Consider the following 55,892-nt stretch of genomic DNA (forward strand, 5'->3'; position numbering starts at 1 on the left):
GTCTCCCAGATGCACGTCTCCCGGCTGCTCGCGCGCAGCTTCGCCCGTCTGAGATCCGCAAACAGGATCGAGGCTTAACCCCCTCGGGTGGAGCCCGGCCCGCGATTCCCTACAGAACCGGCTCATTCCGCTCGGTCGGCGGTCTGTCGCTGGAGATACTTGTCGACATGACGCTACAGCGTGTTGCCGACATGTGACATTCTGCTGGAACCGCGTTTGCCGCAGCCCCGCCTCCGGTATTCAGGTGGAGGCTGCGTTCCTCCGACGGGACGCGCCGATACGCGACCGTCCGCGACCTCAAGGGGGTGGCATGTCCGTAGACCAGGGCAGCTCCAAGGTGCTCACGCTCGTCGAGCGTGAGCTGCCGGCAGTGGCCGACCGCTCGGAAGCCATCGACACCCGCACCCTCTCCCGCTCCCTCTTCCAGCGACTCGCCACCCTGGACCCGGACAGCCCCGAACGGGCGTACGTACGCGACACCCTGATCGAGCTGAACCTGCCGCTGGTGCGCTACGCGGCGGCCCGGTTCCGCAGCCGCAACGAGCCGATGGAGGACATCGTCCAGGTCGGCACGATCGGCCTGATCAAGGCGATCGACCGGTTCGACTGCGAACGCGGGGTCGAGTTCCCGACGTTCGCCATGCCGACCGTCGTGGGCGAGATCAAACGATTCTTTCGCGACACCTCCTGGTCCGTCCGCGTCCCGCGCCGGCTCCAGGAGCTGCGCCTCGCGCTGACCAAGGCCAGCGACGAACTCGCCCAGCGCCTCGACCGGTCCCCGACCGTGCCGGAGCTGGCGGCGGTCCTCGGGGTCACCGAGGAGGAGGTCGTCGACGGACTCGCCGTCGGCAACGCCTACACCGCCTCCTCCCTCGACTCCCCCTCGCCGGAGGACGAGGGCGGCGAGGGCTCCCTCGCGGACCGGCTCGGGTACGAGGACACCGCGCTCGAAGGCGTCGAGTACCGCGAATCGCTCAAGCCCCTGCTGGCCAAACTCCCGCCCAGGGAACGGCAGATCATCATGCTGCGGTTCTTCGCGAACATGACCCAGTCGCAGATCGGCGAGGAGGTCGGCATCTCCCAGATGCACGTCTCCCGGCTGCTGACGCGGACGCTGGCGCAGCTGCGCACGGGCCTGATCGGAGAGTAGGCCCGCGGGCCCCGGCACTGCGCGGGGTTCCCATTTGACGGCGCGTCAGGAACACTGGCGCGATGCGAACGGGATCCCGCGCGGCGCGCCTCCTCGCCCCCCTCGCCCTGTGCTGCACGGCCACCGCCGCCCTCACCGGATGCGGCGGCCCGGCCCGTGACGGCTACGCCGCCGTGGGCGCGGCGGCCCCGGGGCCCGAGCGGGGCGCGGGGCAGAACGTTCCGCCGCAGGGGCGGGTCGAGTTCCAGCCGATCGCGTCGGCGGGCTCGGCCCCTTCCGCGAGCGCGTCCGCCGTTACGACACCCGGCGCGCCGGGGTCACAGCCCGGCGGGGGCTCCGCCCAGGGCGGAGCGACGGCCACCGCCCAGGGCGGCTCCGCCCCCGCACCCGGCACACCGCCGGCCCCGGGCACCCCACCGACCACCCCCGGCGCCGGGGGCGCGGGCGGCGGCACGGGCACCCCGGGCGGGACCGGGGGCGCGGGCGGGACCGGGGGCGCAGGGGCATCAGGCGGCTCGGGCACCACGGGAGGCTCGGGCGGCACAGGTACCCCAGGCGGCACAGGTGGCTCCGGCGGCACCGGGGCATCGGGCGGCACCGGCAGCTCGGGAGGCTCCGGGGGCACCACACCCCCGCCCGCCACCCCGGCACGCCTCACGCTGAGCACTCCGGCCCGCGCGGCGGCGTCCGACCGCTGGTGCGAGCGCGTCACGGTGACCTTCACCAACACCGGCGGCACCCCGGCCCGTTCGGGCACGGTCACCTTCGCCACGCACGTCATCGGCGCCCTCGGCATCGACTGGGCCACCCTCACCACGACCCGGCCGCTGCCCGCCCCGATAGCGGGCGGGAGCTCCAGGACGCAGACCTACACGGTCTGCGTGGAGGCCTGGCGGGTCCCCCTCGGCATGCACGTGGAGACCCGCGGGGTCACCGCGGCCTGGAGCTGAGAGCGCCCGGACGCGTCAGCGCAGCACCAGCCACACGGCCGCCCCGGCCATCAGCACGAGCCCGAGCGCCAGCAGCAGCCGGCCGCCCGTCTTCGACCCGGACTCCTTGGCCCGGCGCCGCGAGCCCGGCACGGACGGGGTGCGGGCCGCCTGGCCGTCCCCCTCCGCCACGAAGGCGCGGAACATCTGAGTGCTGCCGGCGGGGTCGTAGGAGCCACCGGCTTCAGGCGAGTTGTGGTCTGCGGACATGGCTGGACCCTAGCGGGTTTTCCGATTCCTTTACCGCTCAGCCCCCCGAATTCATTTGCCTGTAGCAACCATACTCTTCTATGGTTGCCCAAAGCAACGAGATGGGGGTGGTCCGATGGCCACGCAGACGGCGCAGAACACCCGGTACGAGGAGCTGGCCCGCCAGCTCACCGGCATCGGGGCGGTCAAGCGCGACCTGGCCCGGATCCTGCCCCCGACTTGTCCGCCCGGCGCCGCCGCCGTCCTCACCGTCCTCGACCGGCACGGCGAGATGCGGCTCAGCCGGCTCACCGAGTTCATGGCCGTCGACATCTCCGTCAGCAGCCGGCACGTCGCCCACGTGGCACAGCGCGGCTGGATCGACCGGGAGACCGACCCCGGGGACGGACGCTGCCGGATCCTGCGCCTGACCGAGGAGGGGCGCGCCGTGCTCGCCGAGCTCGGCGCCCGCTACACGGACGCGCTGGAGAAGGCCCTGGCCGACTGGTCCGCCGAGGACATCGACGCACTCAACACCCTGCTGGCCCGACTCCGATCGAGCTTCTAGGCAAAGGAAACACATGGCTACGACCACACCCTCCGGTGTGCGGGGAGGCGGCCAGTCGGAGACCACGTCCGACGGCGCGCCCATGACCCACTCCCAGATCATGAAGGCGCTGTCCGGGCTGATGCTCGGCATGTTCGTGGCGATCCTGTCCTCCACGATCGTCTCCAACGCCCTGCCCCAGATCATCAGCGACCTCGGCGGCACCCAGTCCTCCTACACCTGGGTCGTCACCGCCGCCCTGCTGTCGATGACGGCCGCGACCCCCCTGTGGGGCAAGCTGTCCGACCTCTTCAGCAAGAAGCTGCTCGTCCAGATATCCCTGGTGATCTACGTCCTCGGCTCCGTCGTCGCGGGCCTGTCCCAGAACACCGGCATGCTCATCGCCTGCCGCGTCGTCCAGGGCATCGGCGTCGGCGGTCTCTCCGCCCTCGCGCAGATCGTGATGGCCGCGATGATCTCCCCGCGCGAGCGCGGCCGCTACAGCGGCTACCTCGGCGCGGTCTTCGCCGTCGCCACCGTCGGCGGCCCGCTGCTCGGCGGCGTCATCACCGACACCTCGTGGCTCGGCTGGCGCTGGTGCTTCTACGTCGGCGTGCCCTTCGCGGTCATCGCCCTGATCGTCCTCCAGCGCACCCTGCACCTGCCGGTCGTCCGCCGGGACGTGAAGGTCGACTGGCTGGGCGCCTTCCTGATCAGCGGCGCCGTCTCGCTGCTGCTGATCTGGGTGACCCAGGCCGGCGACTCGTACGACTGGATCTCCTGGACCACCCTGGCGATGACCTGCGGCGCCGTCGTGCTCGGTCTGCTGTTCCTCCTCGTGGAGTCCCGCGCGAGCGACCCGATCATCCCGCTGCGGCTCTTCCGCAACAAGACCATCAGCCTGGCCTCCGCCGCCTCACTCTTCGTCGGCGTCGCGATGTTCTCCGGCACGGTCTTCTTCAGCCAGTACTTCCAGCTGGCGCGCGGCGAGTCCCCCACCATGTCGGGCATCCTCACCATCCCGATGATCGGCGGCCTCTTCGTCTCCTCCACGGTCTCCGGCCAGATCATCACCAAGACCGGCAGGTGGAAGGCCTTCCTGGTCTCCGGCGGCGTCCTGCTCACCGCCGGACTCGGACTGCTGGGCACCCTGCGCTACGACACCCCGTACTGGCGCATCGCCCTGTTCATGGCGCTGACCGGCCTCGGCCTCGGCATGATGATGCAGAACCTGGTCCTCGCCACCCAGAACCAGGTCGCCCCCGAGGACCTCGGCGCGGCCAGCTCCGTCGTCACCTTCTTCCGCTCCCTCGGCGGCGCCGTGGGCGTCTCCGCCCTGGGCGCGGTGATGGCCAACCGGGTCACCCACTACGTCAAGGACGGGCTGGCCGCACTCGGCCCGAAGGCGGCGGCCCTGGGACACGGCGGCACCGGCGGGGGCGGCATCCCCGACCTCGACAAGCTGCCCGCGCCGCTGCGGCAGGTCATGGAGTCCGCGTACGGGCACGGCGTCGGCGACGTCTTCCTCTACGCCGCGCCGAGTGCGCTGCTCGGTCTGGTGCTGGTGGTCTTCATCAAGGAGGTCGCGCTGAAGTCGAAGCCGGCCACGCACGCCCCGAGCGCCGAGGGCACCACCGCCGGGACCCCGGAGCAGTCCTCCGAGAAGACGTCCGACCGGGCCTCGTCCCAGGCCTGAGCCCGGCGTCCCGGGCCAGGGGTCGGCGCCCCGGGCCAGGGCGCGACGCCCCGGGCCAGGGCGCGGCGGCTCAGGCCTGGGCGCGGCGTCCGGCGGCCTTGGCCTCGATGCCCGCGATGAGGACGTCGAGGGCCAGGGCGAAGTCCGCCTCCGGCGCCCGCCGCACCGTGCCCCCACAGCCGTGCAGGGCGCAGCCGTTCAGGAACTGCGACACGGCCAGGTGGGCGCCGGTCCGGCCGGCGTCCGCCAGTCCGGCCGCCTCCAGCAGGCGGTGCAGGGCGGCGTCGAGCGCCCGCGCGTGCGGGCCGATGTTCGGGTAGAACGCGCTGAGCGGAGCCACCCAGGGGTGCTCCGCCAGCAGCCCGCGGTAGCCGCAGGCCAACGCCCGCAGCCGGCTGGGCCAGGGCTCCTCCGGGTGCGGCCCGGCCGGCAGCCGCAGCCGGCCCAGGGCGCTGTCCAGGGCCAGTTCGAGCAGATCGTGCTTGGTGTCCACGTACCAGTACAGGGACATCGCGGTGACGCCCAGCTCGGCCGCCAGCCTCCGCATGGAGAAGCGGCCGAGCCCTTCCGCGTCCAGGAGCCGCACGGTGGCGGCGGTGATCCGGTCCCGGTCCAGCCCCGAGGGGGCCTCGGTACGGCGTCTGGCGGGGGCGGCCGGCCTCGCGGCCAGCCACACACTCGTCCTGGCCCCGCCGGGATCCGCCTCGGTCACCATCGAGGTGCCCTCCTCATCACAAGGGGATCAGCCCGGAATGCCCGGTCCGCCCTCTTGATGCTAGGGGGTCTCCGACGGAACAGGGCCGGTTCAGGACATACCGGTCGAAGGGGCCGTCAGGTCGTAGAAGGTGGCTCCGCCGATGGTGACGGCCTTGAAGTTGGCCTTCACCCAGCTCTCGACGGCCGTACTGACCGACCCGCCCGGGCCTCCCTGCCCGCCCGGCCCGCCCCCCGTACGGGACTCTCCGCCGCCTTCGGGACCGCCCTGGGCGATGAAGTAGTGGATCTTCCCGGCCTTCACGTACGCCTTGAACTGCTCCGGCGTCGGCGAGGGGTCGCTGCCGTTGAACCCGCCGAGGGGCATCACCGGACGGCCTGAGGCCAGCTGGTAACTCGCCGCGTTCTGCGAGCCGATGGCGGCCGCCGCCCACGTGTAGCGGTCGGCGTCGGCGCGCAGCGCGGCCTTGGCCGCCGCGGAGACGCGTGCCCCGTCGAGCAGTCCGCCGGCGCCGCCCCGCATGCCCGGGCCGCCCGCCTGGCCGCCCCGGCCGTCGCCGGCCAGGCCCGTGGTGCCGGTGCCGCTCGTACCGCCCGGCCGGCCGACACCGGGCGCGCCGCCCTGCGGGAAGCCCTGCGGCATGCCCCCTCGGCCCGCCTGGCCGCCCTGGCCGCTCTGCGGTGCTCCGCCGGCCGGGCCGCCGCCGGGCAGGCCCGGCAGGCCGCCCCGGAACCGTTCCCCGCCCGGCCCGAACCCCATGGGGCCGCCCCTCCCGCCGGCCACCGCCGGACCGGCCGTGACGATCGAGCCCGTGTGCCCGGCGGCGATCGTGGTCAGGCAGTACGCGAACGGGCCCGCCAGGGCCGCGCCCAGCGCCAGCACCGCCACCCCGAGCAGAGCCCGGCGCCCCAGCCGGGCGGCGAACGGCAGTGCGACCGCGGCCAGGAGTCCGGCCACCAGCACCGTCCAGCGCAGCCACGGCAGATAGCCGGAGGAGCGACCGAGCAGCACGTACGACCAGACGGCGGTCAGGGCGAGGGTCCCGGACAAGGTGAGCGCGGCGGCCCTGCCGCCCCGTTCCTCCCACAGCACGACCACGCCCATGCCCACCAGCGCGGCCACGAACGGCGCCAGCGCGACCGTGTAGTACTCGTGGAAGATGCCCTGCATCCAGCTGAACACCACGGCGGTGATCAGCAGGCAGCCGCCCCAGGCCAGAAAGGCCGCACGGGCCATGCCCTGGAGGGAATCGGCGGACCGCCCGGCCCGCCAGGTCACCACCAGCCCCGCCACCAGCAGCACCAGCGCCGCCGGCAGCAGCCAGGAGATCTGGCCTCCCACGTTCGAGGAGAACAGCCGGCCCACCCCGGTCTCCCCCCAGCCCCCGCCGCGCAGGCCCGGCCCGCCCCGGGCAGCCCGTACGCCCCGAGCGCACCGGCGGCCCCGCGGGTCCGCCCGCCGCCCACGCTGCCGGTCTCATTGCCGTTCAGCCGGCCGAGCCCGTTGTAGCCGAAGGTCAGCTCCAGGAAGGAGTTGTGCTGCGAACCGCCGATGTACGGGCGCGAGGAGGCGGGCCACAGCTCCACGACGGCCACCCACCAGCCGCCGGAGACCACCATCGCGGCCCCGGCGAGCAGCAGCTGGCCGAGCCGGCGGCGCAGCCTGGTCGGCGCGCAGACGGCGTACAGCAGGGCCAGCGGCGGCAGGATGACGAAGGCCTGGAGGGTCTTGGTCAGGAAGCCCAGACCGATCGCCACCCCGGCCCCCACCAGCCACCCGGTCCGCGCCCCGTCGAGGGCGCGCAGGACGCAGTACACGGTGACGGTCAGCAGCAGCGTCAGCAGCGCGTCGGGGTTGTTGAAACGGAACATCAGCGCGGCGACCGGTGTGAGCGCGAAGGCGGCCCCGCTGAGCAGGGCGGCCGCGGGCCCGAACTGCCGGCGGACGGCCGCGTAGAGGACGGCGGTGGTCGCGACGCCCATCAGGGCCTGCGGGACGAGGATCTGCCAGGACCCGAGCCCGAACATCCGGACGGACAGCATCATCGGCCACAGGGCGGCCGGGGGCTTGTCGACGGTGATGGAGTTCCCGGCGTCGGAAGAGCCGAAGAAGAAGGCCTTCCAGCTCTCGGAACCCGCCTGTACGGCCGCGGAGTAGAAGGAGTTGGCGTAGCCGGAGGAACCCAGATTCCACAGCAGGAGCACGGCGGTGGCGAGCAGCAGCGCCGCGTACGCGGGCCGTTCCCAGCGGGGCCGGAGGGTGGCGGCCGGACGGGCGGCCTCTGCCGCCGCCCGGCCGGGGGCGGGGGCCCGTTCGGGGAACGGGGAGTCGAGGGGCGGGAGGGCCGTGGTCATCGGTGGTCGTCCTTCGCGGGAACGGGAGCGGTACGGCGCTCGGGGAAGACCCAGGCGCGGAAGAGCAGGAACCGCAGCACGGTGGCGGCGAGGTTGGCGGTGATCAGCACGGCGAGTTCGGTGCCGTGGGCGGGGTGGTCGGCGGCCGCGCCGAGGGCGGCGAGCGAACCGCTGGTCAGGGCCAGTCCGATGGCGAACACGACCAGGCCCTGGGCCTGGTGGCGCAGGGCTCGGTCGCGGCCCCGGACGCCGAAGGTGAGCCGGCGGTTGGCGGCGGTGTTGGCCACGGCGGAGACCAGCAGGGCGGCCGCGTTGGCCGCCTGCGGTCCGGCGCCGAGCCGGAAGAGGGAGTACAGGGTGAGGTAGCAGAGGGTGGACAGCACACCGACCGCGCAGAAGCCGAGCAGCTGGCGGGCCAGCCCGCGTGGCACCCCGGGCAGGGCGGTGCGGTCGCGGGGGTCGTCGCCGAAGGGGCGGGCGAGCCGGTCCAGGGGGAGCGCCCCGAGGGCCAGTGCCCGGCCCACCCGCCAGACGCCCTTCAGGTCCTCGGTGGCGGTCTTCACGATGTGGACCGTGGAGTCGGGGTCGTCGACCCAGTCCACCGGCACCTCGTGGATGCGCAGCCCGGCCCGCTCGGCGAGCACCAGCATCTCGGTGTCGAAGAACCAGCCGGTGTCCTCGACGAGCGGCAGCAGCCGCTCGGCCACCTCCCGCCGGATGGCCTTGAACCCGCACTGGGCGTCGCTGAAGCGGGCGGCGAGCGAGGAGCGCAGCAGCAGGTTGTAGGCGCGGGAGACGAACTCCCGCTTCGCTCCGCGCACCACGCGCGAGGAGCGGGCGAGCCGGGTGCCGATGGCCAGGTCGGAGTGGCCGGAGATCAGCGGGGCGACCAGCGGCAGCAGTGCGTTCAGGTCGGTGGAGAGGTCCACGTCCATGTAGGCGAGGACGGGCGCCTCGGAGCGGGTCCAGACGGTGCGCAGGGCGCGGCCCCGCCCCTTCTCCTCCAGCCGGACGCTGCGCACGCCGGGGATGGCGGCGGCGAGCTCGGCCGCGAACGCGGGGGTGCGGTCGGTGCTGGCGTTGTCGGCGATGGTGATGCGGAAGGGGTACGGGAAGGTCCGGGTGAGGTGGGTGTGCAGCCGGCGCACGCAGGGGCCGAGGTCCCTTTCCTCGTTGTAGACCGGGATCACCACGTCGAGTACGGGCTCACCGGGCGCGGGTGCGAGGGGCGCCCGCGCCGGGAGGGCGTCGCAGGAGGTGTCGGTTGGCATGGTCCGACCCTCCCCGGGCGCCCTGTCACCTCGGTGTGCTGAACCTGTGGTCCCTCTGTGAGTCGGTCCGCATCACGGGAGCGGGGTCTGCGGCGAGGGGAAGGAGCACCTCGAAGCAGGTCCGGCCGGGTTCGCTCTCCACACCCACCCGGCCGTCGTGTGCCGTGACCACGGCTTGGACGATGGCCAGCCCCAGGCCGGTGGAGCCCGCCGCGCGGGAGCGGGAGGCGTCGCCCCGGGCGAAGCGCTCGAAGACGTGGGGAATCAGCTCGGTCGGGATGCCGGGCCCGTCGTCCTCGATCCGCAGCCGTACCGCCGATGTTTCACGTGAAACACGGGCCGTGACCGTTGTCCCCGGCGGGGTGTGGGTGCGGGCGTTGGCGAGGAGGTTCACCAAGACCTGCTGGATCCGGGCCGGGTCGGCCAGGACGGGCGAGGGTTCGTCGGGCAGTGCGAGGTGCCAGTGGTGGCCGGGGCCGGCCGCGCGGGCGTCACTGACGGCGTCGACGACGAGCGGGGCCAGGTCGGTGTCCTCGCGGGAGAGCGGGCGGCCCGCGTCCAGCCGGGCGAGCAGCAGCAGGTCCTCGACCAGTCCGGTCATCCGGACGGCCTCGGATTCGATCCGGGCCAGCGCATGGCGGGTGTCGGGCCCGGGCTCCTCGCGTCCCCGGCGGGTGAGTTCGGCGTAGCCGCGGATGGAGGCGAGCGGGGTGCGCAGTTCGTGGGAGGCGTCGGCGACGAACTGGCGGACCTGCGTCTCGCTCTGCTGGCGGGCCGTCAGCGCCGAGGAGACGTGCCCCAGCATCCGGTTGAGCGCCGCGCCCACCTGCCCCACCTCGGTGCGGGGGTCCGCCTCGGCGTCGGGCACCCGTTCGTGCAGGGCGGGTTCGCCACTGTGCAGGGGGAGCTCGGAGACCCGGGTGGCGGTGGCGGCGACCCTGCGCAGCGGGCGCAGGGCGACCGCGACCAGCGCCTGCCCGGCGAGGGAGGCGGCGATCAGACCGGCCAGCGTGACACAGACCTCCACGGCGATCAGGGTGTTCACGGTGGAATCCACGCCCTTGACGGGGAAGGCCAGCACCAGCGTCCCGTCGGGCGCGGCCATCGCCCGGTAGGCGCCGAGACCGGGCAGGTCCACGTCCGCCTTGTGGAGGCCGTCCGGGCCGACCGTCCGCGCGACCCGCTCCAGTACCGCCGTCTGCGCCTGGGTGAGGACCTCCCGGTGATCGAGTCCAGGGCCCTCCAGGGGGGCGATCCGCGCCCCGCCGATCAACTTCCGGTCCGCGTCCAGGCGGATCCCGGCGGCGCCCATGGGGGAGCCGGGGGCGAAGATGAAGCCGAGGCTGCCCTCACGGGCAGCCTTCCCCGCTCCCGGGCCCCGGACGGCCATCTCCACCGACGTGCGCAGCTGGTTGTCCAGCTCGCCCATCAGCCGGGAGCGCATGGCCAGGGTGGTGACGGTGCCGATGGCCGCGCCCACCACGGCGATCAGCGCCACCGCCGACACGACCAGCCGGGTCCGCAGGGACCACGGCCGCCGGCGACGCGGCCCGCGCCGGCCGGACCGTCCGGACCGCGGCCGGGGCAGGCGGAATGCCACTAGTCGGCCGGCTTGATCAGGTAGCCGGCGCCGCGCCGGGTGTGGATCATCGGGGGCAGCCCGGTGCCGCCCTCCAGCTTCCGCCGCAGGTAGGAGATGTAGAGCTCCACCACGTTGGCCTGGCCGCCGAAGTCGTACGACCACACCCGGTCCAGGATCTGCGCCTTGCTCAGCACCCGGCGCGGATTACGCATCAGGTAGCGCAGCAGCTCGAACTCGGTGGCGGTGAGGTGGATCTCCTGGCCGCCCCGGACCACCTCGTGGCTGTCCTCGTCGAGGCTCAGGTCACCGACGGAGAGGACCGAGCCGCCGCGCGCGGCCTGCGCGGCACCGGAGCGGCGGACCAGTCCGCGCAGCCGGGCCACGACCTCCTCCAGGCTGAACGGCTTGGTGACGTAGTCGTCGCCGCCCGCCGTGAGGCCCGCGATGCGGTCCTCGACGGAGTCCTTGGCGGTCAGGAACAGCACCGGGACCTGCGGGATCTCCCGGCGCAGCAGGCCGAGCACGGCCAGCCCGTCCATGTCCGGGAGCATGACGTCGAGGACCACCACGTCCGGCCGGAACTCCCGCGCCGCCCGCACGGCGCCCGCCCCGTCACCGGCGCTGCGGACCTCACAGCCCTCGTAGCGCAGGGCCATGGACAGCAGCTCGGAGAGCGAGGCCTCGTCGTCGACGACGAGGACCCGGCAGGGCCCGCCGTCGGGGCGCAGCAGCGCCGTCGGGTTGGCGGTGGACGTGGACGCGGGGGCGGTGGTCGTCGCTGTCATGCCCCCACGCTGTCCCGCGCCTCTGAGAGCCCTCTTGCCCCAACCTGTGAATCTCCTGAGAAAGGAATCCGGGCGGCCCGGACGGTCAGCCGGGCAGGGAGAAGAGCCGGGCGGCGTTGTCGTGGCAGACCGCGCGCAGCCAGCCGTCCCCGAGCCCGAGGCGTTCCAGGGCGTCCAGCTGGTGCTCGTAGGGGTAGGGGATGTTCGGGAAGTCGGTCCCCAGCAGGATCCGGTCCCCGAGGTCGGCGAGCCGTCCCAGGTCCCCCGGCGGGAAGCCGCTGAACTGCTCGGAGAAGTCGGTGAAGGCCATGGTCGTATCGAGGCGCACCTCGGGGTACCGGTCGGCCAGGGCGAGGAACTCGGCGTACTCGGGCATCCCCATGTGGGCGACGATCAGCGGCAGCCGGGGGTGGCGGGCCAGCAGCCGGGCGACCGGCCCGGGCCCGGTGTACGCGGCCGCGACGGGCCCGGAGCCGCAGTGGACCACGACGGGTACGCGGGCCTCGGCCAGCAGCCCCCACACCGGTTCGAGCAGGGCGTCGTTCGGGTCGTACCCGCCGACCTGGAGGTGGGCCTTGAAGACCCGGGCCCCCGACTCCACGGCCCGCGCCACGTACGCCGCCGCGTCCTCCTCCGGGTAGAAGGTCGCGGTGTGCAGGCAGTCGGGGGTACGGGCGGCGAAGCCCTCGGCCCAGGCGTTGAGCCAGGCGGCCATCGCGGGCTTGTGCGGGTAGAGCATGGAGGTGAACGCCCGGACGCCGAACTCCCGCAGCAGCGCGACCCGCTGCTCCTCCTCGTGCCGGTACGTGATGGGCCACTCGACCCCGGTCAGCGGGCCGGCGGCGTCGAAGTAGTCCCACACCTTGCGCATCACCGGGTCCGGCATGAAGTGCGTGTGCACGTCCACCAGACCGGGCAGGCCTAGCCTCTCCCGGAAGGCCCGGACGCTCTCAGCCGTTGCGGGCAAAGCCGTGGCTCCGCTCGACCGTCGCGACGTGCAGGGTGTAGCTCTCGTACCAGTCGGCGCGACCTTGCTTCATGGCCGCCTGGTGCTCCAGGTCCGTGCGCCAGGCGGCCAGGGACTCGTGGTCGCGGAAGTAGGCGACGGTGATGCCGAGACCGCCGGGGGTGCGCGCCGACTCGTATCCGAGGAACCCGGGGTTCCCCCGGACGAGCTCGTTCATCCGGGAGAGGACCTCCGGATAACCACTGTCGTCGGCGGTGCGCACATTGCTGAATACGGCCATGACATAAGGCGGTTCGAACGCCGGTACGGGCTGGATGCTCATGCCCGCCACCCTCTGCGGAACCCCCTTGGCATGTCCACCAGAATCGGCCCCGGAAGGCAAAAGGGATCCAACTTTTGACCTTCGCGGGGCGGTGTCACCCCTGCGGCCGGCCCCCGCGCCAGGCGGCGCAGACCCCGAGGGTCCCGTCCCGGAGGCACCGCAAGCCCACGGTCACCGCGCGGACCGGGCCGTCCTCGCCGTGTGTGAACGCGAGCGCGGCCTCGAACTCCCCGCCCCCGCAGGAACAGCCGGCCCATCCGGGCTCGCCGTCCTCCCAGAAGTCCTCGTACCGCCAGCTCTCCCTGCCGGCGAGGAACGCACGGCCGCAGCAGGCGGTGCACTCCAGCTCCAGCCCACGGGCGCCGGCCAGCGGAAGGAACTCCCGGCCCCCGCACCCCTCGCAGAGGAGGAGCTCGATCGTCAGCGGACGGCCGTCGACCACCTCGCACAGGAACGCCGCGAGCCCGCCGGAGACGCACTCACCGTCCTGATCATCAGCATGCACGGGCCCATCATGGCGGCCGCTCCTCAGAACAGCCCTTCCTGCCCCGCCTGCCCGCCGCCCTCCGCCGGCGGGGCGACGGCCGTCAGCGGGGCGTCGGTAACCGCCCCCGCGGGGGCGGCGGCCAGCTCCCAGCCGGCCAGCAGCCGGGTGTCGACCACCACCCCGTCCGCGAAGTGCAGGTCCGGCCCGGCGGCCCCCGCCAGCCGGCCCACGACGGCCGCACCGGGCAGCAGCCCGGCGAGCACCCGCCCGGGGACGGGCAGCCCGGCCAGACCGAACGCCCCGGCATGGTCGGTGACCCGGCACTCCAGCCGCTCCAGCGACTCCGGCCACCCCTCCAGCCCCGCCGCCCGGGCATGCAGCTCGGCCACTTCCCCGGCCCGCTCGGCCTGATCCGGCAGCCCGGCCCGCACCGCGCGCTTACGGGCGTAGGCGATCCGGTCCGGCACCCCGAGGGCCGCGCGCAGCAGCTCCTCGGTGCGCCGGGCCGCCATCAGCGGCCCGCGCCCCAGCCAGCTCCAGGTCACCGCCCCCTGCTCCAGCAGCCGGACGGGGCCGCGCTCCTCGGCGGTGATCCCGACCTTGACCATCCCGGGCCCGAACCACGCCAGGTACACCCGGTACGGCCGGGGATCGCCGGCATTGGTGTCGGCCGCCACCGAGAAGGACCGGTCCAGCCGCGCGCACTCCGCACACTGGGCGCTCCCGGCCCGCTCCGGCACGGTCCGGCCCGCCGGGCACGGGGTCCGCTTCCCGGCCCGCCACACCCCCGGGCAGTGCCGCTCTCCCACGGCGACGAAGGCCAGCCGCTGCCCGTAGGAGAGCGCGCTGCTCCGCTCGCCGCGCCCCTCCCCGAGCCACCCGATGGCGGGCCGCCCCCCGCCCCACCGGATCCCCGTGCACCGCCAGCCCCCGGCGGTCCCGGTCACAGGGGCAGCGGCCGCTCGAAGAAGGTCTCCAGCACCACCGTCGCCTGCGTCCCGCTGACCCCCTCGATGGCGTACAGGCGCCGCAGCACGTCCTGGAGCTGCCCGGTCGTGGCCGTGCGCACCTTCACCAGCACGGAAGCGCTGCCGGCGATGATGTGCGCCTCCTGGATCTCCGGGATCGCCGCGAAGGCCTCGGCCGACTCACCCATCCACGCGTTGGAGTCGACCATCACATAGGCCAGCACCCCGCTGCCGACGGCCGCCGGATCCACGTCGACCGTGGTCCGCCTGATCACCCCCCGCTCGCGCAGTTTGCGCACCCGCTCGTGGGTCGCCCCGGCCGAGAGCCCCACGGCCGTCCCGAGGGCGGCGTAGGACTGCCCGGCGTCCTCCTGGAGGCGCAGGAGCAGCACCCGGTCGATGTCGTCCACGCGTTCTTCCTCCCATATGCCTGCCCACCCTTGCGAAGACGGTACCGGATCCTGCAATCTCACCATCACACCGAACACAATTCGGCGACTCACTCTTACGGGGGAATCATGTTGGGCATCGCTGACCTCACCTTGTACGAAATCCTGGACGAGCGTTTCCGGACCGGCCGCTGCGCCAACGGCGACCTGCGCCTGGAGCGGCTCCACGACGACTGCCGCTGGGCCGAGGGCCCGCTGTACCTGCCGGCCTGGCGGCAACTGGTCTGGAGCGACATCCCCAACGACCGGATGCTCCGCTGGGACGAGGCGACGGGCGCGGTCTCCGTCTTCCGCTCCCCGGCCGGCCACTCCAACGGCAACACCCTCGACCGCGAGGGCCGCCTGATCACCTGTGAGCAGGGCAACCGGCGGGTCACCCGCACCGAGCCGGACGGCCGCCTCACCGTCATCGCCGACCGTTACGACGGAAAGCGGCTCAACAGCCCGAACGACGCGGTGGTGCGCTCGGACGGGTCAGTCTGGTTCTCCGACCCCGACTTCGGCATCACCAACGACTACGAGGGCGGCCGCGCCCCGGGCGAGATCGGCGCCTGCAACCTCTACCGGGCCGACCCCGCCACGGGCGAGGTCCGCCTCGTCGCCGACGGCTTCCTGGGGCCGAACGGGCTCGTCTTCTCACCCGACGAGAGCGAGCTGTACGCGGCCGACACCCGCGCGGGCCACATCCGCGCCTTCAAGGTCGGCGACGACGGCACCCTGAGCGGGGACCGGGTCTTCACGGCCTGCCCCTCCGTCGACAACATCCGCTTCGACGACGAGGGGCGGCTGTGGGCGGCCGCGATGGAGTCGGGCGTGCACTGCTACGCGGCGGACGGCGACCTCATCGGCCGCCTGCGCGTCCCGGAACCCGTCTCGAACATCGCCTTCGGCGGCCCGAAGAACAACCGCCTCTTCATCACCGCCACCACCTCGCTCTACTCCCTGGTGATGTCGGTGACCGGCCTCCCCCGCGTCCTGCCCGGCCCTCGTCCCTGAGGACTCCGGCTAGCGCGCGACGTACTGCGTCAGCACCGCCTGCATCTCGTAGATGTCGACCCCCTTGGTGAAGGTCTTCTCGATCGGCGCCGCGCTGCCGGAGATCCATATCTTGAGCTCGGCGTCGAGGTCGAAGTGGCCGGCGGTCTCCACCGAGAAGTGGGTGATGCTCCGGTAGGGGATGGAGTGGTACTCCACCTTCTTGCCCGTCAGCCCCTGCTTGTCGACGAACACCAGCCGCCGGTCCGTGAACAGGATCGTGTCGCGCACCAGCAGGTACGCGGCGTGCACCTGCTCCCCGTGCCCCAGCAGCCGCGCGTAGTCCCGCTGCGCCGACGTCGGATCGACGGTGTGCGCGTTCCCGAACAGTCCCATGAGAGTCCCCCCGATCAGGCTTCGAAACGATCTCCGAAAACCGTATCGGCCCGGCCCCGTGGTCCACGTCCCCCGCAGGAGCCATCCCGCCCCTGAGCCCTCCCGGGGGACGTCTCCCCCTCAGGTACCGGTCACCCCGGTCAGGACCGCTTCTTCAGCACGCAGAGCTCCCCTTCGTCGGGGTCGCCGAGGAAGGTCCACAACATCGGCGACGCGGCACCGCCGCGCGCCTCGTACTGAGCCCACGAGCCACCGAACTCGATCCGGACCTCGGTCTTCGCCGCGTCCTCGTACCGGTCGTCGGACTTCGTCCACTCGCCGGTGCCCGTCCGCGTGTACACCTCATTGCGCACATTGAACTCACCGCAGACGCCGTCGGCGGTGAACCTTCCGTCCGCGGCCAGGGTGAGGGTGCCGCCGTTCTCGTCGGCCCAGGTGCCCGTCAGCGCCTCCCGCGCCAGCACGACCGGCTCCCCGTCGGGCTCGGGAGCCACGGTGAGCGCACGGAACACGATGAAGAGCCCGAAGAGGACCACGGGGGCCAGCAGCACGGCGAGGCAGCCGACGGCGCCCACCCCGAGGAACAAGAACCCCTTCGACCTGTTCTCCACGAGCCCCCCATGCTCCGCATCGCCAGGACATACGCAAGAGGCCCTCAGGACTTTTCCTGAGGGCCTCTTCGGCTGTGCACTCGGCAGGATTCGAACCTGCAACCTTCTGATCCGTAGTCAGATGCTCTATCCGTTAAGCTACGAGTGCTTGGGCTTCCCGGTGTTTTCTGCCCGGTTGGCCTTGCGAGAACAACAATACATGGACCCGGCCGGGACGCGAAATCCATAAGCCACAACGCCCCTGACCTGCGAAAACGTCCAGGAAGAAGATCGTCCGGTCCCCGTTGCGGCCAGCTCGGCGGCCCCGCCGGGTACCCAAGGAGGGCCGTCCCAAACCCCAGGAGCCCGCTTTCGAGGCCCGAACGCGTGGAGCAGGAGCGCGGAGAGCTCGAATGCGCGGAGCCCGAACGCACCGAAGCCCCGGTCCATACGGACCGGGGCTTCGGTGAGGTGCGGAGGCGGAGGGATTTGAACCCTCGATGGGGTGTAAGCCCCAAACCGCATTAGCAGTGCGGCGCCATAGACCGGACTAGGCGACGCCTCCAGCACACCCCCCGTGATGAGGGTGCGTGCAGATGATGACACAGCCGCAGGGCCGGTCACCAATCCGCTCCCACGGTACAAGGAGCCGGGGCCGCAGGGCAAAGCCTTAAGCCCCTTCTTCGCAACGTCCGCGCGAGCGGGTCGTTGGTGAGGCGTACGACGTACGGACGACCTGGAGTGCCCCATGCTGCGTCTCGCCGCCTTCGCCGTCACCTCCGCGCTGGCCGCCGCGGCCACCGGACCCCTGCCGCCGCTGCCCCTGGGCCGGCTGCTGGCCTCACCCGACCGGCTCACGATCGACATCTCCAAGGCGGGCAGCCTCAACGGCCGGTACCGCCTCGACTGCCGCCCCGTCGGCGGCGACCACCCCAAGGCCGAGGAGGCCTGCGCCCGCCTCGACACGCTGGCGAAGCAGGGGAAGGACCCGTTCGCCTCCGCGCCGAAGCCCGCGATGTGCACCTTCCAGAGCGGCGGCCCGGCCACCGCCCACGTCACGGGAACGTGGCACGGACAGAAGGTGGACAGCTGGTTCGGACGTGAGAACGGGTGCGACATCGCCCGCTGGGACAACCTGGAACCTGTGCTTCCGAGTGCGGGTGCCTGACCTGGGAGGATGTGGCGGATGCACGGTTTCCCCCGTTCATCCGCCCCCTCGCCACGGGACGGTGCCCTTAGACTCCTCCCGTGACATGCCGGTAGTCGTGGTCAGGGAGGACGCTCGTCGTGAGCAGCAGGCCATCCCGAGGCGCTGCTCGCCTCGCAGCAATACTCGACGCCCTTCCAGACGCGCTGTTGCTCGTCAACGCCAACGGCACGGTCGTCAACGCGAATTCGATCGCCCTCGAGGTCATGGAGAGCCCCGGTACCAGTCTGGTCGGCCGCGGTGTGCTCGACCTCTTCCCCGAGTTCGACTCCAAACTGATCCCCGGTTCGATGCGCCGCCCCGGCGACGAGCTGACGGGCCGCTCCAAGCCGCAACGGATGACCGCGCGCCGCACCGACGGCACCGAGTTCCCCGTCGAGGTCACCAGCGCCCACCTCGACGGCCGTGACGCCTACCGCGAGCCCCAGCCGTACACCGGCGACGAGCTGCTGATGCTGGTCGTACGGGACCTGACCGAGGCCGTGGACACCGAGGCCGAGCTGGCCCGCTCCCAGCGGCAGACCGAGATGATCCTGCGCGCCGCCGCCGAGGGCGTCGTGGGCACGGACACCGACGGCCGGGTGGTCCTGGTCAACCCGGCCGCCGCCCAGATCCTCGGCTACCGCGCCACCGACCTCGGCAACCGCGAGCTGCACGGGCTGATCCAGCACTCGCGTGCCGACGGCTCCCCCTTCCCCTTCGACGAGTCCCCGCTCGCCGACACCCTGCGCAGCGGGCGCAAGCACCGGGTCCGCGGGCAGGTGCTGTGGAACAAGGCCGGCCAGGCCGTCGCCGTCGACCTGACCACCTCACCCGTACGCGACGGGGACCTGCTCGTCGGCGCCGTCATGACCTTCACCGACCGGCGCCCCTACGACGCGCTCGCCGCGCGCCACGCCCAGCTGACGGCCGTGCTCGGCGACGCGCTGCGCGGGCCGCTGGAGGAGCTGCGCGGAGAGCTGGCCACCCTGGCCGCCGACGACGGCGGACAGCTGTGGCCCGAGGCCAACCAGCTGCTGCACCATCTGGCCGCCGGCTACTCGCGGATGACCACCCTGGTGGACAACGTGCTCGGCTACCAGCGTCTGGACGCGGGCCGCGAGAAGCTCAAGAAGAGCAACGTCCTGATCAACGAGGTCGTCAAGAGGGGCATCGACGGCGCGGTCGAGCTGATCGGCCCCGGCCGGGCCCAGTTCGCCGTCCACGCCCCGACCATCGAGGCCGAGGTGGACGCGGAGCGCGTGGCGACCGCGCTGGCGCACCTGGTGGCGGACGTCGCCGGGGTGGACGCCACCGGCAAGACCCGCCAGGGCAGCGGTTACAGCGACTCCACGATCGTGGTGGCCGCCGCTCAGCGCGGCGAGGTCGTACGGATCGAGGTGCGCGGTCCCTACGAGGGCGGCAACCCCGTGCACGAGCCCATCGTGCGGGGAGTCGTCACCGCGCACGGCGGGCTCCTGCAGACGGTGGAGGTCCCCGGGGCGCCGGGCGGCGCTTACGTGCTGGAGCTGCCGCTGGGCGCGGGAGCCGGGACGGTGGAGCTGCCCGAGCCCGAGCCGGAGAGCGCTGCGGAACCCGAGGCCGCCCCGGCGACGGTCTCCGGCGGCCGGCGTGGCCGACGCGGGGTGGACGCGTTCCTGGAGGACGGCAACGGCGAGGCCAAGGACGCCGGGGCGCGCGAGGCCGGAGGCGCGCTGGCGCTGCCGTCCGGGCGGCGCCGCGCGGACGGCGAGGCCCCGGGTGAGCAGGGGTCCGGTCCGGCGGAGCTCGCCCAGTCCCCGGTGAACCCGGCGGGGCTCGGCACCGGGCGGCGGCGGGGCCGTGACGGCGACGGCGGCGACTCCGGCCGGCCGGGTGCCGGCCGTCCCGTACCTCCGCAGGGCACCGCCGTGCCCGCGCTGCCGCCCGTACCGGCCGTGCCCCCCGTACCCGTGACCGAGCATCCGGCCGGGCGACGGCGTGCGCTGGGCCCGGTGGCCGCGCCCGCGCAGCCCGGCGGACCGGTGCCCCCGGCCGGCCTCCCGGCCCCCGCCGGAGCGCGGCCCATCGCTCCCGAGGGCGGCTTCGCACTGCCCGCCGGACCGTCCGCGAGCGCTCCGGCCGCACCGGCCGGCCCCGGTGAGGCCGACGCCGACGGCCCGGGCGGGCGCCGTGCCCGACGGGTGCTCGGTGCGCCGGCCTCCCCCGACCCGCAGGACCCGGCCGTCCCCGCCGGTGGCGCGGAGCCCGCGCTCCCGACCGGGCGGCGCCGGGCGCTGCCCGCCACGCCCGCCTGGCCTGTTCCGGCGGCGCGGACCGCGCCCGAGGACTCCGGGACCGCGGCGGCCGCCGTACCCGGCGCCCGGCAGTCCGGGGAGGCTCCGACGGGCGGGCAGCCGATCAACGTGCGCGCGCTCGGCACCCTGGGCCAGGGCATCTCCGTGGACCCGGCCGCGGCCGGTCCCGGCGGGTCCGGTTCCGGGCGGCGCCGCAGGCTCTCCGAACCCGCGCCCCAGGGGCGGGCCTTCGCCATAGGGGCCCCCGAGGCGGGCGCCGCCGAGGGCCCCGAGCCGCTCGACGGGCCCGGCGGCGCCGTCGAGGTGGTCAACCGTCCCGTGCCGCAGCCCGTGGACGACGAGCTCCCGCCCGAGCCGCTGGACAACCCGCGCCGGCTGCTGGTGTGGCCGGCGCCGGACGTGCAGACGCAGCAGGCGCTCAGCGACCGCGGCTACCGCCCGGTGATCGTGCACTCCCGCGAGGAGGTGGACGCGCAGATCGCGGCCTTCCCCGCCGCGCTGTTCGTCGACCCGCTCACCGGGCCGATCACCCGGACCGCCCTGCAGTCCCTGCGCCAGGCGGCGGTGGCCGCCGAGGTCCCCGTCCTGGTCACGGCCGGGCTGGGGCACGCCACGCGCGAGGCCGCGTACGGCGCCGATCCGGCCGTCCTCCTCAAGGCGCTCGCGCCGCGCGACAGCGAGCAGCACCCCTCCCGCGTGCTGCTGATCGAGGAGCACGACGAGGTCGCCGCCGCGCTGACGGCTGCCCTGGAGCGGCGCGGCCTCCAGGTCGCCCGGGCCGGCGCGGACACCGACGCCGTGGACCTGGCGACCCGGATGCGGCCCAACCTGGTGGTCATGGACCTGATGCAGGTGCGGCGCCGGCGGGCCGGGATCGTGGACTGGCTGCGTGCGAACGGGCTGCTCAACCGCACCCCGCTGGTCGTCTACACGGCCACCGGGATCGAGCCGGACGACCGGCCGCGGCTGGCCTCCGGGGAGAGCGTGCTGTTCCTCGCCGAGCGGTCCACCACCCCGGACGTACAGGGCCGCATCGTGGACCTCCTGGCCAAGATCGGCACCAACTAGCCATCCTGGTCCGATGGCCATCACCGACACGACCGAGCACAGCGTCCCCGCCGACAACGGAGAGGTGAGCCTGCTCATCGCGCGTCAGGTGGAGCCGGGCTACGAGGAGGCGTTCGAGAGCTGGGCGCGCGGCATCCTGGAGACCGCCGCGCGCTTCCCCGACCACCTCGGCTACGGGCTGTTCCGGCCGGCCGCCGAGGGCGCCCCGTGGTTCCTCGTCCACCGCTTCCGCGACCAGGACGCGTTCCAGCGGTGGCAGGACTCGCCCGAGCGGGCCGAGTGGTTCGCCAACTGCGAGGGCCACCACCACACCGAGATAGCCCGGCGCGAGCTGCACGGTATGGAGACCTGGTTCGCCAAGCCGGGCACGACCCGGCCCGCGCCGCCGCGCTGGAAGATGGCGATCAGCTCGGGGCTGGCCATCTTCCCGATCTCGCTGGCCGGCAACGCGGTGCTCGGGCCGTACCTGGTGAACCTGAACCTCGTACTGCGGACGGCCGCCTTCGCGGCCGTCTTCAGCACCCTGATGACCTACGTGGCCATGCCCGCCGTCAGCCGGCTGCTGCGTTCCTGGCTGACGCGCGGCTGACCCGCGGCCGACCCGCCGGCTCCCTAGGCGAGGGTGGTGACGTCCAGGCCGCCGTCCGCGTACTGCTTGCGGATCACCTTCTTGTCGAACTTGCCGACGCTCGTCTTCGGCACCGCCTCGACGAACGTCCAGCGCTCCGGCAGCTGCCATTTGGCGATCGACTGGGCGAGGAAGGCGCGCAGTCCGGCGAAGTCGGCCGTGGCGCCTTCCTTGAGGACCACCGTGGCCAGCGGGCGCTCGCCCCACTTCTCGTCGGGGACGGCGACGACGGCCGCCTCGGCGACCTCGGGGTGCGCCATCAGCGCGTTCTCCAGTTCGACGCTGGAGATCCACTCGCCGCCGGACTTGATGACGTCCTTGGCCCGGTCGGTGAGGGTGAGGAAGCCGTCGGCGCTGATCACGCCGACGTCCCCGGTTTTGAGCCAGCCGTCGGCGCTGAACTTGTCCTCGGGGCGAAGGGGTTCGCCGGACGCTCCGCCGTAGTAGGCGGCCGCGATCCAGTTGCCCCGGACCTCCAGCTCGCCCGCCGACTCCCCGTCCCAGGGCAGGACGTCCCCTGCGGGTCCGATGAGACGGGCCTCGACGCCGGCCGGGAAGCGGCCCTGGGTGACGCGGTACGGCCACTCCTCCTCGGCGGTCAGCCCGGCCGGCGGGTGCGCCATGGTGCCCAGCGGGGAGGTCTCCGTCATGCCCCACGCGTGGCAGAGGCGGACGCCGAGCTTGTCGTAGGCCTCCATCAGGGAGGGCGGACAGGCGGCGCCGCCGATGGTGACCTGCTTCATCGAGGTCAGGTCGCGCGGGTTGGCGGTGACCTCGGCGAGCAGTCCCTGCCAGATGGTGGGGACGGCCGCGGCGTGCGTGGGCTTCTCCCGCTCGATCATCTCGGCGAGCGGGGCCGGCTGGAGGAAGCGGTCCGGCATCAGCATGTTGATGCCGGTCATGAAGGTGGCATGGGGCAGGCCCCAGGCGTTCACGTGGAACTGCGGCACCACGATCAGGCTGGTGTCGCGGTCGGTGAGGCCCATCGACTCGGTCATGTTGACCTGCATGGAGTGCAGGTAGACCGAGCGGTGGGAGTAGATGACGCCCTTGGGTTCCCCGGTGGTGCCGGAGGTGTAGCACATGGCCGCCGCCTGGCGCTCGTCCAGCTCGGGCCAGTCGTAGTGCCCGGGACGGCCTTCGAGGAGCTCCTCGTACTCGTGCACCCGGACGCCGAGCCCGTCGAGGGCGGAGCGGTCGCCGATGCCCACGACCACCACGTGCTCGACGGTCGGCAGGTGCGGCAGCAGCGGCGCCAGCAGCGGCAGGAGGGTGCCGTTCACCAGCACCACCCGGTCGGCCGCGTGGTTGACGATGAAGGCGAGCTGCTCGGGGGGCAGCCTCAGGTTGAGCGTGTGCAGGACCGCGCCCATGGACGGGATCGCGAAGTACGCCTCGACGTGCTCGGCGTTGTTCCACATGAGGGTCGCGACCCGCTCGTCCTGCCGGACTCCGAGCTCGTCACGCAGGGCGTGTGCGAGCCGCGCGGCGCGGACGCCGATCTCGGCGAAGCTGCGCCGGTGCGGCTCAGCCTCTCCGGTCCAGGTCGTGACCTGGGAGTCTCCGTGAATCCTCGACCCGTGGGCCAGGATCCTCGAGATCAGCAGCGGTACATCCTGCATGGTGCTCAGCAAAGCGTCCTCCCGGTGAGCGCTGCGGCGCTGCGGCGGTTGTCGGATGCTGCCGATTCTGCGCACGTACCGGTCGGCATGTCACTACCCGGGAGTAGAAACCGGCTGGTCCTGTCACTGTCGGGAGGCGTCCCCCTGCCGGTGTTTCACGTGAAACAGGGTCCGGGAGGGCCGGTGTTTCACGTGAAACGGGCCGCTGGAGGGTCCTCAGCGCACCGGTCCTCAGCGCACCGGGGTGAGTTCCGGGTCCTCACGGAGCTTGACCAGCGCCCGGGAGACGGCGCTCTTGACGGTACCCACCGAGACTCCGAGCAGTTCGGCGGTCTGCGCCTCGCTCAGGTCCTCGTAGTACCGCAGGACGACCATGGCCCGCTGGCGGTCGGGCAGCCGGGTCACCGCCCGCCACATCGCGTCGCGCAGCACCTGCGACTCCGCGGGGTCCGCGAAGGAGTGGTCCTCGTTCTCGGGGACCTCCTCGCAGATGAACTCGTCGACCTTGCGCTTGCGCCACTGCGAGGTACGGGTGTTGACGAGGGCGCGCCGGACGTAGCCGTCCAGAGCCCGGTGGTCCTCGATGCGGTCCCAGGCGACGTAGGTCTTGGCGAGGGCCGTCTGGAGCAGGTCCTCGGCGTCGCACGGGTTGGCCGTCAGGGAGCGCGCGGTGCGCATCAGGGCCGTGCCACGGGTCCGGACGTACGCCGAGAACGACGGGTACGGCGTCGGGTTCGAGGCGAGCGTGCACACAGGCGTGGTCATGGCTCCACGCTAGGAGCGCGGTGCCCGTCTGGGATCGCCCGCAGGTGCCGAAGCGGGGTCCCCCTCAGGTTGTACGGCCCGGCCGCGCCCCACCTCCTGTAGGTGGAGGAGGGGCGCGCGACCAGGACCGGAGTCAGCCGTCGGCCCCCAGGATCAGGCCGGAGGTCGGAACGCCCGTCCCGGCGGTGACGAGGACGTGCCCGGCTCCCGGGATCTGGTTGACGGAGGTGCCGCGCAGCTGGCGGACGCCTTCGGCGATGCCGTTCATACCGTGCAGGTAGGCCTCCCCGAGCTGGCCGCCGTGGGTGTTGAGCGGGAGCGCGCCGGCGGCCGTGAAGTCGGCGGCCTCACCGGGGCCGCAGAAGCCGAACTCCTCCAGCTGCATGAGGACGAAGGGCGTGAAGTGGTCGTAGAGGATGCCCACGTCGATGTCCGAGGGCCTTAGTCCGCTGGTCCGCCACAGCTGGCGGGCGACGACGTCCATCTCCGGGAGGCCGGTCAGGCCGTCGCGGTAGAAGGAGGTCATGCCCTCCTGGCGGCGGCCCGCGCCCTGGGCGGCGGCGGTGATCACGGCGGGTTTCCGCCGCAGGTCGCGGGCCCGCTCGGTGGTGGTGACGACGAGGGCCTGGCCGCCGTCCGTCTCCTGGCAGCAGTCCAGCAGCCGCAGGGGTTCGACGATCCAGCGGGAGGCGGCGTGGTCCGCGAGGGTGATGGGCCGGCCGTGGAAGTAGGCGGCGGGATTGTTCGCGGCGTACCTGCGGCCGGTGACGGCGACGTGCCCGAAGGCCTCGGGGGTGAGGTGGTAGGTGTGGAGGTAGCGCTGGGCGGTCATCGCCACCCAGGACGCGGGGGTGAGCAGCCCCCAGGGCAGGGACCAGCCGAGCGCCGCCCCCTCCGCCGAGGGTTCGCGCTGCTGGACGCCGGAGCCGAAGCGCCGGCCGGAGCGCTCGTTGAAGGCGCGGTAGCAGACGACGACCTCGGCGACCCCCGTGGCGACGGCCAGGGCGGCCTGCTGAACGGTGGCGCAGGCCGCGCCGCCCCCGTAGTGGATGCGGGAGAAGAAGGAGAGCTCCCCGATTCCGGCGGCCTGGGCGACCGTGATCTCGGGGCTGGTGTCCATCGTGAAGGTGACCATGCCGTCGACGTCGGCGGGGGTCAGCCCGGCGTCGTCGAGGGCCGCGTGCACCGCCTCGACGGCCAGTTTGAGTTCGCTGCGGCCGGAGTCCTTGGAGAACTCGGTCGCGCCGATGCCGACGATGGCGGCGCGGCCGCCCAGGTCGTCGCGGACTCGGGCGCTCATGCTCCGGCCCCCAGGGTGACGGTCACGGTGCCCGTGACGTGGTGTCCGAGGCGGTTGGCGCCGGTGACCCGGATCTCGGCGGTGTCCCCGTCGAGGGCGGTGACGGTGCCGGTGAGGGTCATGGTGTCGCCCGGATGGTTGGGTGCGCCGAGGCGGATGGCCACCTTGCGCAGGACGGCGTGCGGCCCGAGGTGATCGGTGATGTACCGGCCGACCAGCCCGTTGGTGGTCAGGATGTTCATGAAGATGTCGGGGGAGCCCTTCTCGCGGGCGAGCTCCGCGTCATGGTGCACGTCCTGGTAGTCACGGGAGGCGATGGCGCCCGCGACGATCAGGGTGCGGGTGACCGGGATCTCCAGCGGTGGCAGTGCGTCGCCGACGTTCATGCGTGCTCCCCCTCGGATATGAGCGCTCCCAGCTCGGACAGCAGCTCGCTGCCGCAGCCCAGGTAGGCGTCCAGCTGGCGCCCCCACAGGAAGTGCCGGTGGACGGGGTGGTCCAGGTCGGCGCCCATGCCGCCGTGCAGGTGCTGGCCCGCGTGGACGACCCGCTTGCCCGCCTCCGAGGCCCACCAGGCCGCCGTGAGGGCGTGCTCGCGCGCCGGGAGCCCCTCGTCGATGCGCCAGGCCGCCTCGTACGCGGTGACCCGGATGGCCTCGGTGTCCATGTGGGCGTCGGCCGCGCGGAGCATGACCCCTTGGTTGGTGGACAGGGGACGGCCGAACTGCTCGCGGGTGGAGGTGTACTCGACGGCGCGGGCCAGCGAGCCGGCGCAGATGCCCGCCTGGAGCCCGGCGAAGGCGGTCCGCGCGGAGGCGAGTACCGCGTCGTAAGCGTCCGGGCCGCCGAGCCGTTCCGCCGGGGCGCCGGTCAGGGTGAGGCGGCCCGCCGACCAGGGGGCGGTCGTCTCCACCGGCCGCGTCCCGACGCCGGGCGCGTCCGTCCGTACGAGCCACAGCGCGCGGTCGCGGTCCGGGACCAGGACGTGGGTGGCGTCGCGCAGCCAGGGGACGGCGGGGGCGGTGCCGCTGAGACGGCCGTCGGCGGCGGTGAACGCCCGGCGGCCGGGGAAGGCGCCGGTGGCGACCGCCTCGCCGGAGCCGAGGGCGGGCAGCAGGCGGGCGCGCTGCTCGGGGCTGCCGTGCGCGGCCACCGGCAGGATCCCGTAGGCGCAGGTCGCCGCGTACGGGACCTGGGCGGTGGTGCGCCCCTGCTCCTCCAGCAGGAGGACCAGGCCGAGGAGGCCGACCTCCTCGACGGCGGCGGTCAGGCCGGCGGAGGTGAGGGCCTTCCACAGTTCGGCGTCGCTGCCGGTGCCGGCGGCGGCGAGGCGTTCGTGTGTGGCGAGGTCGCGGAAGATCCGGGCGGCCAGGGCTGACGCCGTGGCCTGCTCCTCGGTGGGGTGGAAGTCCATGTCAGCCCGCCTCTGCGCGGAAGACGGGGAGTTCGAGGGTGTCGTCGACGCGCAGGAACTCCAGCCGGACGGGGAGGCCGATGCGCACCTTGTCGTAGGGGACCCCGGTGACGTTGCTGATCATGCGTACGCCCTCGGCCAGCTCGACCAGGGCCACCGCGTACGGGCCCCCCGCGGCGGCGGGATCCTCGTGTGCCGTGAAGGCCGGGAAGGAGGGGTGGTGCATGACCACGTACGAGAAGACGGTGCCTGTTCCGCTCGCCTCGACGGTGTCCCAGTCGGGGGAGGAGCAGGCGTTGCAGCCGGGCAGCCAGGGGAAGCGCAGGGTCGCGCAGGCGGTGCAGCGCTGGATCAGCAGCTTGTGGTCCCGGACCCCGTCCCAGAAACCCTGGTTGTCGCGGTTGATCACGGGGCGGGGGCGCTGCGGCTTCGGTGCCGCTGCGGCGCGGGCGGGGGTGCCTTGGGCCGCCGCCGGGGCGTACTTGAGGATGCGGAAGCGGTGCGTCCCGGCGAGCTCGCCGCCTGCGTGGACGTCCATCCGGGTCGTGACGAAGTGGCCCGTGCCCAGCTTGGTCGTCTTGCGCGGGGAGACCGATTCGATCACCGCGTCGAAGGTCACCTCGTCGCCGGGGCGCAGCGGGCGCAGGTACTCCTGCTCGCAGTCGGTGGCGACCACGGAGGTGCAGCCGGCGCCGTCGAGGAGGGCGAGCAGTTCGTCGTAGGAGGTGGAGCGGCCGGTGTGGCCGGAGAGCCCGCCCATCGTCCAGGCCTGGAGCATGGTGGGCGGGGCGATGGCCTCGGGACCGGTGTAGGCGGGGTTCGTGTCGCCCATGGCCTCGCACCAGTGGCGGATCATCGGCTCGTTGACCGGGTCCTTGGCCCGGCCGGCGGTGGCGGCGGGCCGGCCCTCGAAGGCCTTGAGCCTGCGGAGCAGCCCGGCTTCCGCGTCTGCGGAGGCGTCCGGGCCGGCGGCCCTCCCCTCGGGTGGCGTCCGGTCGGAGGTCATCGCTTCCTGCCCTTCATGCCGAGCCGCATCATGGCGACGATCTCGCGCTGGACCTCGCTGACCCCGCCGCCGAAGGTGTTGATCTGGGCCGCGCGGTTCATCCGCTCCAGCTCACCGCCGAGGAAGGCCTCCGGGCCGCGCAGGAGGGCGTCCTCGCCGACCACCTCCTGGCAGATCCGGTACACCTCGACGGCGGACTCGGTGCCGAGGAACTTGACCCCGCTGGCGTCTCCGGGGGCCAGGGTGCCCGCGCCCACGTCCTGGACCAGGCGCCAGTTGAGGAGGCGCACGGCGGCCAGCCGGGCGTGCGCCTCGGCGAGCCGGGCCCGGACCCAGGCCTGGTCGGCGGGGCGTTCTCCGGTGGCCGGGTCGGGGGCCCGGACGTGGGCGCGGGCGGCCTCGTAGAAGTCCTCGGCCTGCATGCCGATGGCGGCCAGGGCGACGCGCTCGTGGTTGAGCTGGTTGGTGATCAGTCCCCAGCCGCCGTGTTCGGGGCCGACGAGGTGGCCTGCGGGGACGCGGATGCCGTCGTAGTAGGTGGCCGTGGTGGTGAGCCCGCCGACGGTGTCGATCGGAGTCCAGGAGAAGCCGGGGCTGTCGGTGGGCACCAGGATGATGGAGATGCCCTTGTGCTTGGGGGCCTGTGGGTCGGTGCGGCAGGCCAGCCAGATCCAGTCGGCGTTCTGGGCGTTGGACGTGAAGATCTTCTGCCCGTCGATCAGCCAGTCGCCGTTCTCCTGGCGGACGGCGCGGGTGCGCAGGGCGGCGAGGTCGGTGCCGGCCTCGGGCTCGGAGTAGCCGATGGCGAAGACGGTCTCGCCCCGGAGGATGCGGGGCAGGAAGTAGTCCTTCTGCTCCGGGGTCCCGTACTTCATCAGGGTGGGGCCCACGGTGTTGAGGGTGACCATCGAGACGGGGGCCCCAGCCCGGTAGGCCTCGTCGAAGAAGACGAACTGCTCGTCGGGGCCCCGGCCGCGGCCTCCGTACTCGACGGGCCAGCCGAGTCCGAGCAGTCCGTCGGAGCCTATGCGGCGCAGCAGGGCGCGCTGGGCCGCGGGATCTTCGGGGACCCCGTCCGGCATCAGGTCCCGGAAGTACTCGCGCAGTTCGGCGCGTAGCCGCGACTGCCCTTCTGACGGAGCGAGGTGCACGGCCCTGGCCTCCCGGCATCGCATCGGACGAGTGGAACTGACTGTCCGTCAGATTCACCGGGGATGTCAAGGTCGGGAAGGGCCGGGAAGGGCGGGGAAGGGCCGGGAGGCCCGGCGGCGGCCGTACGGCTCCGGATGCGCCGAAGGGCGCCCGCACTACCGGACCCCAGCCGGTCCGGTCGTACGTGCGCCCCTCAGCGGTCTGCGCGGTTCAGGAGGCTCCTACCACCACGGGAGGAAGTTCACCGCCACGTTGGAGTTGGCCTGGTGGATCGCCGTGTAGGCCGAGCCGTTGACCTGGGCGGTGTTGTTCTGGTTGGACGCGCCGGCGCCGGTGGCCACCTGCTGGGAGGTGGAGGAGTTGCCGTGGTTGTTGCCGCCCACGCCACTGCCGATGACGCTGGCGACGCTCGCATTCGATCCGTCGTTCGCGAACGCGCCGTTGTCGGCCGACGCCACCCCGCCGAACAGGGCGGCGGCGAGGGGCAGCGAGGCGACGGCGGCGATGACGCGGGCGGTACGGATGCTTGCCATTCTGAATCCTCCAGAAAACCGAAGTCGGGTTTACCCCAAGGCAGTTGGCCGACCGCCTCGGTCGTTCGCGGTGCTGACGACGTCGCGAGACCAGAGTTGCCCACCGAATCCCCGGCGAACCACCCCGCAGCCTGCTATTCCCCCGCAAGCATGACCAACAAGGGATAAACGCGGTTTGCGCCCCTACCGCCTCAGCTCAACACCCCGGCCCCTGGAGAAACCCGTGCCACGCAGCGGGCGAATCGTTCCGCCAAACTCGCTCGACCCGGACATGCCGAAAAGGGCCGCGCCGTCCGGGAACCCCTCCGACTCCCGGTCCTGCGGCCCTGCCGTACCAAGCCTCACGCCCCCCGCGCGCCCCCCGAATCCGCCGGAGCGAGCCCCCGCTACGCGGCCAGCGCGACCGATTCCCGGTCCGGAGCGGGCACGAGGGCGGCGGCGGTCCTGGAGCTGCGGACGGACGGGCTCTTGCCGTGGGCCTCGGCCCGGATCCGCTGCTTGATCGTCGGAGGCAGTGAGCCGCCGCGCATCATCGCCCGCCACGTCCGCCGCGCAACCGGAACCGGGCGCCGCACGGCGGGGGCCGAAGGAGTGGCGACGCCGACCGGAGCGGCATCCGCCGGAGCCGTCCTGCCGGCCAGGCCGAGCGCGGCCAGGAGCGCCACGAGCGCGGCCAGGAAGGAGGTCCAGATCGACGTGATGCTGCTGCGGTGGGTCATGACGAACGCCTCGATTCGCGATGTTCCGACGGGCGGATCTGCATACATTCGTCATGATGTGACCGCAACCGCCCGGCTCCCACGACCCGCGCCGATCTTCCGACAAACACCACCCGGAAGGCCCAAGGCCCGTCGAACGGCACCGGAGAACGCGGGAAGGGCGCCCCTCTGCGAGGGACGCCCTTCGGGTCAGCGGATCCGCTGACGGGGTGCGGTGGGTGTGGGATTTGAACCCACGGTGACTCGCGCCACGACGGTTTTCAAGACCGTTCCCTTAGGCCGCTCGGGCAACCCACCTGGCCGGTACAGAGTACCGGGATGTGGGGGTGGGTGGGGTGGGTGTCGCCGGGGACGGGGTCAGGATGTCTGGGCCTTGTCGTAGGCCGCCTTGGCCTCGTTGCCGAAGTACGGGCCGAACATCGTGTTCGGCAGGAAGTTGTAGCCGAAGCTGTTCACCGAGACCTGCGTGCCCAGACCCGTCGACTCGTCGAAGTCCTGGAACCAGGGGCCGCCGCTGGAGCCGCCGGTCATGTTGCAGGACATGCTGTGGTCCTTGGTGAGCAGGAAGTCCTTGCCCGTGTTGGCGGCACAGTAGACGAGCTTCGTGCCGTCGTAGGGGGCGGCCGCCGGGAAGCCGAAGGAGTACATCTTCTTGTTGTAGCCACCGTTGAACAGGATGCCCTGGGCTCCGACGGTCTGGCTGAGGGTCCGGCCGTTCTGCGGGGCGACGACGGCGAGGCCGACGTCCATGTTCATGTCCTCGCTCGCCGCCCACTGATCGGTGGCGAGCGTCTTGACGGCAGGCCACTGGCCGTACGGGGCGTTCCCGTTGTCGTACCCCGGAACGAAGATCCAGTTGGTGTGCCAGGCGCCCTGGTACTTCACGCAGTGCCCGGCGGTGATGACCGTGCTGCCGTTCTGGCCGGTGACGGAGTCGCCCGAGCAGGAGGCGGTACGGCCCTGGAAGGTGAAGAACACCCGGCCCGAGGTCTTCACGACCGCCCCGCCGCCCGCCCAGGCCCCGCCGGCCTGCGGGAACGCCGTGGGGGAGGTCGGGGCCACCCGGGTGGGCGAGGCCGCCGCGGCGGGCGCCGTACGGGCTCCGCCCGGGGAGGCCGCCACGTCGAGCGGGGTGGCCTGCCGCATCCGGTCGGCCGTCCAGAAGCCGGGGGTCTGTCCGGGACGGAACGAGGAGGGCGACTCCGCGGCCGCCGACGGGGAGGGCGACTCCGCGGCTGCCGACGGGGAGGCGGCCGTCAGTGCCCCGGCGAGCAGGGCTCCTGCGGCGAGGAGGACGGACGCCGCCGTGCGATGACGATTCACGCAGGACTCCTTCTGCCGTGCCCGGACCGGAGGGAGCCGGGCAGGGTGGGTGAAGAGCTGTCGGTGCGGATCGGTTGTTCGGCTTGCGGAGGCAGGGTCGCACGGGGGCCCCAGGATGTCAGGGGCCGGTCCGGACGTTCGGTCGGTTCCGGCCAGGAAATGGCCAACTCCTCCCGCTCCGAGACGTCATGCGGTCAGGAGCACACCGGCGTACGAGACCCCCGCCACCACCACCCAGGCCCCGAGGCCCAGCAGTGCGGCACGGCCGCCGGTACGGGCCAGGGTCGGCAGGTGGACCGCGCTGCCCAGCCCGAACAGGGCCGCCGCCAGCAGGGCTTCCTGCGCCGTGTGCGCCCAGTCCAGCGCCACGTGGGGCAGCAGGCCCGTCGCGCGCACCGCGGCCGCCGCCAGGAACCCGAGGACGAACAGGGGCACCGGGGCCGGACGCTTGCCCGAGGAAGTGCGCACGCCGCGCCGCCGCGCCCGCATCGAGAAGGCCACGGCCGCCACCAGCGGGGCCAGCAGGGCCACCCGCATCAGCTTGACCAGCACGGCCTCGCCCAGCGCGCCGGGGCCGGCGGTCTGGGCCGTCGCCACCACCTGGCCGACGTCGTGGACGCTCGCACCCACCCAGCGGCCGAAGGACAGGTCGGAGAGGCCCAAGGGACCCTGAAGCAGGGGGAGTACGGCGATGGCGAGGGTGCCGCAGAGGGTGACCAGGGCCACCGAGGCGGCCACGTCCTCCTCGTCGCTTCCGGACACCTCGCTCACCGCGCCGATGGCCGAGGCACCGCAGATGGAATAGCCGGTGGCGATCAACAGCGGCTGGTCGCCCGGGAGTCCGAGACGCCGGCCCAGCCAGACCGTGCCGAAGAAGGTGGCCGCGACCACGGCGGTCACCATGGCCACCGTCGCCCAGCCGAGCCGGAGCACCTGGTCGAGGCCGAGCCCGAGGCCCAGCAGGACGATGCCGATGCGCATCAGCCGCCGCCCGGCCAGGGAAAGGCCGGGGCGGGCCGGTCCGCGTACGACGGTCCGTACGCCCGGGAGGTGCGCCACCGCGATGCCGAGCACCACGGAGGCCGTCAGCATCGGGATGCCCGGGACCAGCCGGTGCACACACCAGGCCACCAGCGCACCGCCGGCCGCCATGCCCAAACCCGGCCAGGGGGTGGGTGTTTCACGTGAAACAGGGCGGACCGCCACGCTTTGGGGGCGGTGCAAGAGCGCCATCAGTCGACCGGGAGCGTGTAGACGCGGCGGATGCTGCTGCCCAGCCGGGAGACGTCGGCCCCGTAGACGTGGATCGATATCGCCTTGGACGTACAGGAGTTGCGCACCTTGTGGATGTCACCGGGAGGGGCGAACCCGCAGACCTCACCCTGGGCGTTGACCACGTCCTCGGTGGCCACCAGGCGGGCCGCGTCGGTGCCGGGCGCGAGCCGGTAGCGGCGCTCGCTCTCCTCGCCCTGGTGAACACCGGCCACGCACCACGACACGTGGTCGTGGATGCAGGTCTCCTGCCCGGGCATCCACACCAGGGCCACGACCGAGAAGCTCCCGTCGTGCTCCGCGTGCAGGACGTGCTGGCGGTAGTGCTCCGGGTCGCCTTCCTGCTGCTCCGCCGTCAGCAGGTCCGACGCGCCCAAGTGCGGGGCGAGGCGCTCGCCGACGAGGTAGGCGGTCAGATCGGGGGCCAGCCCCCGGTCGACGACCGTGCGGATCTCACTGACGAGGGCGGCCATCCTCGTGGTCGTACGGGCCGGAACGGTGGTGGTCATACGAGCAGCGTCCGCTGACCGATCCATCACGTCCAACGACAGTTATGACCTGAAATCCCAACCACAGCTTATGGATCGGGACTGAGGGGGGCGCTGCCGGAAGTCAGCAGCCGACCCGGTTCGAGGCCACCCGCTTCAGCTCGTCGAGGACGACGGCCGTCGCCGGGATCCGCAGGTGGTCGCGGTAGACGTACGCGGCGATGTGGCGGCGGGCAGCGGGCTCCAGCACCCGGCCGCAGACCCGGTTCAGCGAGAGCGAGGGCAGGACGAGCGCGGGCATCATCGCCACCCCGAGTCCCTGCGCGACCAGGCTCTGGACCACCAGGTTGTCGTCGGTGGCGAACCGGATGTCGGGGACGAAGCCCAGTTCGGCGCACTCGTGCAGCAGGTTCGCCCGGCAGCGCGGGCAGCCGGCGATCCACTGCTCCTCGGCGAGGTCGGCCAGGTGCACCGCCCGTCGACGGGCCAGCGGGTGACCGGTCGGGAGCAGCACGGTCAGCTGGTCCTCCAGCAGCCTGACCTCGGTGACCTCCTCGGGGATCTCCTCGTGCAGCCCGGGGTAGGTGAAGGCCAGGGTGATGTCGCACTCGCCGCGCTGGAGTCTGCGCAGGGATTCCGGGGGTTCCCCTTCCAGCAGCTCGACCTGGACTCCGGGATGGTCCTTGGCGAGGCCGCTGAGGGCCTCCGGGACCAGGGTGACGTTGGCGCTGGGGAACCCGCAGACCCGTACGCGCCCGGTGCGCAGTCTCGTGTACGCCTTCAGCTGGGCCTCGGCGGCCGAGAGACTGCCGAGGATGGACTCCGCGTGCCGGGCCAGGGACTCACCGGCCTCGGTGAGCTTCATCTTCCGGCCCACACGCGTGAACAGCGGTGTGCCGACGGCGCGTTCGAGCGCCTTCATCTGCTGCGTGATCGCGGGCTGGGTGTAACCCAGAACGCGAGCGGCGGCCGAGTAGGAACCCGAGGCGACCACTTCGTGGAATGTCCGTATGTGCCGTGAATCGAACACCACCGAAGCATAAGCAGATATTGGGAGGGGCCGTAGACGGATTCCCGGCCACGGCCCCTCCCATCGAGCCACCGTCGAGCGGTGACCCGGTGCGCGCTACTTGTCGCCGACGCGCGAGCCGAGCGTGATGTCGACCGTGGTCGGCTTGCCGCCGCGCAGGTAGGTCAGCTTCACGGTGTCGCCGGGCTTGTACGTCCAGATCAGGCTGATCAGGGTCGGGCCGCTGTCGACCTGCTTGCCGCCGAACTCCGTGATGATGTCGCCGGGCTTGAGGCCCGCCTTGCCGGCCGGGCCGTTCGGGTCGACCAGCTCGTTGGCGGGGGCGCCCTGCTCGGAGATCTTGGCCCCGTCCGACTTGGCCTGGAGGTCCACGGAGACCGAGATCACCGGGTAGACGGGCTTGCCGGTCTTGATCAGCGACTCGGCGACGTTCTTGGCCTGGTTGATCGGGATGGCGAAGCCGAGGCCGATCGAGCCGGCCTGGCCGCCGCCGAAGCCGCCGCTGCCGGCCGACTGGATCGCCGAGTTGATCCCGATGACCGCGCCGCGGCCGTCGATCAGCGGACCGCCGGAGTTGCCCGGGTTGATGGAGGCGTCCGTCTGGAGCGCGCTCATGTAGGAGTTCTTGCCGCCGGAGCCGTCGCCGGAGGCCACTGGACGGTTCTTCGCGCTGACGATGCCGGTGGTGACCGTGTTGGACAGGCCGAAGGGGGCGCCGATGGCGATGGTCGGGTCGCCGACCGCGACCTTGTCGGAGTCCCCGAGCGGCAGCGGCTTCAGACCGGCGGGCGGGTTCTTCAGCTTGATGACGGCCACGTCGTAGCCCTGGGCCCGGCCCATGACCTCGGCCTCGTACTTCTTGCCGTCGGAGAAGGTGGCGGTGAGCTTGCCGCCGTTGGCGGCGGAGGCCACCACGTGGTTGTTGGTGAGGATGTGGCCCTGCTCGTCGTAGACGAACCCGGTGCCCGTACCGCCCTCGCCGTCCCCGGCCGAAGCCTCGATGGTGACGACGCTGGGCAGCGCGGCGGCGGCGAGGCCCGCGACGGAGCCGGCGTCCCGCTTGAGGTCCTTCGGGGTGCTGGGCGCGCTGATGGTGGTCGAGCCGAAGCCGCCGTGATCGCGCTGGGCCGCCCAGTAGCCGACCCCGCCGCCCACGCCGCCGGCGAGCAGGGCCGCCACCAGGACCGCCGCGACCAGCCCGCCCCGGCCCTTCGGCTTGGGCTGCGGGGCGCCGTCGGCGGTGAGCGGAACGCCCCACGCGCCGCCGCCCTGGCCGGAGCCCGCACCGTACGCGGGGGCCGCCGGGGGCGGCGGGGGCCAGGCCTCGGCGCCGTACGCGGTCCCGGCCGGGGGCGCCGGCTGGGCCGCCGGGGGCTGCTCATGGCCGTACGCCGGGGCCGTCGGCTGGACGGCCGGGGGCTGCTCGTGGCCGTACGCCGGGGGCGCGGCGGGGGGCGCCGACGGGGTGGGCGGGAGCTGCTGGGTGTGCTCAGCACCCTGGGCGGGGGCCTCGGCCGGAGCGGGGGCGTCCTGGGACGCCGGAGTGCCCGGCGCTGCCGGTCCGGGGGTCGAGGCGGCCACCGGCACGGGGGGTGCGGACGGGGCCGCGGGGGGCGTCGGGGCCGCGGTGCCCTCGTTCTCGGTGCTCACAGCGCTCTCTCCTCGTCACACACGGCTTACACGACCAACACGGCTGCTGGAAAAATCAGGCGATACCGCCCCGACATCCTCCGGGCGCCGGTCCGACTGAACGTTCGACGCACCGTAGAAGTTCCGGGGCAAAGCCTTTCCCATGAGCCGTCAGAGCACTGTAAGCCGGACCTGTGCATCCACCGCCTTCCTTTATATCCGACATATCGGACGCACCCCCAGGAGTCACCCCGACGCGCGGGAGCTCCTCGGTGGCACCATGACCGGGTGACCCACGCAACGCCGCGCCCCATCCAGGTCGTCGCCCACCGCGGCGCCTCGGAGGATGCTCCCGAGCACACCCTGGCCGCCTACCGGAAGGCCATCGAGGACGGGGCCGACGCCCTCGAATGCGACATCCGGCTGACCGCCGACGGCCATCTGGTGCTGGTCCACGACCGTCGCGTGAACCGCACCTCCAACGGCCGGGGCGCCGTTTCCGCCCTGGAGCTGGCCGAGCTGGCCGCCCTCGACTTCGGTTCCTGGAAGGACCGCGAGGAGTCCCCCGACTGGGACGCGGACCCGGAGCGGACCTCCGTGCTCACCCTGGAGCGGCTGCTGGAGCTGGTCGCGGACGCCGGGCGGCCCGTCCAGCTCGCGATCGAGACGAAACACCCCACCCGCTGGGCCGGACAGGTGGAGGAGCGGCTCCTCTTCCTCCTCAAGCGCTTCGGCCTCGACGCTCCGCCCGCCGACGGCCCCCACCCCGTCCGGGTCATGAGCTTCTCCGCCCGCTCCCTGCACCGGGTGCGCGCGGCCGCCCCGACGGTGCCGACCGTCTACCTGATGCAGTTCATCTCGCCCCGGATGCGCGACGGACGCCTGCCCGCGGGCGTACGGATCGCCGGCCCGGCCATGCGGATCGTCCGCAACCACCCCGGCTTCATCCGCAAGCTCCAGTCGGCGGGACATTCCGTACACGTGTGGACCGTGAACGATCCGGACGATGTTCAGCTATGCGCTGATCTGGGTGTAGAAGCGATCATCACGAACAGGCCCCGTCAGGTTCTGTCACAGCTCGGGCGCTGACGTCCCGTTTTGCGCACCGGCCACAGGCACCTCGGCCGTCACAGGGCGTGCCCCGGCGCATCCGTTCCGCATTCGTTGGTCATGAATGCGTCAGAGGGGCGTCCAGCAGCGGTTTCCGGTCCAGGCCATTGGGGCATCCAGACCATGGCGTGGGGCTAAGGAGGTTCCGGGGGTGGCGTTGGTGATGGCACAGGAAGTGCCCACGTCGTCGTGCATGGACATTCGCCATGGTCCTGCGGGCGTGGGCGAGGCGAGGCACCGGATGCGCGAACAGCTGCGCATCAGCGGAGTGTCCGAATCGGTCGTGGACGATGCCGTACTGATCCTTTCCGAACTCCTCAGCAACGCCTGCCGACACGGCCGGCCACTGGGCGCCCGGGACGTCGGCGACGGCGAGGTGCGCGCCGCGTGGCGCGTCGACAAGGCGGGCCGGCTGACGGTCGAGGTCACGGACGGCGGCGGCCCGACCCGCCCGGTCCCGGCCACGCCCTCGGTCACGGCGCACGGCGGCCGCGGGCTGAACATCATCAGCGCGCTGGCCCAGGACTGGGGCGTCCGCGACGGAGCGGCGGGTGAGGTCACCGTGTGGGTGATCGTCGCCCGGGGGCACCGGCACGACGACTTCGCTACGCGCGTCGCTTCCCCGGCGATCGACTTCGTCTCCGCCTTCGACGATCTCGACGCCTGAAGGTCCACCGACGGCACGCGCCCCGGCGGCCCGGCCCGCACCACCGGCCGCCCTCGGACGCGGCCTTCCGGGAGCGCACGCCGACCGTGCTCCCGGCCGCACCCCACCGGTTCCGGCGGTACGAACGGCTAGGCTCGCGCCCAGAGACACCGCCGTACCGCCGCAACCGGGAGACACCCACGATGGCCAAGAAGCGCCCCGCCGCGAAGACCGCGAAGCCGCAGCTCGACAACGGGGAGATCCCGGTGGTGGGCGCGCGCGAGCCCTGCCCCTGCGGTTCCGGGCGCCGCTACAAGGCCTGTCACGGCGCGGCCGCCGCCCACGCCGTCACCGAGCACGTGAAGCGCCCCTTCGAGGGACTGCCGGGCGAGTGCGACTGGGTGGCGCTGCGCGAGCTCGTCCCCGCGGCCACCGTGCCCCTGTCCCTCAGGGGCGGCCTGCCCGAGGGCGTCCCGTCCGTCACGCTGGTGACCGTCCTGCCCATGGCCTGGCCCGCCCTGCGCCGCGAGGACGGCTCCGTCCTGCTCGGCCTGCAGAACGAGTCGTCCTCCGGGGACCTGGCCCGCGACATGGCCGACACCCTGGAGCGGGCGCTCGCCACCGAGCCGGGCAACCCGGTCCCGGCCCGGCGCGTGCCCGCCGAGGGTCCCCGACTTCAGGATCTCCTCGACCCGGACGGCGTTTTCGAGCCGGTTGTCCACACGGGCTTCGAATTCTGGATCCCGGACGCGGAAAGCGCCCAGAACGCCTCCCCGGAGATCGCCGCCTCGCTGGAGCGCGCCAACGCCGCCGCCATCCCGACCGTCAAGCTCACGGGCGTGGACGCGGCCTACTGGTGCGAGACCCCGGACAAGAACCACCTGCGCTGGGTCATGCCGCACCCGGAGGAGAAGCTGCTGGACGCGCTCGCGCGACTGCACGCCGCGGGCACCTCCTCCCTCGGAGAGGGCACCAAGCTCGTCGGGTCCTTCCGCGCCCACGGCCTGATGGTGCCGGTCTGGGACCTGCCCACCGGGGTCACCGCCGAGGACGTGGAGAAGCCCGCCGCCGAGCTGGCGGAGCGCCTGGCCACGGCCCTGACCAGCGACGCACCGCTGACCGCGGAGGAGCGCCGGGCACGCGGCGGGCTCACCAACCGCCAGGTGACGCTGAGCTGACGCACACCCGGCGGGCGCGTGACCCGCGTGCGGCGCACGGCCGCGCGCGGGTCCGGTGACCGGTGTCACAACTCCCGCTAATCGCCTGCAAATCGATGTCTGAATATCAGAGATCGAATTTGCGAACAGGCGATCTCTTGTTACCGTTCTTGTAGCCCGGTCGCTGGTGCATCCCCCGTCGCCAGCGACCGGGCCTCTGTCTTTCGGCGGTGCTCAACCGCCTGACGGTGCCGGTGAGTTGCTCCCGGACCGCAGCAGCAGCCGCCCTTCATCATCCGGAACTGCAAACTCCGCTACGGCCGAGTAGGCGTCCGGTGCCCCCGCGGACTCGCCCCGGGGCGTCTCGCACAGCCCCGGCTCGTCCCCCGCCGCGACCGCGCAGCGGATCTGCACCGTCCGCCCCGCCGGCCCCATCACCGTCAGCACGGCGTCCAACGCGCGGCCGCTGGTGTTGCGGTAGTAGCTCCGGCCCCAGGTGCGGCCCTCGCTCGCCAGCACGCACGTCTGCGCTTCCAGCCCCTGCGGGGCCGTGAGTTCGGGACCGCAGCGGGAATCGGTACGGGGCTGCTCGGGCGGACCGGGGCGCGCGGGGTCGGTGGCGGGCCGCGCGCCGCCCCCCGTGCGGGAGGAGTGGGAAAGGCCGAGCGAGGTGAACAACCCCCCGCCTTTTCCGTCACCCTGACCGGCGAAATCCGGCCCGGCGATCGCTCCGGCCAGGGGAAGCGACAAGATGATCAACACACCGGCGCCGATACCGATCAGGCGGAGATTCATTCGCCGAAGATAGCGACGCGGGAATGGGGCGCGGAGATGCCCGCGCCCAATTCCCTTGGAAACCCGCCGCGCTGGCACCCGTACGAGTGATGAGCCGGTCGCGACGGGAGTGATGAGCCGGTCGCGAGGGAGCTCGTCCGCGAACCGGCCCGTGCCACTCAGTACGCGAGCCGGCTGCCACCGCCGGGAGCACTGCTGCTCGCCTCGACGAGCGCGTCCACGAGCGCCTCCACCTCCGGCAGCCACAGCTCGCCCGATCCGGGGTGACGGGGCTCGGGCTCCCGCTCCCAGCGGACCTCCCCGCCGCCGGACGCCGGCGAGGGCGGCAGCAGCAGGTACCCGCCCTCGCCGTGGAAGCGCAGCGAGGAGGGCACGTGGTCCTTGGCGTAGAGGAGTTCGCCGAGCCGCTCCAGGGAGTACGGCGCGACGAGCAGGGACCACCGGGTGGGCGTGGCGACGACCGGACCGAGCCGCATGCCCCGCGCGTCGAGCCGTACGACGGCACGCGCGGCCGCCCTCGCCGGCAGGCTCACCGCGCACGGCGCGGCCCCGCCGGTGGCCAGCAGCACCGGGGCGGACGGCCGCCTGCCCCACCACCAGGCCACCATCCGGGCGTCGGTGGTGGCGGCGAGCAGCCCGGGGTCGAAGGGATGGGCCCCCGGCACCACGCAGTCGGGGTCGGGACAGGCACAGCGCCGGCTGTCGGTGGCGTGCCGGCCCACGCCCGGCAGTACGGGCCACTGCCGGACGGTGGCGCAGGTCAGCGCCTCGTCGAGGAGGGACGGAGCCGCGCCGGCCCCGGTCTCCGCGGCGGGGCGGGAGGCGGGGCTCGGGAACTTCAAGCGATCGCGGAGCCGCTGGAGACGCCTTCCGAGGATCTCGCGCATGAGCGCTCGTTCCTTTCCGTTGAACGTCGAGGGCCACATCACACCACGTGAGCGGTGTTTCACCACACGTACACGTTTCGCGTCACTAGTCCGCCAGAAGCAGGTTCACACGGTTCGTGCAGTTGTCTTACGGGTGTCTTACGGGTCCGTCAAACGTCCGGCGGGGGCCCGGAACGAGCGGTCCGAGCGACCCGCGCCGGCATCGAGACCGGCTGCCGCCGCTTAGGACGACGGCCCGGCCCGGGCGGTTCCCGGCGGTGCCGGGGGCTTCAACTGGCCCCGGGCACTAGCGACTACGTACCCGGACCCCTCGGAGCGCCTGTCCAGTCGATCGCAAAAACCGCTCGCATCCAGCTTTTTCCAGCCAAGTTTTAGCCCCGGCTGGACAGTGAGTTGCCGCCCCACGGACACCAGGATTCCCACTGGGACAATGCTGGACATCGATCCTCGGGTGCGTGTAGATGTGGATCCATTGATGGCGGCGCAGCACGATCTGGGGGTTTGCGATGCTATATGGCGAATCGCACCAGGTGGAAAGGCGGACGCCATGAGCGCCCCGCATCTGCCGAAAGTGGCTGGAATCGATCCAGCAGTTACATCATCAGCGCAGACTGCCGCGCCCACGCCCGGCCCCCTGTCCGCCGTGGCGGCCACCGCCGCCCGGACCGCCCCCGCCCAGGCCCCACCGCCTGCCGCGAGCAGCGTCATCCAGGACCGGCTGGCGGGCATGGTCTCCGACCTCACCACCCTCCACGAACTGACCGAGCGCCTCGCCCGGGCCAGTGACCTCGACTCCTCCCTCCGGGAGTTCCTGCGCGCCGGGGCCGCGCTGGTCGGAGCCCGCCGCGGACTCGTGGTGCTGGAGCCCTCCGACGGACTCGGCCCCACCTCCACCATCGGCCTCGGCCTGGGCCGCGCCGACCTCGGCCACATCGAGACCGTGCCGCGCAGCGCCACCTCGTACGGCCGCATCCTCGACGGACTCCCCGACGCCCACGGCGGCTCCGAGGTGCTCCCCGAACCCGGCACGGAGGCCGTCCCCGGCTCCGGCGGCTACGAGCCCCCCGTGGACCCCCGCCACCGGGAGGTCGCGGCCCGGCTCGGCTACGCGGCCAGCTACGCGCTGCCGCTGACCGCCGACGCCGCCGGCCGGCTCGGCGCGGCCGTCTGGCTCTACGACGAACAGGCCGAGCCGAGCGACCGCCAGCGCGACCTGGTGGGCCTCTACGTCCGGCATGCCGCCGAACACCTGGCCCGGATGCTGGAGGTGGACCGCTCCCGCACCCGCCTGGCCACCGTCTTTGAGGAACTGCTGCCCAGCCGCCTGCCCCGGATCCCCGGGGTCCAGCTCGCCGCCCGGCACCGCACCGGTCCGCTCGGCGGCGGAGACTGGTACGACGCGCTGCCGCTGCCCGAGGGCGCCATGGGTCTCGCCGTCGGATCGGTCACCGGATCCGGCCCGAGCGCCGTCGCCGCCATGGGCCGGCTACGGGCCTCGCTGCGCGCGTACGCCGTCATGGAGGGGGAGGACCCCGTCGCGGTCCTGTCCGACCTGGAGCTCCTGCTGCGGCTGACCGAGCCCGCCCGCTCGGCCACCGCCCTCTTCGCGTACTGCGAGCCCGCCGCCCGCAAGATCATCCTGGCCGGGGCGGGCCACACCCCGCCGCTGCTCATCGGCGAGCGGCGCACCGAGTACGTCGAGACCTCCCTCTCGGCACCGCTGGGGATGCTGGCCTGCTGGGAAGCGCCCAGCGTGGAGATCGAGCCCGCGTCCGGAGAAACGGTGCTGCTGTACACGGACGGGCTGCTGCGGCGCACCGGCGACCCCATGGACCGCGCCTACGCCAGGCTGCACGCGGCCGCGGCCGGGGTCCCACGCGCCCTGCGGGACGATCCGGCGGCCCTCTGCGACCACATCCTGCGCACGGTGCTCCCCGAGGACGGGACCGGCCCGGCCGCCCCGGACGCGTACCGGGACACCGAGGACGTCGTCCTGCTCGCGGCCCGGTTCGACTGACCGGCCGGCCCTCAGGGCGGGCGCCCGTTTTGGCTGATATGTCACAGGACTGGCCGGGCGCCGCCCCCTCACACATACGATGAACGGGGTTCGCACCCGGACCCGTGCGTGTCGTATCGGCTGAGGAGATGACGTGGCTGACGAGCTCACCCCGGAGACCCCGGAAGAAGAGCAGCCCCAGAAGAAGCACAAGCAGCGCAAGAACGGGCTGTACCCGGGCGTCAGCGAAGAGCTCGCGGAGAGCATGCGCACCGGCTGGGCGGACACCGAGCTGCACGGCCTGGAGCCCATCGCGCAGGCCGGCCACACGGCCGACCGCCGCGCCGCGCTCTCCGCGCGCTTCCCCGGTGAGCGTCTGGTGATCCCGGCGGGCCGGCTGAAGACCCGCTCGAACGACACCGAGTACCCCTTCCGCGCCTCCACCGAGTACGCGTACCTCACCGGCGACCAGACCGAGAACGGCGTCCTGGTCCTGGAGCCCACGGAGACCGGCCACGAGGCCACGGTCTACCTGCTGCCCCGCTCCGACCGCGAGAACGGCGAGTTCTGGCTGTCGGGCCAGGGCGAGCTGTGGGTCGGCCGCCGCCACTCCCTCGCCGAGGCCGGGCAGCTCCTGGGCATCCCGGCGAAGGACGTCCGCGAGCTGCCCGAGGCCCTGACCGAGGCCACCGGCCCGGTCCGCGCCGTCCGCGGCCACGACGCGGTGATCGAGGCCGCCCTCACCGACAAGGTGACCAAGGAGCGCGACGAGGAACTGCGCGTCTACCTCTCCGAGGCCCGCGCCGTGAAGGACGCCTTCGAGATCGGCGAGCTGCAGAAGGCCGTGGACTCCACCGTCCGCGGCTTCGAGGACGTCGTGAAGGTCCTCGACAAGGCCGAGGCCACGTCCGAGCGCTACATCGAGGGCACCTTCTTCCTGCGCGCCCGCGTCGAGGGCAACGACGTCGGCTACGGCACCATCGCCGCCGCCGGCGCGCACGCCTGCACCCTGCACTGGGTCCGCAACGACGGCGCCGTCCGCTCCGGCGACCTGCTGCTCCTCGACGCCGGCGTGGAGACCCACTCCCTCTACACCGCCGACGTCACGCGCACGCTGCCGATCAACGGCACGTACACCGACATCCAGCGCAAGATCTACGACGCGGTGTACGAGGCCCAGGAAGCCGGCATCGCCGCCGTCAAGCCGGGTGCGAAGTACCGCGACTTCCACGACGCCGCCCAGCACGTGCTGGCCGAGAAGCTCGTCGAGTGGGGCCTGCTGGAGGGCCCGGTCGAGCGCGTCCTGGAGCTCGGGCTGCAGCGCCGCTGGACCCTGCACGGCACCGGCCACATGCTGGGCCTCGACGTCCACGACTGCGCCGCCGCGCGCACCGAGGCGTACGTCGACGGCACCCTGGAGCCGGGCATGTGCCTGACCGTCGAGCCGGGCCTGTACTTCCAGGCCGACGACCTGACCGTGCCCGAGGAGTACCGGGGCATCGGCGTCCGGATCGAGGACGACATCCTCGTCACCGAGGACGGCAACCGGAACCTGTCGGCCGGCCTGCCCCGCACCTCGGTCGAGGTCGAGGCCTGGATGGCGCGGCTCAAGGGCTGACGCCGCCGGTATAGACGCGGGGCGGGGGAGCCGGGTCCGGTTCCCCCGCCCTCCCGCGTTCTAGGACACCCTCAGCAGTGCGTCGTCACGCCACTTCAGCATCCGCTCGAACTCCACCACCGCGCCCCGGCCCGGCCTGTTGCGCAGGCGGACGTGGTCGGCGAGCTCAGCGATCAGGTGCAGTCCCCGGCCGTGCTCGGCCAGGGAGGGTCTGCGACGGGCCACCGTCGAGGGCGGGAACCCGGGACCCGAATCGGCGACCTCGATGCGGCAGCGGTCCCCGTCGAGGTAGGCGGTGACGTGATACGCCTCGGTGCCGTCCGTGACCTCGTCGGCGGGAACGCCGACCGGACCCCCGGCCGGACCGCCGCGGCCGCCGTGCTCCACGGCGTTCGCGCACGCCTCGCTCAGCGCGACCGACAGGTCGTAGGAGATGTCCGGATCCACCCCCGCGGTCTCCATCGTCCCGAGCAGCAGACGCCGGGCGAGCGGCACGCTCGCGGCTTCGCGCCGCAAGTGGAGAGACCACCAGATGCTCATACGGTTACCTATTGCCGCCCGCGGTGGGGCGTAAGCCCCCGGCGGCCGCCGCAGCCCTCATTCGGCCGATGCGGCATGTGCGTCCGGCGTGTATCGGGCGCGCAGGCCGAGGTGGGAGCGCCGGAACCGGCCGGACCGGGCGCTGACCGCTCCCCCGGTCGCACACCGGAACCATAGGGTCCCTCCAGCACCTGCCGTAGGCAGCGCCGGGGGCCCAGTGCGATGATGACCCGGCCATGTCTGCCACCCACACGACACGCGCCGGAGCCGATCTCCGGACGACCCGGGCCGCGGTGTTCACCGCGGTCTGCGTCGTGCTGTCCGCGGCAGGACATGCCCTGGCCTCCTGCGCGACCGTCCCGTGGTGGGCGCTGGCCCTGGCCTTCGCGGGCGTCTTCACGATCGCGGCCCCCCTCGCGGGGCGCCGCCGGTCGCGGCCCGGGATCGCCGCCGGACTGGCCGTGGGCCAGCTCGGGCTGCACACGCTGTTCGGCCTCGGTCAGCACGGTGCCGCCGTGGCGCAGACACCGGCCGGCGGCTCCGACACCTCGCTCCCGGCGCTCGCCGCCCAGCTCGTCTGCGGGGGCAACTCCGTACCGCTGAGCCCGGCCGACGCCCGGCGGATCCTGGAGGCCGCCGGGCTGGACCCGGCCGCCCTCGCCGCGCAGGCCGCCGCATCGGGCCACATGGGCCACATGCACCTGGCCGCGGCCACCTCGGGAACCCGGACGGGGCTGTTCAGCCCGGCCATGCTGCTCGGCCACCTGCTGGCCGCGCTCGCGGCCGGCTGGCTGCTGGGCCGGGGCGACGCCGCCCTGTTCCGGCTGGTCGAACTGTCCCAGCTGTCCGCCGAAGCCGACCCGATACGTCCGCTGCGCGCCGCGCTGGCCTTCGTACGGGTCCTCACGGCCGGACTCCTCGGCGCTCCCGCGCGCGGCCCCCGGGCCCGCCGGACCGCTCCCGCGCCCGCCGCGACGACCGGCCGGGACGCACTCCTGCACACCGTGATCCGGCGGGGTCCGCCGGCTGCGCTCGTCCTCGCAGCCTGACGCGGCACCTCCACTCCCCGGGACACCCGGCGGGAGCACCGGTGCCGTGACCTCCGTGCGCGCCTACGGGCATGCCCGCATGCGTGCGTGCGTACGGATCCCACCGTTCACCACTGCTCCGTGGAGTGTTCCCGTCATGAAGACCTCTCGCGTCTCCTTCGCCGCCGCCCTCGCCGCCGGCGCCGTCCTCGCCCTGTCCGGCACCGCCTTCGCGCACGTCAGCGTTCAGCCCGGCGAGGCCGCCAAGGGCGGCTACGCGACGATCAACTTCAAGGTCCCGAACGAGCGCGACAACGCCTCGACCACTCAGATCGAGGTCAACTTCCCGGTCGACCAGCCGCTGACGTCCGTCATGCCGCAGGACATCCCGGGCTGGACGTCCACCGTCGAGAAGACCAAGCTCGACAAGCCGCTGAGCGTCCACGGCAAGCAGGTCAACGAGGTCGTCACCAAGGTGACCTGGAGCGGCGGCAAGATCGAGCCCGGCAAGTTCCAGCAGTTCCCGGTCTCCGTCGGCAAGCTGCCCGAGAACGCCGACAAGATGGTCTTCAAGGCCATCCAGACGTACGACAACAACGAGGTCGTCCGCTGGATCGAGGAGTCCAAGGACGGCGCCCCCGAGCCGCAGACCCCCGCGCCCGTGCTGAAGCTGACCGCCGCCAAGGCCGCAGACGGCCACGACGACGCCAAGCCGGCCGCCGACGCCAAGAACGCCGGCAAGGACGAGGCGAAGCACGACGAGGCCGCCGACAAGAGCGGCTCCGACACCACCGCACGCGCCCTCGGCATCGCGGGCATCGTCCTCGGCCTCGGCGGGGTGGCCTTCGGCATCGCCTCGCGCCGCCGTTCCGCCTGATCCCGCGGGGGCTCGCGGGCCCGTCGTCCACGGGCCCGCACAGGGCCCGTCCACGGGCCTTCCCGGCCCCCCTCGAACATCCGCACCATCCCCGATTCCCAGGGACATCTACATATGCGCACCACACGTGTGACGGTCGCCGCCCTCGCGGTGGCGGCCGCGCTCACCCTCACCGCCTGCGGCAGTGACCCGGCCAAGAACGACGGCGGGGTCACCCAGATCACCGGCGAGAAGAAGACCGGAGCCGCGACCCTCCTCGACCGCCCCTTCGACAAGCCGGAGCTCGTCCTCACGGACACCACCGGCAAGCCGTGGAACCTGCGCGAGCAGACCAAGGGCCGGCCGACGCTCATCTACTTCGGCTACACCAACTGCCCCGACGTGTGCCCCCTGACGATGAGCAACATCGCCGTCGCCAAGAAGGCACTCCCCAAGGAGGACCGGGACAAGCTCCAGGTCGTCTTCGTCACCACCGACCCCGAACGGGACACCCCGGAGTCCCTCGGCGCGTGGCTCAGGGCACAGGACCCGGCCTTCACCGGGCTGACCGGCGACTTCAGCACCATCCAGGCCGCCGCCCGCTCCCTCGGCATCGGTATCGATCCCCCCAAGAAGGAGGCCGACGGCAGCGTCGTCTCCATGCACGGGGCCCAGGTCATCGCGTTCTCGCCCAAGACCGACGAGGGCTACGTCCTCTACGGCGAGGGCACGACCGTCGACGACTACACCAAGGACCTGCCGAAGATCATCAAGGGAGAGAACCCGTGAACGCCCGCACCACCCGCACCCTCGCCGCCGCCCTCTCCCTGACGGCCGCGCTCGCCATATCCGGCTGCTCCTCCTCCGACGCGAAGGGTTCCTCCGGCTCTTCCGGCGCCGAGTCCTCCTCGAACGCGAGCGCCGGCGCGCAGGCCGGGGACTCCGCCAAGCCGAAGATGACCGTCAGCGGGGCGTACATGCCCGAACCGGTCAACGACAAGATGGCCGGCGCCTTCATGGTCATCAAGAACGACTCGAAGACCGCCGACAAGCTGCTCGCGGTCACCACCCCGCTCTCCGACGACGCGCAGGTCCACGAGACCAAGGACCAGAAGATGCAGCAGGTCCAGTCCATGGACGTGCCCGCGAACGGCGAGCTGAAGCTGGAGCGCGGCGGCAGCCACATCATGTTCATGGGCCTGAAGAACAAGCCGAACGTCGGTGACAAGGTCACCATCGAGCTGCGTTTCGAGAAGGCGGATCCGGTCAAGGTCGAGCTGGACGTCAAGGAACGGACGTACAACCCCCAGAACTCCACCGCCCACTGACGGACCGAGGAACTGACACGCCATGACGGCCACCGCCCCCGCTCCCTCTCCTATCCGCGTCCGCGCCACGGCATCGCTGCCGCGGCTGGCGCTGGTTCTCGCAGCCCTGCTGGCAACCCTGTTCACCGCGGCCGCCCCGGCCACGGCACACGCCGCACTCACCGCGAGCGACCCCAAGGACGGGGCGGTGGTCGCCACGGCGCCCGCCCAGGTGACCCTCTCCTTCTCGGAGGAGGTCGCCATGGGTGACGACTCCATCCGCGTCATGGACCCGCAGGGCAAGCGCGTCGACACCGGCGAGCTGCGGAACATGTGCAGCGGATCCGTCGTCCGCTACGGGACGGCCCTGCACTCGGGGCTGCCCGACGGCACCTACACCGTCGCCTGGCAGGCCGTCTCCGCCGACAGCCACCCGGTCTCCGGCGCCTTCACCTTCTCCATCGGCGCCCCCTCGGCCACCTCCGTCGCCCTGCCCGACCGGAAGGCGGGCGGCGGCCCCGTCGGCATCGCGTACGGGATCGCGCGCTACGCCGCCTACGCCGGGTTCACCGTCCTCGTCGGCGGGTCCGCCTTCATCCTTCTGTGCTGGCGCCGGGGTTCCGCCGCGCGTCCGCTGCAGAAGCTGGTGGTGCGCGGCTGGGTCACCCTGACCGCGGCCACGCTGGCGATGCTCGTCCTGCGCACCCCCTACACGGGGTCGGGCGAGTTCGCGGACGCCTTCGACCTCGACGGGCTCAAGGCCGTCCTGGAGACCAAGACCGGCGCCTCCTTCGTCTCCCGGCTGCTGCTGCTCGGCGCGGCCGCGCTGTTCCTGGCCGTCCTCTTCGGCGCCTACGCGCGCCGCCAGAAGAACGCGGACGCGCAGACCGCCGAGCAGGCCAAGGACACCGGCGACCTGGCCTTCGGGCTCGGAATCGGCGGCACGGTCGTGGCCACCGGAATCGCCGCCACCTGGGCACTCGCCGAGCACGCCTCCACGGGCATCCAGCCCGGGATCGCGATGCCGGCCGACATCCTGCACCTGCTGGCCGTGGCCGCCTGGCTGGGTGGTCTCGCCGCCCTGCTCGTCGCCCTCCACAAGGTGCCGGACATCGAACGGGACGCCGTCCGGCGCTTCTCCCGGATCGCCTTCATCAGCGTCCTGGTCCTCACCGCCACCGGTGTCTACCAGTCCTGGCGGCAGCTCGGCAGCTGGTCGGCGCTCACCGGCACCAGCTACGGCCGACTGCTGCTGATCAAGGTCGGCCTGGTGGCCGTCCTCGTCGCCATCGCCTACTTCTCCCGCAAGTGGACCGCCAAGCTGGCCGACGTGGCGGTGGAGGACCGGGTCGCCGAGCCGGCCACGGTCGGCGCGGGGGCCGATGTTTCACGTGAAACATCGGCCGGAAGTACCCCGGGCGACTCGGCGCAGGCCCCCGATGAGCAGGCCGAGCCCGTCGAGCCGTCCGAGCCCGTCGACCCGAAGCGTGCCGCACAGCTCGCCCGCCAGCGCGCGGCGCGCGAGAAGGCCCTGGAGAACCAGGTGCGCGACGCCGACCCGAGCCGCTCGGGCCTGCGGCGCTCCGTACTCGCCGAGGCCGCCGTGGCCGTGGTCCTGCTGGCCGTCACCACCGTCCTGACCGGCACCGAGCCCGGCCGGGCGGTGGAACAGGAGGCCGGGCGGGGGTCGGCGGCCACCGCCGTACCCGACCGCGCCATCAAGATCACCCTGCCGTACGACACCGGCGGCCAGAACGGCAAGGGCACCGTCCGGGTCGAGTTCGACCCGGGCCGGGTCGGCGCCAACACCCTCCACGTGTGGGCGGACGGCGCCGACGGCAAGCCCGCCGACCTGCCCGAGGTCAAGATCTCCTTCACCCTCCCGGCCAAGGAGATCGGCCCGCTCCCGGTGGCCCCCGACCGCGCCGCTCCCGGACACTGGACGGCGTCCGGGGTCCAGCTGCCCCTCGCGGGCGACTGGCGCATCGACGTGACCGTCCGCACCTCCGACATCGACCAGACGACCGTCCAGAAGAACGTGAAGATCGGCTGACCAGCGTGACCGACAGCACCACCGCGAGTACCCCTGACATCGAGATCTCCCGGCGCCGCCTGCTGGGCACGGTCGGCGCCGCAGGCGCCGTCGGGCTCGCGCTCGGCGGCACCGGGGGCGCCCTCGTGCACTCGGCGGTCACCGACGCCCCGGCCGGCGCTCCCGGCGCGGCCGGGTCCCTCTCCTCCCTCGGTGCCACCGCCGTCGCCTTCGAGGGGGAACACCAGGCGGGCATCACCACCCCGCTCCAGGCCAAGGGCCACGTCCTCGCCTTCGACCTGGCGCCGGGCGCCGGGCGCACGGAGGCCGCCGCGCTGATGCGCCGCTGGTCCGAGACGGCGCGGCGGCTCATGGCGGGGGAGACCGCCCCGACGGCGGACAGCGGCATCGCCCTCGACGCGGGGCCGTCCTCCCTCACCGTCACCTTCGGCTTCGGCCACTCCTTCTTCGAGCGCACGGGCCTCACGGCCCGCCGCCCGGCCGCCCTCGACCCGCTGCCCGACTTCTCCTCGGACCGGATCGACGCCCAGCGCAGCAACGGCGATCTGTGGGTGCAGATCGGCTCGAACGACGGCCTGGTCGCCTTCCACGCCCTGCGCGCCCTCCAGAAGGACGCCGGGGAGGCCGCCCGGGTGCGCTGGCAGATGAACGGCTTCAACCGGTCCCCCGGAGCCACCGCCTCCCCGATGACCGCGCGCAACCTCATGGGCCAGATCGACGGCACCGGGAATCCGAAGCCCACGGACCCCGATTTCGCCAAGCGCGTCTTCGTGCCCGCCGCCGGGCCCGGGCCCGCGGAGCACGCCTGGATGGCCGGGGGCTCCTACGCCGTCGTCCGCCGGATCCGGATGCTGCTTGACGACTGGGACAAGCGGTCCACGGCCCAGCAGGAGCAGGTCATCGGCCGGACGAAGGCCAACGGCGCACCCCTGACCGGCGGCGGCGAGACCACCCCGCTGGCGCTGGACAAACTCGGTCCCGACGGCAAGCCGGCGATCCCGTCCAACGCGCACGCGCGGATCTCGGCCCCCGCGCAGAACGGCGGCGCCGCCATGCTCCGGCGGCCTTTCTCCTTCCACGACGGGATCGCCCCCGACGGCACCCCGGACGCGGGTCTGCTCTTCATCTGCTGGCAGGCGGATCCGCTGCGCGGGTTCGTCCCGGTCCAGCGCAAGCTCGACCGCGGCGACGCGCTGTCGGAGTTCATCCGGCACGAGTCGAGCGGCCTGTACGCCGTCCCGCCCGGTCCGGGCGCCGGGGAGTACGTGGGGCAGCGGCTGCTCGAAGGGTGAACAGCCCCACGGAGGCGGTCCGCCCGGCATTAGGCTGATCGCATGTCGGCCACGCGCTTCACGTATCTCGGTCCCGAGGGCACCTTCACCGAAGCGGCCCTCCGCACGCTGCCGGAGGCCGCCACCCGGGAGCTCGTCCCGATGGTGTCGGTCCCGGCCGCCCTGGACGCCGTGCGCAACGGCGAGGCCGCGGCGGCGCTGGTGCCGATCGAGAACTCGGTGGAGGGCGGGGTCACGGCCACCCTCGACGAGCTGGCCTCGGGCGAGCCGCTGATGATCTACCGCGAGGTGCTGCTGCCGATCGCGTTCGCGCTGCTGGTCCGGCCCGGGACGGCGCTGTCGGACATCAAGACCGTCACCGGGCACCCAGTCGCCCAGCCGCAGGTGCGCAACTGGTTGCGGACGCACCTGCCCGACGCGGTGTGGGAGTCGGCCGCCTCCAACGCCGACGGGGCCCGGCTGGTCCAGGAGGGCCGGTTCGACGCCGCGTTCGCGGGCGAGTTCGCCGCCGCCACGTACGGGCTGGAGGCGCTGGTCACCGAGATCCACGACGCGCAGAACGCCGAGACCCGGTTCGTGCTGGTCGGGCGCCCGGCCCGGCCGGCCGCCCCCACGGGCGCCGACAAGACCTCCGTCGTGCTGTGGCTCGGGGACGACCATCCCGGCGCCCTGCTGGAGCTGCTCCAGGAGTTCGCCGTCCGGGGCGTGAACCTGATGCTCATCCAGTCCCGGCCGACCGGCGAGGGGATCGGCAACTACTGCTTCGCCGTGGACGCCGAGGGGCACATCTCCGACCGCCGGGTGAGCGAGGCCCTGATGGGGCTGCGCCGTACCTGTCCCCAGGTCCGCTTCCTCGGCTCGTACCCGCGTGCGGGCGTCGCTCTGAGTGAGGTGCGTGCCGCACGGCCGGGAACCTCCGATGGCGACTTCACGGAGGCTTCCGACTGGCTGGCCCGCTGCCTCGACGGCCGGGCGTAGGCCTCTCCCCGTCCCGTCCCCCGTCCCATCCGCTTGTCCACAGAGTTATCCACAGGACGAGCACCGGGCCTGGGGACAAGTCGACAGAGCAACACGACAAGGTCGACAAATCGGTCGGGTGGCTCAGGTTTCGCGCTGGGGAGCGACAGGTGAACGGCGTCACCCGTGCATCACCGATCAACTCTTTGGAGCGAGCCATTCCCACCCGAATGAGTGTGTGAGGGCGGTTTGAACCCTGTGCGACCCCGTCCCCTCGCGGGCCCCTATTGATCTAATTCCGTGTCCACAGATGCGGCACACAGCCTGTGGATAAGGGCCCCTCCGGTGCAATTCCTGTGGACAAGGCCGAGCCCTCGACACTGCCCAGCCCCTGGCCGGCGCCCCCCGTTGTGCCCCATTTCGGGGAAACGGACCGGTTTTATCAACCGCCCCGAGGGGCCGCTTCCGGCCATCACCGAAAGGGTTTTGCATTCCGCTCAATCGGGACATAATGACACGCAGCGTGATATCGGTGTGATCCCAGGAAGCCCAGACCGGTAGCCTGGAGGGGTGATTGACCTTCGGCTGCTCCGTGAAGACCCTGACCGTGTCCGCGCCTCGCAGCGCGCCCGTGGAGAGGACGTCGACCTCGTCGACGCACTGCTCTCCGCCGATGAGCGCCGCAGGTCCTCCGGCATGCGCTTCGACGAACTGCGCAATGAGCAGAAGTCCCTCGGCAAGCTCATCCCCAAGGCCACTCCCGAGGAGCGCGCCGAGCTGCTGGGCAAGGCCGAGCAGCTCAAGGCCGACGTCAAGGCGGCGGAGGCGGAGCAGAACGAGGCGGACGAGGCTGCCAAGCAGCTCCTCCTCAAGATCGGCAACATCGTCCACGAGGACGTCCCGGTCGGCGGCGAGGAGGACTTCACCGTCCTCGAGACGCACGGCACGATCCGCGACTTCGGCGCCGAGGGCTTCGAGCCCAAGGACCACCTGGAGCTCGGCGAGGCGCTGGGCGCCATCGACGTCGAGCGCGGTGCCAAGGTGTCCGGCTCGCGCTTCTACTACCTGACGGGCGTCGGCGCCCTGCTGGAGCTCGCCCTCGTCAACGCGGCGATCGCGCAGGCCACCGAGGCCGGCTTCATCCCGATGCTCACCCCCGCGCTGGTCCGCCCGCGCGCCATGGAGGGCACCGGCTTCCTCGGCCAGGCGGCGGAGAACGTGTACCACCTGGAGAAGGACGACTTCTATCTGGTCGGCACCTCCGAGGTCCCGCTCGCCGCTTACCACATGGACGAGATCATCGACGCCGACAAGCTGCCCCTGCGGTACGCCGGCTTCTCGCCGTGCTTCCGCCGCGAGGCCGGTACGTACGGCAAGGACACCCGCGGCATCTTCCGCGTCCACCAGTTCGACAAGGTCGAGATGTTCTCGTACGTCGCGCCGGAGGACGCCGAGGCCGAGCACAAGCGGCTCCTGGAGTGGGAGAAGCAGTGGCTGACCAGCCTGGAGCTGCCGTTCCAGGTCATCGACGTCGCCACCGGGGACCTGGGCGCCTCCGCCTCGCGCAAGTTCGACTGCGAGGCCTGGATCCCGACCCAGGGCAAGTACCGCGAGCTGACCTCCGCCTCGAACTGTGACGGCTTCCAGGCCCGCCGCCTGCAGATCCGCTACCGCGAGGACAAGAAGACCGCTCCGCTGGCCACCCTGAACGGCACCCTGTGCGCCGTCCCGCGCACCATCGTGGCCATCCTGGAGAACCACCAGCAGGCCGACGGCTCCGTGCGGGTCCCCCCGGTGCTCCGCCCGTACCTGGGCGGCCGCGAGGTCCTGGAGCCGATCGCCAAGTGAGCTCCGCCCCGTTCCCGTACAAGCTCGTCGCGACGGATCTCGACGGCACGCTCCTGCGTGACGACGACACCGTCTCGGAGCGCACCCGTGAGGCGCTCGCCGCGGTCACCGCGGCGGGCGCGGCGCACATCATCGTCACCGGCCGGGCCGTGCCCTGGACCCGGAGCGTGCTGGACGACCTCGGCTACAAGGGGATCGCCGTGTGCGGGCAGGGCGCGCAGGTCTACGACGCGGGGGCGCACCGGCTGCTGACCTCGGTGACGCTGGACCGGCAGCTGGCCGGTCTCGCGCTGTCGAAGATCGAGGCCGAGGTGGGTCCGCTGGCGCTGGCGGCCAGCAGGGACGGGGTGGACGGCGAGGTCCTGTTCGGACCCGGCTACCAGGTGCAGGAGGGCCTCCCGGCTCTCTACCTGGAGGACACCACGGCCGTCTGGAGCGCTCCGCTCAACAAGCTGTACATCCAGCACCCGGGGATGGGCGAGGACGAGCTGGTCAAGGTGGCCCGGGAGACCGTCGGTAGCCTGGTCGACATCGTGATGGCCGGCCCGGGGATAGTGGAGATCCTGCCGCTGGGGCTGAGCAAGGCCACGGGCCTCTCGCTCGCGGCCCGGCGGCTGAAGGTGAAGGCGGCCGAGACGATCGCCTTCGGCGATATGCCGAACGACATCCCCATGTTCGGCTGGGCCGCGCACGGTGTCGCGATGGCCAATGCCCACGCCGAGCTGAAGGCCGTGGCCGACGAGGTGACCACCTCCAACCAGGAGGACGGCATCGCGGTGGTGCTGGAGCGTCTGCTGGGCGCCGCCTGAGCCGCCGCGCCAGAGGAGAAGGTCCGGAACAGCCCGCGCCGTGAGGCGCGCTCGAAGTGGCTGTCCCGGACCTTTTTGTTGCTCCCCGCAGCTCCCACTGTGCCGCTGCCGCACGCCCCTTACCAGCGATTTTCTCCGGGGCCGCCGGGCGGGCGCGCGGGCTCACGTTTCACGTGAAACATCCACCCGGTGCGGATCCGGGTGCAGGGTCAGCGGCCAGGCCAGTAGTCCGACGGCCAGTGAGATGGCGTGGCCGAGGTCGGTGAAGGTGCCGCCTGTGAGCAGGGGGATCCCGAAGAAGGCCACGGCTCCGGCCAGGTAGAACCATCTCCAGGGGTTGGGGAGCCGGTAGGTCAGGACGCCGATGGAGGCCGCGAGTCCGTAGCTGACGCCGATGTCCACGACGTGGGTCATGCTGTGCGGCGCGCGGTTGTCCTGGATGGCCATCAGGAGGACCTTCTGGCTGGCGAGGGTGGCGACGATGTGGGCGGTCGCGACGATCACCAGCCAGCGCAGGGTGCCGAGCCAGCGTTCGACGGTGGCGTGGAAGAGCTCGAAGAGCAGGGCGTAGAGGGCGAGTGAGGCCGGGTTCTCGATCCAGAAGGCGCTGCTGAGCAGGGCCCGGAGGGGGTACTTCACGAGCTGGTGGATATTGCTGCTGTTGCGGTGGAGCAGCACGTGGTCGAGCCGGTCCGGGGCGATCGCCACGACGACGCTGGTCACGGCCACGATCAGCAGCCATATGTGCGTGCCGGGCGAGGAGCGTATCCAGGCCCGCAGCGGCCTGGACGGCTCGGGTCCGGTGTGCTCGATCATGACCCGATGATGCCCCGTACGGCCGTGCCCCGCCTGGCCGGTGGGCCGGGCGGGGCACGGTTTCGGCCGGTCGCGGCGGGTTACTCCTCGCCGGCCAGGGTGAGACGGCGCAGCTTCTGGCCCGCGTACACGGTGGCTCCGACGGTGACCGCGAGCAGCAGGAGCACGGCGGTGGGCAGGGCCACGCTGGAGTCCACGTACCCCTGTCCGGCGACCTTCTCGGCCAGGGCCAGGGCCCACTGCTGGACGCTGAGGGTCTTGGCACCGGAGACGAGGCTGCCGAAGAGCGACTCCCAGATCAGGGCGTAGACCA

53 protein-coding genes, 3 tRNA genes and 2 pseudogenes (2 of these 58 cut by a window edge) are annotated in these 55,892 nt (G+C 72.5%); 23 read left to right on the top strand and 35 right to left on the bottom strand.

The annotated features are described in order from the left end of the window. From ABT403_RS04430 to ABT403_RS04440, 3 genes are all read left to right on the top strand, one after another. Nucleotides 1–78, top strand: partial view of an RNA polymerase sigma factor SigF gene (locus tag ABT403_RS04430; RefSeq protein ID WP_425580211.1) — the end only. 849 nt of this gene lie to the left of the window's left edge; the window shows 78 of its 927 coding nt (coding positions 850–927); the start codon falls outside the window, past its left edge; its stop codon occupies nucleotides 76–78. 232 nt (nucleotides 79–310) lie between these two features. Further along, the gene (locus ABT403_RS04435; RefSeq protein ID WP_344160631.1) at nucleotides 311–1,150 is read left to right on the top strand and encodes an RNA polymerase sigma factor SigF; all 840 of its coding nucleotides are present in this window, start codon (nucleotides 311–313) and stop codon (nucleotides 1,148–1,150) included. Nucleotides 1,151–1,212: 62 nt separating this feature from the next. After that, the gene (locus ABT403_RS04440; RefSeq protein WP_344160628.1) at nucleotides 1,213–2,100 is read left to right on the top strand and encodes a hypothetical protein; all 888 of its coding nucleotides are present in this window, start codon (nucleotides 1,213–1,215) and stop codon (nucleotides 2,098–2,100) included. Nucleotides 2,101–2,115: 15 nt separating this feature from the next. Here ABT403_RS04440 and ABT403_RS04445 read toward each other — a convergent pair whose 3' ends face one another. Then, nucleotides 2,116–2,349, bottom strand: a complete 234-nt coding sequence (locus tag ABT403_RS04445) for a hypothetical protein (RefSeq protein ID WP_344160625.1) — start codon at nucleotides 2,347–2,349, stop codon at nucleotides 2,116–2,118. Nucleotides 2,350–2,464: 115 nt separating this feature from the next. Here ABT403_RS04445 and ABT403_RS04450 point away from each other — a divergent pair, with 115 nt between their 5' ends. Further along, nucleotides 2,465–2,896 (top strand): MarR family winged helix-turn-helix transcriptional regulator, encoded by a 432-nt coding sequence (locus ABT403_RS04450; RefSeq protein ID WP_344160622.1) that lies wholly within the window; start codon nucleotides 2,465–2,467, stop codon nucleotides 2,894–2,896. 82 nt (nucleotides 2,897–2,978) lie between these two features. Continuing rightward, nucleotides 2,979–4,476: pseudogene (locus ABT403_RS04455) on the top strand (MDR family MFS transporter); the annotation flags it as partial. 165 nt (nucleotides 4,477–4,641) lie between these two features. On the opposite strand, the gene ABT403_RS04460 reads toward ABT403_RS04455, so the two are convergent. From ABT403_RS04460 to ABT403_RS04505, 10 genes and pseudogenes are all read right to left on the bottom strand, one after another. After that, complete coding sequence (locus tag ABT403_RS04460; RefSeq protein ID WP_344160616.1) at nucleotides 4,642–5,286, bottom strand: TetR/AcrR family transcriptional regulator; 645 nt, start codon at nucleotides 5,284–5,286, stop codon at nucleotides 4,642–4,644. 90 nt (nucleotides 5,287–5,376) lie between these two features. After that, nucleotides 5,377–7,640, bottom strand: a pseudogene (locus ABT403_RS04465) (ArnT family glycosyltransferase). Further along, entirely contained in the window at nucleotides 7,637–8,911 is a 1,275-nt protein-coding gene (locus tag ABT403_RS04470; RefSeq protein ID WP_344160614.1) for a bifunctional glycosyltransferase family 2/GtrA family protein, read from the bottom strand. The pseudogene ABT403_RS04465 and the gene ABT403_RS04470 overlap by 4 nt, the downstream one beginning before the upstream one ends. Before the next feature lie 25 nt (nucleotides 8,912–8,936). Further along, the gene (locus ABT403_RS04475) at nucleotides 8,937–10,418 is read right to left on the bottom strand and encodes a sensor histidine kinase (protein WP_425580210.1); all 1,482 of its coding nucleotides are present in this window, start codon (nucleotides 10,416–10,418) and stop codon (nucleotides 8,937–8,939) included. Nucleotides 10,419–10,510: 92 nt separating this feature from the next. Further along, entirely contained in the window at nucleotides 10,511–11,278 is a 768-nt protein-coding gene (locus tag ABT403_RS04480; protein ID WP_344160611.1) for a response regulator transcription factor, read from the bottom strand. 85 nt (nucleotides 11,279–11,363) lie between these two features. Then, nucleotides 11,364–12,245, bottom strand: a complete 882-nt coding sequence (locus ABT403_RS04485; RefSeq protein WP_344160608.1) for an amidohydrolase family protein — start codon at nucleotides 12,243–12,245, stop codon at nucleotides 11,364–11,366. Further along, on the bottom strand, nucleotides 12,229–12,567 hold the full coding sequence (locus tag ABT403_RS04490) for an antibiotic biosynthesis monooxygenase family protein (protein WP_344160605.1): 339 nt from the start codon (nucleotides 12,565–12,567) through the stop codon (nucleotides 12,229–12,231). The genes ABT403_RS04485 and ABT403_RS04490 overlap by 17 nt, the downstream gene beginning before the upstream one ends. Nucleotides 12,568–12,661: 94 nt before the next feature. Then, a complete protein-coding gene (locus tag ABT403_RS04495) occupies nucleotides 12,662–13,072 on the bottom strand; it encodes a hypothetical protein (protein ID WP_344160602.1) in 411 nt (136 codons plus the stop codon). 23 nt (nucleotides 13,073–13,095) lie between these two features. Continuing rightward, on the bottom strand, nucleotides 13,096–14,001 hold the full coding sequence (locus tag ABT403_RS04500) for a DUF2797 domain-containing protein (RefSeq protein WP_344160599.1): 906 nt from the start codon (nucleotides 13,999–14,001) through the stop codon (nucleotides 13,096–13,098). Further along, nucleotides 13,998–14,432 carry an Lrp/AsnC family transcriptional regulator gene (locus ABT403_RS04505; protein WP_344160596.1) on the bottom strand — a complete coding sequence of 145 codons (435 nt, stop codon included), beginning with the start codon at nucleotides 14,430–14,432 and terminating at the stop codon, nucleotides 13,998–14,000. The genes ABT403_RS04500 and ABT403_RS04505 overlap by 4 nt, the downstream gene beginning before the upstream one ends. Nucleotides 14,433–14,540: 108 nt before the next feature. Here ABT403_RS04505 and ABT403_RS04510 point away from each other — a divergent pair, with 108 nt between their 5' ends. Further along, complete coding sequence (locus tag ABT403_RS04510; RefSeq protein ID WP_344160593.1) at nucleotides 14,541–15,467, top strand: SMP-30/gluconolactonase/LRE family protein; 927 nt, start codon at nucleotides 14,541–14,543, stop codon at nucleotides 15,465–15,467. A gap of 9 nt (nucleotides 15,468–15,476) precedes the next feature. Here the strand turns inward: ABT403_RS04510 and ABT403_RS04515 are convergent, their stop codons facing one another. The 4 genes from ABT403_RS04515 to ABT403_RS04530 all read right to left on the bottom strand — a co-directional run bounded on the left by ABT403_RS04515 (nucleotide 15,477) and on the right by ABT403_RS04530 (nucleotide 16,997). Next, nucleotides 15,477–15,842 carry a PH domain-containing protein gene (locus ABT403_RS04515; RefSeq protein WP_344160590.1) on the bottom strand — a complete coding sequence of 122 codons (366 nt, stop codon included), beginning with the start codon at nucleotides 15,840–15,842 and terminating at the stop codon, nucleotides 15,477–15,479. A gap of 140 nt (nucleotides 15,843–15,982) precedes the next feature. After that, nucleotides 15,983–16,453 (bottom strand): hypothetical protein, encoded by a 471-nt coding sequence (locus ABT403_RS04520; protein ID WP_344160587.1) that lies wholly within the window; start codon nucleotides 16,451–16,453, stop codon nucleotides 15,983–15,985. Nucleotides 16,454–16,528: 75 nt separating this feature from the next. Then, a tRNA-Arg gene (locus ABT403_RS04525) sits at nucleotides 16,529–16,601 on the bottom strand. Nucleotides 16,602–16,906: 305 nt separating this feature from the next. Beyond that, nucleotides 16,907–16,997 (bottom strand) — tRNA-Ser (locus ABT403_RS04530). 183 nt (nucleotides 16,998–17,180) lie between these two features. Here ABT403_RS04530 and ABT403_RS04535 point away from each other — a divergent pair. The 3 genes from ABT403_RS04535 to ABT403_RS04545 all read left to right on the top strand — a co-directional run bounded on the left by ABT403_RS04535 (nucleotide 17,181) and on the right by ABT403_RS04545 (nucleotide 21,572). Further along, a complete protein-coding gene (locus tag ABT403_RS04535; RefSeq protein WP_344160584.1) occupies nucleotides 17,181–17,600 on the top strand; it encodes an SSI family serine proteinase inhibitor in 420 nt (139 codons plus the stop codon). A gap of 119 nt (nucleotides 17,601–17,719) precedes the next feature. Next, nucleotides 17,720–20,983 (top strand): response regulator, encoded by a 3,264-nt coding sequence (locus ABT403_RS04540; RefSeq protein WP_344160581.1) that lies wholly within the window; start codon nucleotides 17,720–17,722, stop codon nucleotides 20,981–20,983. Nucleotides 20,984–20,996: 13 nt separating this feature from the next. Then, the gene (locus ABT403_RS04545; protein ID WP_344160578.1) at nucleotides 20,997–21,572 is read left to right on the top strand and encodes an antibiotic biosynthesis monooxygenase; all 576 of its coding nucleotides are present in this window, start codon (nucleotides 20,997–20,999) and stop codon (nucleotides 21,570–21,572) included. Between the two features lie 23 nt (nucleotides 21,573–21,595). On the opposite strand, the gene ABT403_RS04550 is transcribed toward ABT403_RS04545, so the two are convergent. The 15 genes from ABT403_RS04550 to ABT403_RS04620 all read right to left on the bottom strand — a co-directional run bounded on the left by ABT403_RS04550 (nucleotide 21,596) and on the right by ABT403_RS04620 (nucleotide 35,885). Then, complete coding sequence (locus ABT403_RS04550; protein WP_344160575.1) at nucleotides 21,596–23,245, bottom strand: long-chain fatty acid--CoA ligase; 1,650 nt, start codon at nucleotides 23,243–23,245, stop codon at nucleotides 21,596–21,598. A gap of 219 nt (nucleotides 23,246–23,464) precedes the next feature. Further along, a complete protein-coding gene (locus ABT403_RS04555; protein ID WP_344160572.1) occupies nucleotides 23,465–23,998 on the bottom strand; it encodes a SigE family RNA polymerase sigma factor in 534 nt (177 codons plus the stop codon). Between the two features lie 133 nt (nucleotides 23,999–24,131). Then, nucleotides 24,132–25,298 (bottom strand): lipid-transfer protein, encoded by a 1,167-nt coding sequence (locus ABT403_RS04560; RefSeq protein ID WP_344160570.1) that lies wholly within the window; start codon nucleotides 25,296–25,298, stop codon nucleotides 24,132–24,134. Next, nucleotides 25,295–25,684 (bottom strand): MaoC family dehydratase, encoded by a 390-nt coding sequence (locus tag ABT403_RS04565; RefSeq protein WP_344160567.1) that lies wholly within the window; start codon nucleotides 25,682–25,684, stop codon nucleotides 25,295–25,297. The genes ABT403_RS04560 and ABT403_RS04565 overlap by 4 nt, the downstream gene beginning before the upstream one ends. After that, nucleotides 25,681–26,712: an acyl-CoA dehydrogenase family protein gene (locus ABT403_RS04570; protein WP_344160564.1), complete on the bottom strand. Its 1,032-nt coding sequence runs from the start codon at nucleotides 26,710–26,712 to the stop codon at nucleotides 25,681–25,683. Before ABT403_RS04570 ends, ABT403_RS04565 begins: the two co-directional genes overlap by 4 nt. 1 nt (nucleotide 26,713) lies before the next feature. Further along, nucleotides 26,714–27,718: a bifunctional MaoC family dehydratase N-terminal/OB-fold nucleic acid binding domain-containing protein gene (locus tag ABT403_RS04575; RefSeq protein ID WP_344160561.1), complete on the bottom strand. Its 1,005-nt coding sequence runs from the start codon at nucleotides 27,716–27,718 to the stop codon at nucleotides 26,714–26,716. Beyond that, nucleotides 27,715–28,869, bottom strand: coding sequence for an acyl-CoA dehydrogenase family protein (locus ABT403_RS04580; protein ID WP_344160558.1), 1,155 nt, complete (start codon nucleotides 28,867–28,869; stop codon nucleotides 27,715–27,717). Before ABT403_RS04580 ends, ABT403_RS04575 begins: the two co-directional genes overlap by 4 nt. 222 nt (nucleotides 28,870–29,091) lie before the next feature. Beyond that, on the bottom strand, nucleotides 29,092–29,403 hold the full coding sequence (locus ABT403_RS04585) for a hypothetical protein (protein WP_344160555.1): 312 nt from the start codon (nucleotides 29,401–29,403) through the stop codon (nucleotides 29,092–29,094). 386 nt (nucleotides 29,404–29,789) lie between these two features. Continuing rightward, nucleotides 29,790–30,122 carry a DUF6344 domain-containing protein gene (locus tag ABT403_RS04590; protein ID WP_344160552.1) on the bottom strand — a complete coding sequence of 111 codons (333 nt, stop codon included), beginning with the start codon at nucleotides 30,120–30,122 and terminating at the stop codon, nucleotides 29,790–29,792. Between the two features lie 212 nt (nucleotides 30,123–30,334). After that, nucleotides 30,335–30,419: transfer RNA gene (locus tag ABT403_RS04595), tRNA-Ser, on the bottom strand. A 60-nt stretch (nucleotides 30,420–30,479) separates the two neighbouring features. Beyond that, on the bottom strand, nucleotides 30,480–31,445 hold the full coding sequence (locus ABT403_RS04600) for a trypsin-like serine peptidase (protein WP_344160549.1): 966 nt from the start codon (nucleotides 31,443–31,445) through the stop codon (nucleotides 30,480–30,482). A gap of 186 nt (nucleotides 31,446–31,631) precedes the next feature. Next, complete coding sequence (locus ABT403_RS04605) at nucleotides 31,632–32,678, bottom strand: YeiH family protein (protein WP_344160546.1); 1,047 nt, start codon at nucleotides 32,676–32,678, stop codon at nucleotides 31,632–31,634. After that, nucleotides 32,678–33,226 carry a cysteine dioxygenase family protein gene (locus ABT403_RS04610; protein WP_344160543.1) on the bottom strand — a complete coding sequence of 183 codons (549 nt, stop codon included), beginning with the start codon at nucleotides 33,224–33,226 and terminating at the stop codon, nucleotides 32,678–32,680. The genes ABT403_RS04605 and ABT403_RS04610 overlap by 1 nt, the downstream gene beginning before the upstream one ends. A gap of 103 nt (nucleotides 33,227–33,329) precedes the next feature. Then, nucleotides 33,330–34,235: a LysR family transcriptional regulator gene (locus ABT403_RS04615; protein ID WP_344160541.1), complete on the bottom strand. Its 906-nt coding sequence runs from the start codon at nucleotides 34,233–34,235 to the stop codon at nucleotides 33,330–33,332. Between the two features lie 96 nt (nucleotides 34,236–34,331). Continuing rightward, complete coding sequence (locus ABT403_RS04620) at nucleotides 34,332–35,885, bottom strand: S1C family serine protease (protein WP_344160539.1); 1,554 nt, start codon at nucleotides 35,883–35,885, stop codon at nucleotides 34,332–34,334. 267 nt (nucleotides 35,886–36,152) lie between these two features. On the opposite strand from ABT403_RS04620, the gene ABT403_RS04625 reads away from it, so the two are divergent. The 3 genes from ABT403_RS04625 (at nucleotide 36,153) to ABT403_RS04635 (ending at nucleotide 38,798) form a co-directional block, all read left to right on the top strand. Further along, nucleotides 36,153–36,953, top strand: a complete 801-nt coding sequence (locus ABT403_RS04625; RefSeq protein ID WP_344160536.1) for a glycerophosphodiester phosphodiesterase — start codon at nucleotides 36,153–36,155, stop codon at nucleotides 36,951–36,953. 85 nt (nucleotides 36,954–37,038) lie between these two features. Next, the gene (locus ABT403_RS04630; protein WP_344160533.1) at nucleotides 37,039–37,641 is read left to right on the top strand and encodes an ATP-binding protein; all 603 of its coding nucleotides are present in this window, start codon (nucleotides 37,039–37,041) and stop codon (nucleotides 37,639–37,641) included. Between the two features lie 182 nt (nucleotides 37,642–37,823). Next, nucleotides 37,824–38,798, top strand: a complete 975-nt coding sequence (locus tag ABT403_RS04635; protein WP_344160530.1) for a DUF5926 family protein — start codon at nucleotides 37,824–37,826, stop codon at nucleotides 38,796–38,798. Nucleotides 38,799–39,011: 213 nt separating this feature from the next. Here ABT403_RS04635 and ABT403_RS04640 read toward each other — a convergent pair whose 3' ends face one another. Both ABT403_RS04640 and ABT403_RS04645 read right to left on the bottom strand, forming a co-directional pair. Beyond that, complete coding sequence (locus ABT403_RS04640) at nucleotides 39,012–39,572, bottom strand: hypothetical protein (protein WP_344160527.1); 561 nt, start codon at nucleotides 39,570–39,572, stop codon at nucleotides 39,012–39,014. Between the two features lie 158 nt (nucleotides 39,573–39,730). Further along, nucleotides 39,731–40,459 (bottom strand): bifunctional DNA primase/polymerase, encoded by a 729-nt coding sequence (locus ABT403_RS04645; RefSeq protein ID WP_344160524.1) that lies wholly within the window; start codon nucleotides 40,457–40,459, stop codon nucleotides 39,731–39,733. A 430-nt stretch (nucleotides 40,460–40,889) separates the two neighbouring features. Between ABT403_RS04645 and ABT403_RS04650 the strand changes: the two genes are divergently transcribed. After that, nucleotides 40,890–42,476, top strand: coding sequence for a PP2C family protein-serine/threonine phosphatase (locus tag ABT403_RS04650; RefSeq protein WP_344160521.1), 1,587 nt, complete (start codon nucleotides 40,890–40,892; stop codon nucleotides 42,474–42,476). A gap of 133 nt (nucleotides 42,477–42,609) precedes the next feature. Then, nucleotides 42,610–44,073: an aminopeptidase P family protein gene (locus tag ABT403_RS04655; RefSeq protein WP_344160518.1), complete on the top strand. Its 1,464-nt coding sequence runs from the start codon at nucleotides 42,610–42,612 to the stop codon at nucleotides 44,071–44,073. A gap of 60 nt (nucleotides 44,074–44,133) precedes the next feature. On the opposite strand, the gene ABT403_RS04660 is transcribed toward ABT403_RS04655, so the two are convergent. Next, entirely contained in the window at nucleotides 44,134–44,613 is a 480-nt protein-coding gene (locus ABT403_RS04660; RefSeq protein WP_344160515.1) for an ATP-binding protein, read from the bottom strand. 236 nt (nucleotides 44,614–44,849) lie between these two features. On the opposite strand from ABT403_RS04660, the gene ABT403_RS04665 reads away from it, so the two are divergent. The 9 genes from ABT403_RS04665 to ABT403_RS04705 all read left to right on the top strand — a co-directional run bounded on the left by ABT403_RS04665 (nucleotide 44,850) and on the right by ABT403_RS04705 (nucleotide 54,763). Beyond that, a complete protein-coding gene (locus ABT403_RS04665) occupies nucleotides 44,850–45,662 on the top strand; it encodes a hypothetical protein (RefSeq protein WP_344160512.1) in 813 nt (270 codons plus the stop codon). Nucleotides 45,663–45,798: 136 nt separating this feature from the next. Then, a complete protein-coding gene (locus tag ABT403_RS04670; RefSeq protein WP_344160509.1) occupies nucleotides 45,799–46,518 on the top strand; it encodes a YcnI family copper-binding membrane protein in 720 nt (239 codons plus the stop codon). A gap of 114 nt (nucleotides 46,519–46,632) precedes the next feature. Next, nucleotides 46,633–47,286 carry an SCO family protein gene (locus ABT403_RS04675; protein WP_344160506.1) on the top strand — a complete coding sequence of 218 codons (654 nt, stop codon included), beginning with the start codon at nucleotides 46,633–46,635 and terminating at the stop codon, nucleotides 47,284–47,286. After that, a complete protein-coding gene (locus ABT403_RS04680) occupies nucleotides 47,283–47,825 on the top strand; it encodes a copper chaperone PCu(A)C (protein WP_344160503.1) in 543 nt (180 codons plus the stop codon). The genes ABT403_RS04675 and ABT403_RS04680 overlap by 4 nt, the downstream gene beginning before the upstream one ends. A gap of 22 nt (nucleotides 47,826–47,847) precedes the next feature. Then, entirely contained in the window at nucleotides 47,848–49,857 is a 2,010-nt protein-coding gene (locus tag ABT403_RS04685; RefSeq protein ID WP_344160500.1) for a copper resistance CopC/CopD family protein, read from the top strand. A gap of 5 nt (nucleotides 49,858–49,862) precedes the next feature. Beyond that, complete coding sequence (efeB, locus tag ABT403_RS04690; protein ID WP_344160497.1) at nucleotides 49,863–51,149, top strand: iron uptake transporter deferrochelatase/peroxidase subunit; 1,287 nt, start codon at nucleotides 49,863–49,865, stop codon at nucleotides 51,147–51,149. A gap of 42 nt (nucleotides 51,150–51,191) precedes the next feature. Beyond that, nucleotides 51,192–52,127 carry a prephenate dehydratase gene (gene pheA / locus ABT403_RS04695; protein WP_344160494.1) on the top strand — a complete coding sequence of 312 codons (936 nt, stop codon included), beginning with the start codon at nucleotides 51,192–51,194 and terminating at the stop codon, nucleotides 52,125–52,127. 549 nt (nucleotides 52,128–52,676) lie between these two features. Further along, nucleotides 52,677–53,954 (top strand): serine--tRNA ligase, encoded by a 1,278-nt coding sequence (gene serS / locus ABT403_RS04700; protein ID WP_344160492.1) that lies wholly within the window; start codon nucleotides 52,677–52,679, stop codon nucleotides 53,952–53,954. Next, complete coding sequence (locus ABT403_RS04705) at nucleotides 53,951–54,763, top strand: HAD family hydrolase (RefSeq protein WP_344160489.1); 813 nt, start codon at nucleotides 53,951–53,953, stop codon at nucleotides 54,761–54,763. Before serS ends, ABT403_RS04705 begins: the two co-directional genes overlap by 4 nt. Before the next feature lie 162 nt (nucleotides 54,764–54,925). Here ABT403_RS04705 and ABT403_RS04710 read toward each other — a convergent pair whose 3' ends face one another. Both ABT403_RS04710 and ABT403_RS04715 read right to left on the bottom strand, forming a co-directional pair. Next, nucleotides 54,926–55,579 carry a rhomboid-like protein gene (locus tag ABT403_RS04710; RefSeq protein WP_344160486.1) on the bottom strand — a complete coding sequence of 218 codons (654 nt, stop codon included), beginning with the start codon at nucleotides 55,577–55,579 and terminating at the stop codon, nucleotides 54,926–54,928. A gap of 80 nt (nucleotides 55,580–55,659) precedes the next feature. After that, a protein-coding gene (locus tag ABT403_RS04715; protein WP_344160483.1) for an ABC transporter permease crosses the window boundary here: on the bottom strand, nucleotides 55,660–55,892 show its 3' end. Its footprint extends 487 nt past the window's final position; the window shows 233 of its 720 coding nt (coding positions 488–720); its start codon lies beyond the right edge, outside the window; the stop codon is at nucleotides 55,660–55,662.

This window comes from Streptomyces sp. NPDC000075, assembly GCF_040301925.1.
GTDB classification, from domain to species: Bacteria; Actinomycetota; Actinomycetes; order Streptomycetales; family Streptomycetaceae; genus Streptomyces; species Streptomyces polychromogenes.

Coding starts and splice junctions, on each gene's coding strand:
- ABT403_RS04610 (WP_344160543.1), bottom strand. CDS start 33,226: ATGACCACCACCGTTCCGGCCCGTACGACCACGAGGATGGCCGCCCTC.
- ABT403_RS04445 (WP_344160625.1), bottom strand. CDS start 2,349: ATGTCCGCAGACCACAACTCGCCTGAAGCCGGTGGCTCCTACGACCCC.
- ABT403_RS04710 (WP_344160486.1), bottom strand. CDS start 55,579: ATGATCGAGCACACCGGACCCGAGCCGTCCAGGCCGCTGCGGGCCTGG.
- ABT403_RS04665 (WP_344160512.1), top strand. CDS start 44,850: ATGTCTGCCACCCACACGACACGCGCCGGAGCCGATCTCCGGACGACC.
- ABT403_RS04555 (WP_344160572.1), bottom strand. CDS start 23,998: ATGACCACGCCTGTGTGCACGCTCGCCTCGAACCCGACGCCGTACCCG.
- ABT403_RS04685 (WP_344160500.1), top strand. CDS start 47,848: ATGACGGCCACCGCCCCCGCTCCCTCTCCTATCCGCGTCCGCGCCACG.
- ABT403_RS04605 (WP_344160546.1), bottom strand. CDS start 32,678: ATGGCGCTCTTGCACCGCCCCCAAAGCGTGGCGGTCCGCCCTGTTTCA.
- ABT403_RS04675 (WP_344160506.1), top strand. CDS start 46,633: ATGCGCACCACACGTGTGACGGTCGCCGCCCTCGCGGTGGCGGCCGCG.
- ABT403_RS04635 (WP_344160530.1), top strand. CDS start 37,824: ATGGCCAAGAAGCGCCCCGCCGCGAAGACCGCGAAGCCGCAGCTCGAC.
- ABT403_RS04640 (WP_344160527.1), bottom strand. CDS start 39,572: ATGAATCTCCGCCTGATCGGTATCGGCGCCGGTGTGTTGATCATCTTG.
- ABT403_RS04515 (WP_344160590.1), bottom strand. CDS start 15,842: ATGGGACTGTTCGGGAACGCGCACACCGTCGATCCGACGTCGGCGCAG.
- ABT403_RS04470 (WP_344160614.1), bottom strand. CDS start 8,911: ATGCCAACCGACACCTCCTGCGACGCCCTCCCGGCGCGGGCGCCCCTC.
- ABT403_RS04435 (WP_344160631.1), top strand. CDS start 311: ATGTCCGTAGACCAGGGCAGCTCCAAGGTGCTCACGCTCGTCGAGCGT.
- ABT403_RS04560 (WP_344160570.1), bottom strand. CDS start 25,298: ATGAGCGCCCGAGTCCGCGACGACCTGGGCGGCCGCGCCGCCATCGTC.
- ABT403_RS04645 (WP_344160524.1), bottom strand. CDS start 40,459: ATGCGCGAGATCCTCGGAAGGCGTCTCCAGCGGCTCCGCGATCGCTTG.
- ABT403_RS04460 (WP_344160616.1), bottom strand. CDS start 5,286: ATGGTGACCGAGGCGGATCCCGGCGGGGCCAGGACGAGTGTGTGGCTG.
- ABT403_RS04570 (WP_344160564.1), bottom strand. CDS start 26,712: ATGGACTTCCACCCCACCGAGGAGCAGGCCACGGCGTCAGCCCTGGCC.
- ABT403_RS04630 (WP_344160533.1), top strand. CDS start 37,039: ATGCGTCAGAGGGGCGTCCAGCAGCGGTTTCCGGTCCAGGCCATTGGG.
- ABT403_RS04545 (WP_344160578.1), top strand. CDS start 20,997: ATGGCCATCACCGACACGACCGAGCACAGCGTCCCCGCCGACAACGGA.
- ABT403_RS04510 (WP_344160593.1), top strand. CDS start 14,541: ATGTTGGGCATCGCTGACCTCACCTTGTACGAAATCCTGGACGAGCGT.
- pheA (WP_344160494.1), top strand. CDS start 51,192: ATGTCGGCCACGCGCTTCACGTATCTCGGTCCCGAGGGCACCTTCACC.
- ABT403_RS04670 (WP_344160509.1), top strand. CDS start 45,799: ATGAAGACCTCTCGCGTCTCCTTCGCCGCCGCCCTCGCCGCCGGCGCC.
- ABT403_RS04575 (WP_344160561.1), bottom strand. CDS start 27,718: ATGACCTCCGACCGGACGCCACCCGAGGGGAGGGCCGCCGGCCCGGAC.
- ABT403_RS04450 (WP_344160622.1), top strand. CDS start 2,465: ATGGCCACGCAGACGGCGCAGAACACCCGGTACGAGGAGCTGGCCCGC.
- ABT403_RS04440 (WP_344160628.1), top strand. CDS start 1,213: ATGCGAACGGGATCCCGCGCGGCGCGCCTCCTCGCCCCCCTCGCCCTG.
- ABT403_RS04480 (WP_344160611.1), bottom strand. CDS start 11,278: ATGACAGCGACGACCACCGCCCCCGCGTCCACGTCCACCGCCAACCCG.
- ABT403_RS04650 (WP_344160521.1), top strand. CDS start 40,890: ATGCTGGACATCGATCCTCGGGTGCGTGTAGATGTGGATCCATTGATG.
- ABT403_RS04585 (WP_344160555.1), bottom strand. CDS start 29,403: ATGGCAAGCATCCGTACCGCCCGCGTCATCGCCGCCGTCGCCTCGCTG.
- ABT403_RS04535 (WP_344160584.1), top strand. CDS start 17,181: ATGCTGCGTCTCGCCGCCTTCGCCGTCACCTCCGCGCTGGCCGCCGCG.
- ABT403_RS04490 (WP_344160605.1), bottom strand. CDS start 12,567: ATGAGCATCCAGCCCGTACCGGCGTTCGAACCGCCTTATGTCATGGCC.
- ABT403_RS04565 (WP_344160567.1), bottom strand. CDS start 25,684: ATGAACGTCGGCGACGCACTGCCACCGCTGGAGATCCCGGTCACCCGC.
- ABT403_RS04590 (WP_344160552.1), bottom strand. CDS start 30,122: ATGACCCACCGCAGCAGCATCACGTCGATCTGGACCTCCTTCCTGGCC.
- ABT403_RS04660 (WP_344160515.1), bottom strand. CDS start 44,613: ATGAGCATCTGGTGGTCTCTCCACTTGCGGCGCGAAGCCGCGAGCGTG.